This window comes from Dictyobacter sp. Z7_2 (genome assembly GCF_057551105.1).
The window spans coordinates 1,557,131-1,614,801 of the sequence record NZ_BAAJPE010000002.1; the positions used below are offsets into that span (position 1 = coordinate 1,557,131).

46 protein-coding genes and 1 tRNA gene (2 of these 47 running past the window's edge) are annotated in these 57,671 nt (G+C 48.3%); 24 read left to right on the forward strand and 23 right to left on the reverse strand.

The genetic code is table 11. The features are described 5' to 3' along the window. From murC to mraZ, 8 genes are all read right to left on the reverse strand, one after another. On the reverse strand, positions 1-1,434 hold the 5' portion of the coding sequence (gene murC / locus AC27N8_RS19960) for a UDP-N-acetylmuramate--L-alanine ligase (protein ID WP_487069157.1). Its footprint begins 45 nt before the window's first position; the window shows 1,434 of its 1,479 coding nt (coding positions 1-1,434); the start codon lies at positions 1,432-1,434; its stop codon lies beyond the left edge, outside the window. Then, complete coding sequence (gene murG, locus AC27N8_RS19965) at positions 1,431-2,594, reverse strand: undecaprenyldiphospho-muramoylpentapeptide beta-N-acetylglucosaminyltransferase (RefSeq protein ID WP_487069158.1); 1,164 nt, start codon at positions 2,592-2,594, stop codon at positions 1,431-1,433. Before murG ends, murC begins: the two co-directional genes overlap by 4 nt. A 43-nt stretch (positions 2,595-2,637) precedes the next feature. Beyond that, positions 2,638-4,278, reverse strand: coding sequence for a putative lipid II flippase FtsW (gene ftsW / locus AC27N8_RS19970; RefSeq protein ID WP_487069159.1), 1,641 nt, complete (start codon positions 4,276-4,278; stop codon positions 2,638-2,640). Positions 4,279-4,454: 176 nt separating this feature from the next. Then, positions 4,455-4,772 (reverse strand): hypothetical protein, encoded by a 318-nt coding sequence (locus tag AC27N8_RS19975; protein WP_487069160.1) that lies wholly within the window; start codon positions 4,770-4,772, stop codon positions 4,455-4,457. Positions 4,773-4,887: 115 nt separating this feature from the next. Further along, the gene (locus AC27N8_RS19980; RefSeq protein ID WP_487069161.1) at positions 4,888-6,639 is read right to left on the reverse strand and encodes a peptidoglycan D,D-transpeptidase FtsI family protein; all 1,752 of its coding nucleotides are present in this window, start codon (positions 6,637-6,639) and stop codon (positions 4,888-4,890) included. A gap of 48 nt (positions 6,640-6,687) precedes the next feature. Further along, on the reverse strand, positions 6,688-7,089 hold the full coding sequence (locus AC27N8_RS19985; protein ID WP_487069162.1) for a septum formation initiator family protein: 402 nt from the start codon (positions 7,087-7,089) through the stop codon (positions 6,688-6,690). Between the two features lie 96 nt (positions 7,090-7,185). Further along, complete coding sequence (gene rsmH, locus AC27N8_RS19990) at positions 7,186-8,187, reverse strand: 16S rRNA (cytosine(1402)-N(4))-methyltransferase RsmH (RefSeq protein WP_487069163.1); 1,002 nt, start codon at positions 8,185-8,187, stop codon at positions 7,186-7,188. Positions 8,188-8,263: 76 nt separating this feature from the next. After that, positions 8,264-8,671, reverse strand: coding sequence for a division/cell wall cluster transcriptional repressor MraZ (mraZ, locus tag AC27N8_RS19995; RefSeq protein WP_487069164.1), 408 nt, complete (start codon positions 8,669-8,671; stop codon positions 8,264-8,266). Positions 8,672-9,838: 1,167 nt separating this feature from the next. Between mraZ and AC27N8_RS20000 the strand changes: the two genes are divergently transcribed. Together AC27N8_RS20000 and AC27N8_RS20005 are read left to right on the forward strand one after the other, a co-directional pair. Further along, entirely contained in the window at positions 9,839-10,156 is a 318-nt protein-coding gene (locus AC27N8_RS20000) for an HU family DNA-binding protein (RefSeq protein ID WP_487069165.1), read from the forward strand. Between the two features lie 263 nt (positions 10,157-10,419). Then, the gene (locus AC27N8_RS20005; RefSeq protein ID WP_487069166.1) at positions 10,420-10,965 is read left to right on the forward strand and encodes an O-acetyl-ADP-ribose deacetylase; all 546 of its coding nucleotides are present in this window, start codon (positions 10,420-10,422) and stop codon (positions 10,963-10,965) included. A gap of 33 nt (positions 10,966-10,998) precedes the next feature. Here the strand turns inward: AC27N8_RS20005 and AC27N8_RS20010 are convergent, their stop codons facing one another. Next, a complete protein-coding gene (locus tag AC27N8_RS20010; protein WP_487069167.1) occupies positions 10,999-12,180 on the reverse strand; it encodes a glycosyltransferase family 4 protein in 1,182 nt (393 codons plus the stop codon). Between the two features lie 478 nt (positions 12,181-12,658). Here AC27N8_RS20010 and AC27N8_RS20015 point away from each other — a divergent pair, with 478 nt between their 5' ends. The 3 genes from AC27N8_RS20015 to AC27N8_RS20025 all read left to right on the forward strand — a co-directional run bounded on the left by AC27N8_RS20015 (position 12,659) and on the right by AC27N8_RS20025 (position 17,332). After that, positions 12,659-14,677, forward strand: coding sequence for an LCP family protein (locus AC27N8_RS20015; RefSeq protein WP_487069168.1), 2,019 nt, complete (start codon positions 12,659-12,661; stop codon positions 14,675-14,677). Positions 14,678-14,760: 83 nt separating this feature from the next. Then, entirely contained in the window at positions 14,761-16,008 is a 1,248-nt protein-coding gene (locus tag AC27N8_RS20020) for a TolB family protein (protein ID WP_487069169.1), read from the forward strand. Between the two features lie 64 nt (positions 16,009-16,072). Next, positions 16,073-17,332 (forward strand): TolB family protein, encoded by a 1,260-nt coding sequence (locus tag AC27N8_RS20025; protein ID WP_487069170.1) that lies wholly within the window; start codon positions 16,073-16,075, stop codon positions 17,330-17,332. A gap of 138 nt (positions 17,333-17,470) precedes the next feature. Here AC27N8_RS20025 and AC27N8_RS20030 read toward each other — a convergent pair whose 3' ends face one another. Next, positions 17,471-18,001, reverse strand: a complete 531-nt coding sequence (locus AC27N8_RS20030; protein ID WP_487069171.1) for a DUF2690 domain-containing protein — start codon at positions 17,999-18,001, stop codon at positions 17,471-17,473. Positions 18,002-18,488: 487 nt separating this feature from the next. On the opposite strand from AC27N8_RS20030, the gene AC27N8_RS20035 reads away from it, so the two are divergent. From AC27N8_RS20035 to AC27N8_RS20070, 8 genes are all read left to right on the forward strand, one after another. Continuing rightward, complete coding sequence (locus AC27N8_RS20035; RefSeq protein WP_487069172.1) at positions 18,489-21,272, forward strand: DUF4012 domain-containing protein; 2,784 nt, start codon at positions 18,489-18,491, stop codon at positions 21,270-21,272. Positions 21,273-21,547: 275 nt separating this feature from the next. Beyond that, on the forward strand, positions 21,548-22,780 hold the full coding sequence (locus AC27N8_RS20040) for a glycoside hydrolase family 3 N-terminal domain-containing protein (protein WP_487069173.1): 1,233 nt from the start codon (positions 21,548-21,550) through the stop codon (positions 22,778-22,780). Between the two features lie 223 nt (positions 22,781-23,003). Beyond that, the gene (locus AC27N8_RS20045) at positions 23,004-24,251 is read left to right on the forward strand and encodes a glycoside hydrolase family 3 N-terminal domain-containing protein (RefSeq protein WP_487069174.1); all 1,248 of its coding nucleotides are present in this window, start codon (positions 23,004-23,006) and stop codon (positions 24,249-24,251) included. Beyond that, positions 24,235-26,502 carry a DUF4012 domain-containing protein gene (locus AC27N8_RS20050; protein WP_487069175.1) on the forward strand — a complete coding sequence of 756 codons (2,268 nt, stop codon included), beginning with the start codon at positions 24,235-24,237 and terminating at the stop codon, positions 26,500-26,502. Before AC27N8_RS20045 ends, AC27N8_RS20050 begins: the two co-directional genes overlap by 17 nt. Before the next feature lie 121 nt (positions 26,503-26,623). Continuing rightward, a complete protein-coding gene (locus tag AC27N8_RS20055; RefSeq protein WP_487069176.1) occupies positions 26,624-27,583 on the forward strand; it encodes a protein kinase domain-containing protein in 960 nt (319 codons plus the stop codon). Between the two features lie 158 nt (positions 27,584-27,741). Further along, entirely contained in the window at positions 27,742-28,128 is a 387-nt protein-coding gene (locus tag AC27N8_RS20060) for a RidA family protein (protein ID WP_487069177.1), read from the forward strand. A 17-nt stretch (positions 28,129-28,145) separates the two neighbouring features. Continuing rightward, positions 28,146-29,696, forward strand: a complete 1,551-nt coding sequence (dnaA, locus tag AC27N8_RS20065; protein WP_487069178.1) for a chromosomal replication initiator protein DnaA — start codon at positions 28,146-28,148, stop codon at positions 29,694-29,696. A 29-nt stretch (positions 29,697-29,725) separates the two neighbouring features. Next, positions 29,726-30,535: an HAD-IIA family hydrolase gene (locus AC27N8_RS20070; protein WP_487069179.1), complete on the forward strand. Its 810-nt coding sequence runs from the start codon at positions 29,726-29,728 to the stop codon at positions 30,533-30,535. A gap of 12 nt (positions 30,536-30,547) precedes the next feature. Here the strand turns inward: AC27N8_RS20070 and AC27N8_RS20075 are convergent, their stop codons facing one another. Further along, complete coding sequence (locus tag AC27N8_RS20075) at positions 30,548-31,009, reverse strand: hotdog fold thioesterase (RefSeq protein ID WP_487069180.1); 462 nt, start codon at positions 31,007-31,009, stop codon at positions 30,548-30,550. Positions 31,010-31,069: 60 nt separating this feature from the next. Then, positions 31,070-31,693, reverse strand: a complete 624-nt coding sequence (locus AC27N8_RS20080; protein WP_487069181.1) for a hypothetical protein — start codon at positions 31,691-31,693, stop codon at positions 31,070-31,072. 72 nt (positions 31,694-31,765) lie between these two features. Here AC27N8_RS20080 and AC27N8_RS20085 point away from each other — a divergent pair, with 72 nt between their 5' ends. After that, positions 31,766-31,975: a hypothetical protein gene (locus tag AC27N8_RS20085; protein ID WP_487069182.1), complete on the forward strand. Its 210-nt coding sequence runs from the start codon at positions 31,766-31,768 to the stop codon at positions 31,973-31,975. A gap of 86 nt (positions 31,976-32,061) precedes the next feature. Here AC27N8_RS20085 and AC27N8_RS20090 read toward each other — a convergent pair whose 3' ends face one another. Beyond that, positions 32,062-33,240, reverse strand: coding sequence for a M20 family metallopeptidase (locus tag AC27N8_RS20090; protein ID WP_487069183.1), 1,179 nt, complete (start codon positions 33,238-33,240; stop codon positions 32,062-32,064). A 279-nt stretch (positions 33,241-33,519) separates the two neighbouring features. Continuing rightward, positions 33,520-34,200, reverse strand: a complete 681-nt coding sequence (locus AC27N8_RS20095) for a hypothetical protein (RefSeq protein ID WP_487069184.1) — start codon at positions 34,198-34,200, stop codon at positions 33,520-33,522. Between the two features lie 573 nt (positions 34,201-34,773). On the opposite strand from AC27N8_RS20095, the gene AC27N8_RS20100 reads away from it, so the two are divergent. Further along, positions 34,774-36,936 carry a MerR family transcriptional regulator gene (locus tag AC27N8_RS20100; RefSeq protein ID WP_487069185.1) on the forward strand — a complete coding sequence of 721 codons (2,163 nt, stop codon included), beginning with the start codon at positions 34,774-34,776 and terminating at the stop codon, positions 36,934-36,936. Positions 36,937-36,978: 42 nt separating this feature from the next. Then, complete coding sequence (locus tag AC27N8_RS20105; RefSeq protein ID WP_487069186.1) at positions 36,979-37,650, forward strand: P-loop nucleotide/nucleoside kinase family protein; 672 nt, start codon at positions 36,979-36,981, stop codon at positions 37,648-37,650. Positions 37,651-37,802: 152 nt separating this feature from the next. Here AC27N8_RS20105 and AC27N8_RS20110 read toward each other — a convergent pair whose 3' ends face one another. Beyond that, the gene (locus AC27N8_RS20110; protein ID WP_487069187.1) at positions 37,803-38,471 is read right to left on the reverse strand and encodes an RNA polymerase sigma factor; all 669 of its coding nucleotides are present in this window, start codon (positions 38,469-38,471) and stop codon (positions 37,803-37,805) included. Between the two features lie 494 nt (positions 38,472-38,965). On the opposite strand from AC27N8_RS20110, the gene AC27N8_RS20115 reads away from it, so the two are divergent. The 5 genes from AC27N8_RS20115 (at position 38,966) to AC27N8_RS20135 (ending at position 45,317) form a co-directional block, all read left to right on the forward strand. After that, positions 38,966-41,074, forward strand: a complete 2,109-nt coding sequence (locus AC27N8_RS20115; RefSeq protein ID WP_487069188.1) for a MerR family transcriptional regulator — start codon at positions 38,966-38,968, stop codon at positions 41,072-41,074. A gap of 271 nt (positions 41,075-41,345) precedes the next feature. Continuing rightward, a complete protein-coding gene (locus AC27N8_RS20120; protein WP_487069189.1) occupies positions 41,346-42,098 on the forward strand; it encodes a DEAD/DEAH box helicase family protein in 753 nt (250 codons plus the stop codon). A 66-nt stretch (positions 42,099-42,164) separates the two neighbouring features. Beyond that, the gene (gene rho, locus AC27N8_RS20125) at positions 42,165-43,082 is read left to right on the forward strand and encodes a transcription termination factor Rho (RefSeq protein ID WP_487069190.1); all 918 of its coding nucleotides are present in this window, start codon (positions 42,165-42,167) and stop codon (positions 43,080-43,082) included. Positions 43,083-43,258: 176 nt separating this feature from the next. Next, positions 43,259-43,981, forward strand: a complete 723-nt coding sequence (locus tag AC27N8_RS20130; RefSeq protein ID WP_487069191.1) for a hypothetical protein — start codon at positions 43,259-43,261, stop codon at positions 43,979-43,981. 28 nt (positions 43,982-44,009) lie between these two features. Continuing rightward, a complete protein-coding gene (locus AC27N8_RS20135) occupies positions 44,010-45,317 on the forward strand; it encodes a thymidine phosphorylase (protein ID WP_487069192.1) in 1,308 nt (435 codons plus the stop codon). Between the two features lie 188 nt (positions 45,318-45,505). On the opposite strand, the gene AC27N8_RS20140 is transcribed toward AC27N8_RS20135, so the two are convergent. Beyond that, positions 45,506-45,579 (reverse strand) — tRNA-Glu (locus tag AC27N8_RS20140). A gap of 151 nt (positions 45,580-45,730) precedes the next feature. After that, a complete protein-coding gene (locus tag AC27N8_RS20145; RefSeq protein WP_487069193.1) occupies positions 45,731-48,412 on the reverse strand; it encodes a M1 family aminopeptidase in 2,682 nt (893 codons plus the stop codon). 459 nt (positions 48,413-48,871) lie between these two features. On the opposite strand from AC27N8_RS20145, the gene AC27N8_RS20150 reads away from it, so the two are divergent. After that, positions 48,872-50,566 (forward strand): ABC1 kinase family protein, encoded by a 1,695-nt coding sequence (locus AC27N8_RS20150; RefSeq protein ID WP_487069194.1) that lies wholly within the window; start codon positions 48,872-48,874, stop codon positions 50,564-50,566. Here AC27N8_RS20150 and AC27N8_RS20155 read toward each other — a convergent pair. After that, entirely contained in the window at positions 50,549-51,355 is an 807-nt protein-coding gene (locus tag AC27N8_RS20155; RefSeq protein WP_487069195.1) for an MBL fold metallo-hydrolase, read from the reverse strand. The two genes, AC27N8_RS20150 and AC27N8_RS20155, sit on opposite strands and share 18 nt — an antisense overlap. 226 nt (positions 51,356-51,581) lie before the next feature. On the opposite strand from AC27N8_RS20155, the gene aroE reads away from it, so the two are divergent. After that, the gene (aroE, locus tag AC27N8_RS20160; RefSeq protein ID WP_487069196.1) at positions 51,582-52,463 is read left to right on the forward strand and encodes a shikimate dehydrogenase; all 882 of its coding nucleotides are present in this window, start codon (positions 51,582-51,584) and stop codon (positions 52,461-52,463) included. A gap of 117 nt (positions 52,464-52,580) precedes the next feature. Then, on the forward strand, positions 52,581-53,501 hold the full coding sequence (locus AC27N8_RS20165; RefSeq protein WP_487069197.1) for a fumarylacetoacetate hydrolase family protein: 921 nt from the start codon (positions 52,581-52,583) through the stop codon (positions 53,499-53,501). 416 nt (positions 53,502-53,917) lie between these two features. Here the strand turns inward: AC27N8_RS20165 and AC27N8_RS20170 are convergent, their stop codons facing one another. The 5 genes from AC27N8_RS20170 to minC all read right to left on the reverse strand — a co-directional run. After that, a complete protein-coding gene (locus AC27N8_RS20170) occupies positions 53,918-54,868 on the reverse strand; it encodes a VOC family protein (protein ID WP_487069198.1) in 951 nt (316 codons plus the stop codon). Between the two features lie 162 nt (positions 54,869-55,030). Beyond that, positions 55,031-55,732 (reverse strand): hypothetical protein, encoded by a 702-nt coding sequence (locus tag AC27N8_RS20175; protein ID WP_487069199.1) that lies wholly within the window; start codon positions 55,730-55,732, stop codon positions 55,031-55,033. A gap of 474 nt (positions 55,733-56,206) precedes the next feature. Further along, entirely contained in the window at positions 56,207-56,557 is a 351-nt protein-coding gene (minE, locus tag AC27N8_RS20180) for a cell division topological specificity factor MinE (protein WP_487069200.1), read from the reverse strand. Between the two features lie 11 nt (positions 56,558-56,568). Further along, positions 56,569-57,405, reverse strand: a complete 837-nt coding sequence (gene minD / locus AC27N8_RS20185; protein WP_487069201.1) for a septum site-determining protein MinD — start codon at positions 57,403-57,405, stop codon at positions 56,569-56,571. Positions 57,406-57,554: 149 nt separating this feature from the next. Next, positions 57,555-57,671, reverse strand: the 3' portion of a protein-coding gene (gene minC / locus AC27N8_RS20190) for a septum site-determining protein MinC (RefSeq protein ID WP_487069202.1). 753 nt of this gene lie beyond the right edge of the window; 117 of the gene's 870 nt are visible here — the last part of the coding sequence; its start codon lies off the right edge, out of view; the stop codon is at positions 57,555-57,557.

The following is a 57,671-nucleotide window of genomic DNA, read 5'->3' on the forward strand; positions in this document are numbered from 1 at the left end:
ATTGTCCCCGGCACCCATAATAATAGCAAGATCACCCGAACGCAGGAGACCAGTCAAGACTTCAGTTGTCGCGGCGATACTGCCACCGTACAATACCTGGGCTCTGCCCTGGGCAAACGTTGGCTGTTGAGCCAGCCCATCCACGACGTCGCGTGCATGAACCAGTCCTGTATCGCGTTCACGAGCAGGGAAGATATCTACTATAATGACGATATCTGCTGCATCAAACGCATGTAAGAACTGTGACAAAAAGGTCTGCGTGCGACTATACATATGCGGTTGATAAACAGCAACGATACGCTGGCCAGGATACCGACGACGCGAAGCTTCCAAAGTCGCCGCAATCGCCGTCGGATGATGTGCATAATCATCTACCAGTGTCACATCCAGCACACGCTCGCCCACCTGCAAGGGACCTACATGACGAATTTCAAAACGTCTCTTAGTGCCATGAAAGTCGCTTAGCGTCTGCGCAATTGTCGATGCATCTATCCCCAGCAGATGAGCCGCAGACAGAGCCGCCAGCGCATTTTCAATGTTATAGACTCCTGGTAGAGGCATTTGAAAAAGCTGATCGGCGGAAATGGCGCTACCAGTCTGGGTACGGACGCGAAAACTTGTCGCACCATCCAGAGTAACATCGTACGCTTCAAATGTAGCCGACCCATGTTCAAGAGTAGATGCCCCTGAAGCGGAATACGTCACAAAGCGTCCGGGCCAATCCTCCAGGCGTGCACGGAGATCCCAGCAGCCAGGACTATCGGCATTCATAATCACCGTAGGCTCCAGCGGCCAGCTACCTTGCAGATCCATGCCGCGAATAAAGTGCTCGAAAGCATGTAAGAAAGCTTCATAATCGGCAAAGAACTCGGGATGCTCATATTCAATCGAGGTGACAATCACCAGGCGTGGATGATAATGCCAGAAATTATGATTAAATTCATCCGCCTCGTTGACAAAATAGGAACTCGCTCCGAGACGATAGTTGGCTCCGAAACGTGGCACAACCGCACCAATTTCGCAGGTTGGATCGAGTCCGGCATCTACCAGCATCAGCGAGAGCATCGCCGTCGTTGTGCCTTTGCCATGAACCCCGCTCACGGAGAGGACACATTTCTGTTGCATCAACTCGCCTAAAATTTCTTGCCAGTTGACCACGCGTAGACCACGCTCACGAGCAGCCAGCAGCTCGGGATTATGAGGATCCAGTGCTGGAACAGCAGGGCTAATCACGAGCGTATCGACATCATGCAGATGCTCAACGCTATGGCCAAGCTGTATGCCAATCCCCGCCTCACGCAGAGCGCGTACAGTAGCCGACTCCCGCTGATCGCAACCCGTGACGATCGCCTCTCCCGTCACATGCGCCATCTGTGCGACAGAGGAGATGCCCTGGCCTCCAATCCCCATAAAATGCAAGCGTGACTTCTTCAAGCGTTTATCCCCTTATGTTCAGGTTCAGCTATATCTACTGGCTTCGTGCGAGCCAACTTCGCCACCACCTCGACAATATCTCGCGTCGCAGTCGGCCTGGCAAATTCCTTGAGAGCCTGAGTCATCTCAAGCAATCTAGCTGAGTTTAGCATACGCTGCACGCGAATAATCAAAACTTCCGGAGTCAATGCATCGTTACGAATCACCTCAGCCGCCTTGCCATCATGAAACGTATCAGCATTGATCTCCTGCGGCGAAATACCTAGCGATGGAGGCAATGGCACCAGTAGACTGGGCTTGCCCAGGACAGCCAGCTCGCTCAACGTAGCGGCACCCGCACGACAGACCACCAGAGAAGCGGCCTGCAAAGCCATCGGCATCTCATCAGAGAGATAAGGTACCAGATGATAGCGTTGCTTGAGCATCGTATCCAGTTCAGCCGTCGTGTTGTCCGCCAGTGAGCGTGTCTCGTCGAACAGGTTTTGACCACTGATCTGCAGAACCTGGCAGGTCTTCAAGAGCTCCGGCAAGGCGCGGACGACAACTTGATTTAAGTAACGTGCTCCCTGACTCCCTCCTGTTACCAGGATCAATGGCAGTTCAGGATCTAAATTGAGATTGCTACGCGCCTGCTGGATACTCACTTTGCGCACGTTCAGGATCTCCTGCCGAATGGGATTTCCTAGTAATAAGGTTTTCTCAGCAGAGAAATATTTCTGAGAAGCCTCAAAAGCGACTGAAATACGTGTCGCTAGCGGGGCAATCAATTTATTAGATAGATTGGGCGGGACATCCTGCTGGTGCAGCAAGAGAGGGACACCATTTATTTTCGAGGCCAGGCCGGCTGGAACGGCAACATAGCCCCCACTAGTAAACGAGACGTCTGGATGGAATTCGCGCACAATACCTATAGCTTGTGCCATTCCCATCGGAACACGAGCAATACCCTTCACCGTTTTCAAAGAGATATAGCGCCGAAGCTTACCCGCTTTAATCGTTGCCAGGCGGAAACCAGCCGCAGGAACCAATTGCGTCTCCAGGCCATCATCGCTACCCAGGTAGAGAATATCGGCATCATATGTTGTACGTAATTGTGCGGCGACGGCCAGAGCCGGATAAATATGTCCACCAGTGCCACCGCCAGAGATAAGAACTCGCATAATTTTATTCCATCGAAGTAAAGAAAACATGTAAGATCATACTTTACTCCGCTACTTTCCTTTTTAACCTTTTTGTAATAGTCTGCCGTGAGAGTGTTGGATTCTCAGGCTTTTGAATATAGCGCGAGATATTCAATAACACGCCAATGCCCGCCAGCGTGATGACTAACGAAGTTCCTCCATAACTGATAAAAGGTAGCGGGACTCCTGTATATGGGATTGTGCCTGTCGTCGCGCCAATGTTTATCATTGCCTGCACGATAATCCAGGTTGTGATACCTGTTGCCAGCAGAGCACCATAAACATCCTGCGTCCGACGAGCCAGGCGAAAACCACGAAAAGCAAGCACCATAAATAAGATCATGATCATCATACAGCCAATATAGCCCCACTCTTCGCCAATGATTGCGAAGATTGAGTCAATATAGGGTAACGGTAGATAACCAGTCTTCTGACGACTCGCTCCAAGTCCCACCCCCAACCATCCTCCAGATCCCAAAGCCAGCAACGATTGATAGAGCTGTAAATTAATATCGGTTGTGTATTTGAACGGATCAAGAAAGCCAATCAAGCGATAATAGCGATATCCGCTAAAAGCCTGGGACAAAAAGATTAAAAAACCGCATCCCAACGCAGGCAGAAATTGCAGAATATTGGCTCCAGCGGTGAAAAACATCGCCGTCGTCAAAATCGCGATCACGCTCGCGGTTCCCATATCTTTTTGCAGTAATACCAGACCAATAACCAGTCCTACCAGCAAGATAAAAGGAGCCAGGCCATACCAGAAAGTGGCGACTTGATTGCCTTTACGCGCCAGCCAATCAGCAATATATAATGCCAGGACTAATTTGATCAACTCACTAGGCTGAAATGATATAAAAGATCCTACAACCAGCCAGCGCGAAGCTCCATATGCACTCGTGCCGACTATCAGCACGAGCGCCAGCAATGGTAGCCCAATCGCTAAACCCAGTAAAGAGAAGCGACGCCAGAGTCGATAGTCAATCCTCATCATGACCAGCATCAACACAACGCCGAGCGTAGCTCCGAGTAACTGCTTTTGAAAGAAGTACGATGCATCACCATAGTAACGTGCCGCCGTAAATGAGCTTGCGCTATAGACCATCACAAGTCCGATGCACAAAAGGATCAGCACAACAATCAGCAATAATGGATCAGGCTTGCCGGCCACACGCGGTAGCACCATTTCTAAGGACTCGAGCTTCTTTTGTTCTTCCTCGCTAATCACCTGAAGAGGGACGCTGGGACGTTTGGGTCCATTGCGCAGGTCGGCTGTACGTCTTGGCAAAACAAGGCGCTCTGACGGTCTCCTTAAGATAATCTCTGGACTGCTCGGTGCCTCGGGCTGTGCTGGAAGAACTTCGGGATGTACATCCAGAAACGCAGGATTCTTCATGCGCGGGAAATTCTTCTGCATCACAGAGGGCTCTGCGAACGTCTCTTCAGCGGCATAACTCACCTTTTCGCGCCGTATGGGCTGCTTGACCTCTCTTCGCGCAGGTGAACGCCTGGCCGGTCTCTTAGGCTGTAGTTGGCTCCGCTGTGGCATCGAATCAAGCATAGGAGAATGAAAGGTGGGTGGCGTCAAATCTTTGTTACGACGCGCATCTCTCACCCATTTCTCTTCAGCTTTTCTATTGCGATCGAGCTTATCTTGTGGCATGAACCTTCTATTCTCTATTTCTAATCCATAACCTGTCGGCCGTTCAGATTACCAGCAGGAAAAGTTTCCATTCAGGCTGCCTGATGTCAACGACATTAGAGACCCTTGACATAGAACATTTTTTCTAGTACACTGTATCTACAGGTAAGGTCACTAAACGAATATAGTTGAGACAATCAGTCCTCTTCATCACGTTGAGCAGATTGCTCCTGCATGATCTGGAGCATCTGTTCCATTTCTTGAGGACTGATTTGTAGGCGTGCTTCAGGCAGGTTCTCAACGCCTTTCGCATGTAATAACGTACTCCACGGATCACTTTCGAGCGTGGGGATACTATCTTCTGTTAGTTCTGCCTGATTATTCGCATCAGAACTCTCTTGTGCAGCTAAAGAAGGACGATGTCCTAATAATTCCTGCCAGATTGTGCTCAATTCATCATATTGAGTGGATGGTACTTTTGGGTTCTTCTGGGTTCTTTTTTCTTTTTCTTTCATATCACACCTTCTCATCACACCACGTCATCAACCATAGCCACCATGATAATTATCTTGCTTACCTAAGATGTCACTCACTACAATTTTGACAATAATCTGTTCTCCGGCGTTCCAGCTAATTCGCTTTATCCGGTGGAACATTGTAGTGCCACATTAATTGTTGGGCGATTGTTTCCCACAGGGGGCCTGCTGCAGTCCCGCCAAAGATGGAAACAAGCGGATGATCTAGCTTTACTAACACCACAAATTGTGGGTCAGAAGCCGGTATATATCCCACCACAGAAGCATCGGTATTGGTATCCGGCTGACCCTGAATCGTTGCCGTTCCGGTCTTAATCGCGATACTATAGTTGGGCACCGAAATTTTTTCCGCTCCTGCCACACTTTCCAACATCCCTGTCAGAGTTTTCGCGGTGCTGGCTCGAATAATCTGACGCTTGACCTGCGGTTTTGTCGTTGTCACGTGTCCATTATTATTGATTGACGAAACCAGATATGGCTGCATCATCGTGCCTCCATTGGCGATAGCTTGATATGCCTGTGCTATCTGTAAAGGAGTCACCAGAATACTCTGACCAAAGGACTGGCGAGCCAGATCGCTCGGAGACCAACCAGTGGAAGTGGGGCTGCGATATGAACCAGCACTCTCGGGTTTGAGCACATTGGTAAGTTTTCCAAATCCGAAACTCTGCACATAAGGATAAAAACCCTTCGTTCCCAATTTCTGCATGGCGACCCAGGCAGCTCCCACATTGGCTGAATGCTCCAGCACTTGTGTCATCGTCTCCGTACCGTAACCCAGTTTCTCCCAGTTATAAACGGGAGGAGTACCATCCTTAAAGTTCAACACGCCCGTATCATCGATAGTATCAGTTGGCTTAATCAGGTTCTGGTCCAGAGCGGCAGCCATGGTTACAACTTTCATCGTCGAACCAGGCTCATAAGCACAATAGACAGCGGGGTTGAAGTAGACTTCCAATTGACCTCGGCAGCCAGTGTCTGATGCATAGTCTCCATAATTATTAGAATTAAATGATGGATACCCGGCCATGGCTACCACGGCTCCGGTCCGAGCATTCAGCACTATGGCTGTTCCACTTTCTGCCCCCATTTGGTTGACACGTTGTGCCAGCGCGTTTTGGACATCATATTGCATCGTGCTATCAATGGTGAGAGTGATATCAGCACCTTTCACCACATCCTGCTGGGAGCTAGCACCCACCGTTAATGGATTACCGTTAAGATCCGTCTCAGCGGTCACATTGCCAGCCTTCCCGGCCAGCAGCGTATTATACATACCCTCAATACCATACTCGCCTTGCGGTGGAGTACCACTCTCGTTTTCCTGGACATATCCCAGAATTTGAGCGGCCAGATCATTGCTTGGATAGGTACGCCAGGTACGCTGTTGCAGAAAAGTGTAGGGCACAGATAGTTTTTGTAACTGCTGACTTTGCTCCGGAGTAATCGAGACGGCAACGCGCACCGTTGGCAGAGCAGAATTTAAAGCGTTCTGCAATGTAGTAATCGAGACATTGCTCAGGACTTTGTGCAACTTTTGTACCACCAGGCCACGCTCAGCTTGATAGCCGTCAGGATAATCTGTGACGATCTGAGATGGCTCGACATAGACATCGTCGCGCACAATATCGGTAGCCAGTAGCGCACCAGTCGTATCATAGATACGGCCTCTGGGCGCACTCAAGGTCTCATTTTCTGTATGTTCAGCGTTTGCGGCCTTTGCCAGAACGGAGCCATCCATGATTTGCCAGTAGTAGAGCCGACTAGATAAAACGACCATGCCTGTACAAACCAACAAAAAGATGATCATTTGTCGATTTCGTGCACGGCGTAGCTCTGTACCCATCTACAGTCTCCTCATTCAGGTATCGTTCTAACTGCTCAGATCTTCAGCTTATTTCCCGTGTCCAGTGACAGGTTGTAAGCCAGGAATTTGCAGAATCTTCACATCGCCTGGATTTTCAGGTACCAGGCCGGCCTTCTTTGCCTGAGCAGCAATATAATCCGGGGATTGCTCTATGGCTATTGTCTGAGATAAATCTTGATTCTCACGTTGCAAGGTCGTTTGCTCAGTACGAATTTCTTGAAGTTGCTGATTGGCAACTGCCGCCTGACCTACCTGACCAAGATACAGGATCGCCATCAAGCCTATGAGCAGGACACTTGTAATTGATAGAGCAACTGGCCCCATGTGAAAGAAAAAAGGTCGTTGCCGAATACGTCTGGCAGCAGCAGCCTTTTGTACTTCCGCTTTGTTACGCTGAACGTCATTATCACGCTTTGTCAGGCCATACATCGATTGCATTCCTTCGAGAGGGTTCTTCAGATCTCGCCTTCAGACTTCTCAGCCTCAAGGAAAGCACCTCAGCGCTCCTCCTCTACGTGTGACGCACTACGAATTGATTATCAGTTCAGCAGCTCGCAGCTTGGCACTACGAGCGCGAGGATTGCGTACTATTTCTGCTTCACTCGACGGGATAGGCTTCCCTGTCAGGTTGCGTAGCCGCGCCTTGTGTCCACAAACACAGATTGGAAGACGGGGAGGACAGATACAATCTTTTGCCTCACGCCGTATAAACTCTTTCACAATGCGATCTTCCAACGAATGGAAAGAGATGATCACCATTCTGCCTGTTCTCGCTTCCTGCCCCTCAATGCTCTCCGCTGTACTTCCATCAGTAGGAGCAAGCAGGTCTAAAATTTGTGGCAGGACCGTTTCTAAATGCTCTAATTCATGATTAACGGCGATACGTAGCGCTTGAAACGAGCGTGTTGCAGGATGAATGGCTCCTTGTTTCCGTGGTACTCCGGCAGCGATTAATGTGGCCAGTTGCGATGTACGGGTAATGGCATGCTGTTCTCGAGTCCGTACAATACGACGCGCAATCTGCCTGGAACGCGACTCTTCGCCGTATAGCCAGAAGATATCAGCCAATTCATGCTCACTCGCTTCATTGACCAGATCTTCAGCGGTTGTTGGCAGAGCTTGATCAAGACGCATATCAAGAGGACCATCGGCGCTAAAAGAGAAACCGCGCGTAGGATTGTCCATCTGATCCGATGAAAATCCTAGATCTAACAGCACTCCCTCGACGCCTCGTGCGGCCCCAAAACCTGTCTGTGCTACAATTTGAGACAGGTTAGCAAAGTTGCCATGAGCCAGAGTAAGACGACCATTGGCGACAAACTCAGCCAATTGTGTACCCACACGTGCCAGGGCCTGGTGATCGGTATCGATCCCCAGCACCTTCCCATCAGGAGCCGAGCGCTCCAAAATGGCTGCTGTATGGCCTCCACCACCTAACGTCCCATCGATGTAGAGCCCACCAGAGACTGGTTGAAGATACTCTAACACCTCATCAAGCATTACCGACACATGTTGTGATTGTTCCATTGTCACCAGATATAAATTCTAGATAGTCAACGATATATTTTTTTACAGCTAAATTTGTTACGGCTAAGAGTTACAGCTAAAAAGGAATGTTGCTTCCCGCGGTATCGAGCTGCTCCTGATAGGCCTGCCACGCTGCGCGATCCCAGATTTCAATATGATCACGCACGCCTGCCACAGTGACTTCATTTTTTAAATTTGCATATGCTCGTAATTTAGCAGGAATAACCATACGACCCTGCGCATCTAATTCAATTTCGCTCGCACTCGGATAAATACGGCGCTCAAAATCGCGCAAATCATCACTCGACATACCAGCAACCAATTCATTTGATCGCTGTTCCCAGTGCTCTACCGTATAGATCGAAAGGCAGGTTCCCATGCCTTTACTGACAACCGCTCCACGATCCATCTGAGTGCGGAACTTTGCCGGAACAGCCATACGGCCCTTTGCATCGATTGTGTGCTCATATTCGCCAAGAAACATAGATTAGCATCCATACTTTCTCACTACGAGTTACGCGAACGTCTCCAGTGAAATCATTAAAACCTTTGCTTCATTCAGACATACATCCCGATCATCACCCTATACAATTATCTCCCCAAAATTCCCCACTTTCCCCCACTTCATTGTAACACTTCTTAGGCCTAAGGGAAAAGAGTCTTTCCGACCAATTTTTGTGAGAACAGTGGATAACTTGTGGATAACTTTTTTTTGTGCACTTAGAGAGCTAAAAAAAGATGCATGACTTACGTATACATGCAATTTTCGCGCTTTTGATTTCGTCAACGGACAAATTATCATCAGTTTAGCAAGGAAGAGCAATAGGACCATAGACTCCTGGCATCACACTTGTCTCAATTATCTCCCAATACGATAAGGGCTTTTAAAAGTTCAAGAGCATCAAAAACCATCTCACAAAACTTTCAAATTCTCTGTATTCGCTGGATAATCGTTCTGATATCTTAGCAAATTTCCTCTTTTATTTGATAAAAATTTTCTCTTGCCTTCCATATATTATCTTACTTATGTAACAAGAAGCATTCAAGCAGCATTCCATAAAAATTACAGAGATCGTTGAGCAGTAACCATGACCTCTGCCATAAATTATCTATGCACTGGTAATGGAACAACTCAATCGCAATTGAGCAACGCGTGAACCATGTCAAACAAGGGCACAAGCGGAAGATCATCACTATATAGCAATGTGTGAAAAGGGGGATCATTTAGCATATTTGCGGCTCGTAAGACAACTTCTTCAACAAAAACACAAGCAGGCATTCTATATTACATCGTTCCAACTACGTGGGCCTGAAAAGAGGTTTTATCCTCCTCAATTTTTGTCCTACTAGAATAGCTGTATACCTGAAGGTGCTAACTAAAATCGCACCATATTCTAGCATAGAACAACCTTATGTAGAGATGGCTTCAGAGGCTATTTTTTAATTTGGAATCAAGACGTAGAGTGGCCTGGGAAGCGGGTTCACTATAAATCCTTTTTTTTGATTGGGAGTGCGAAGCTTGTATTTCTTAAAATCGCGTGCTATACTCCTAATCGGCAGTGAGGTTGTAACGCCGCTCTACAAGCCCGGCAAAGTGCTATTGGGCAAACAGGCGACGTGTGTTGATAGTTGCAAGGAGGAAATAATTCCTATGGCCGAAGATAAGTCTGAACAGGCAGCCACACAAACCGTTGGTCGACAAGAGCTTTCCAAGCGTATTGCTAAACAGGCAAAGCTTTCTCAAAAACAGGCGTCTGAGGTGTTAGAAGCCACTCTCACAGCAATCCGCGAAGCGTTGCAAGAGGGCGACGAGGTTCGTCTCGTAGGCTTTGGCTCTTTCAAAGTACGCCAGAGCGCAGCACGCAAGGGGGTAAATCCACGCGACCGCCAACCAATCGAAGTACCAGCCAAAGAGCGTGTCCGCTTCTTCCCAGGCAAAGAACTCTCCGAAGCTGTGATCAAAAAATAGTAAGTTGTACTAATAATTCTCACTGCCATTATTGCATAGCCCATTAAGCGTCTGACACCGAGCATGATTGAACATCAGAGATTGGCGTTCAAGGATTCTTTCCAGGCTGCTCAGGCAACATGGAACAACCCGTTGCCGTCAAGGCTCAAAGGGCTATGGCACCCCTCACGCTGGCCTGCTTTTCTCCGGAAGAGTTGTGCGTAAGCAGATCTCTGTGTCGATATATTTTATTCTTCTGGTTTTCTATAAAAGATGGAAAAAGTATGTCCTCATATACAAACAATAATGTGACGCTCGCATTCTATCACGGCAATATCGTCGATGTAGAAGTCGGCGCTATTGTAAATGCAGCTAATGCGGGTTTAGCCGGTGGTGGAGGCGTCGATGGAGCGATTCATCGAGCCGCTGGACCTACCATCATGGAAGAGTGCCGCAAGATTGGTGGCTGTCCGACTGGCAGCGCCGTCGCTACAACAGCTGGCAAGCTATCGGCCCGTTATATCTTCCACGCCGTCGGTCCCGTTTATCGCCAGCGCAGCGATGATGCACGGTTACTTGTCAGCACCTATCAGAAATGCCTTGAGTTAGCCGATCAGCATCGCCTACAAAGTATTGCCTTCCCCTCCATCAGTACAGGAGCCTATGGCTATCCTGTCCATCTAGCCGCGCCGTTAGCTCTGGAGACGATGCTCACATACATGCGCAAGCCAGGTAGTTTGCAAAGAATACTCTTTGTACTCTTTGACAAGCGCACCAACGAGGCCTATCAAAAAGCGTTACAAAAACTCATCCAGATCGAGAACAAATAAGGGTCCAATCAGCGACACTTCAGGAATACATACTTAGTTGTTTGCCTGGACAGTAAGTGGGAGAGCCAGAACATCGCGGTATCCTTGCACCAGACGCTCCATCGCTTCGTACCATGTATGCGGCAAAGCTTCTGAAAACGCCAATGCGCTCATGATGAGACGCTCTTCCGGATTGAAAACTAACTGCTCAAGGTAGCTACGATAACCTGAAACCTGCTCATCGTCTGAGAGATGTTCCGCTGCAAGCAACAATCCTGTGCGCTCATGCTGCACCAGATCACAGACACCTTCCGATTGGACTCCCACCACAGGTAAACCAGAGGCCATAGCTTCCAGTACGACCTGTCCAAATGTTTCAGTATACGACGGAAAGGCGAAGATATCTGCCGAGGCATAAGCCGTCGCCAGATCCTCTCCGCTCAGGTAGCCGGTAAAGGTGACTGGTACCTGATTCAATTCTTGCTCAACTTCAGCATAGGCCGGTCCCTGTCCCACAATCACCAGATGGCAACGAGTATGATCCATGTGACGATACGCTTGCATTAATAAGCGCAGATTTTTTTCCCATGAGATGCGTCCTACATACAAAAGGATGACTTTATCCTCAGCACTATCCTGTCCACGTAGCCAGGAGGCTCGTAAGGCGGCGCTTCGACGCTCTGGCTGGAATAATGTGTTATCCACTCCACGAGACCAGATACGTACGTGCTCAAAGCCTTGCATCTCTAGCATAGATGCCGTTGAGGCCGAAGGACAGAAGGTCAGGGCACATTGATTATGTACAAAGCGGTTATAGAGCCACATCGGCTGTGTCAGCAAAGAAAATCCAAAGTGTCCACAATAGGCGGCGAGGTTTGTATGGTAAGATGAAACTATCGGAATATTCAAAAAACGAGCAGCGGCTAATCCTGTTGCGCCCAGAATCACAGGATCGACAACGTGGACGATATCAGGACGAAACTCAATCAAGCGGCGCAAAAAGAGCGGTCGGAAAAAGTTAAATTTCAACTCTGGATAAAAAGGAAATGGGAGTCCCGCTGTGCCAATGACTTCAGCCCCAGCATATTCTTCCATACCACTTTCAGGCCCTAAGAGCAGCGCTTGATGTCCTTGCAGATGTAAATGTTCAAGCAAACGTGATACGGTTCGTGTGACGCCGTCCAGCTTCGGCAAAAAGTTCTCTGTAATGATGGCAACACGCATTGGATTCTCCATCCTGGATCACCTTGTATACCAATAATCACTTCGTATACCAATAATCATTTCAAATACGTTGACCAATTAGGGGAGCATTTCCTCATCCACAGGGATTTTCTCAGCCAAACGGGTGATCATTGTGCCCCGCTTTAAACATATCACGTTCTATTTAGAGGACAATTAAGGCATGTTTACGGTTCTGTAAAACCAGGGATAAAGAGTTGTTAAATAGGAATACGTAAATACACAAACCAATAGTCCTAAGGGATAGGAGAGATAATTAATCTTACAGTGAAGATTTACTCAACTATTCGTTACAATGATGTAGTATTGCGTCTTTTCATGTGAAGATATCACATTATAAGTAAAAATAAAAAAGGCTCCTGATGTCGTAAATGTGGTGGGGATATAAAAAAGGAGAAGATATAGGCTCCAGTAGCAAAGATTATATATTCAGTGAAGAAGGGAACGGGTGCAGCAGGTGAAAAATCAATTTATGCATAAGCCTTCTCAAGATGGATCAAGTGGTCCAGAAGGGAACGCCACAGGACAACTCTATAATGAAAAAAATCCTCTGCCGGGCATTGGAGAGGAAGCAAATATTTTGCCAGCTCCCGCCAAGAGTGGACTTCTAGCCAAGTGGAAAACGGGACAGCTAGCGCCGCCGGAGCCTGCCCGAAAACGGAGCAATCTCGTCAAAAATCCCGCGGAGGAGACCGAGATTGACCCGCTCAGCCATCGCCGCATGCCACGTCTTGCATCAGTGCAACCATCCATGCCACAAGCACCTGCAGCCAATTCTTTCTCCACACCAGCCAATCATGCACCGCAGCTACACCAACCGGCTCCCTCAAACCAATCACCATATCAGCAGATGAGGCCACAAAATAGGGGAGAAGCTTACCCATCAGGAACGTACAACAATCCCAACCTGGCACCGCCTCCAACGAGTAACTACGGCTATCAGGGAGCAAATCCCGTCAGCAACTACGGCCATCCTGGCCCTGGACCAGCCCGGACACCATATAAGCCTGGTACTCGCATTACACGAGACCTGAGCCAATTGGGAGTATATCCGGGAGCTGTACCTCCTGGGAATCAGAAGCCACCTGATGGATATCGTTATGGCACTGGTCAGCTCGGTTACACTAATCCTCCAGGCAATGCCAGCCTTCATCAAGCTCCGCCACCGGGACTAAAACCGTGGCGACGCATACCACGCATCAATATCAAGAGGATTCCCATCTGGGCACGCATAGTAATTGCGGCAGTTGCCTTTCTGGTCGTCACGGGAGGAAGCGCCTTTGCCTATTACGAATTTACGATTGGAAAATCGGTCGCAGATATTACTGGCAATAGCGCCACGCACAAGGTCGATGGTAAATCTCAGGTCATTCAGAATACTTCCGTTGACCCTCTGACCGCACGCACCAATATTATGCTGCTTGGTAGCGATACCGATGGCAAATACCCCAATCAGGGAGGTAACGATCCTACAACAGGACAGCCACTCGCTCAGACCGTGATGATTATTACAATAGATCCTGCGACTAAATATGTAGGCATGCTCTCCATTCCACGTGATATGCAGGTGACGGATTCAACCACCGGCTATGCGAATGAAAAACTCGATGAGGCTTTTGAGCATGCATGGGTGGGACAAACAAATAAAGATAAAGCAGCGGCGGCGGCCGGGCATATGGAAGATGTTATCCAGCAAAACTATGGTATCCACATCGATCATTACGCCTGGGTAGGTCTACAAGGCTTCACAAAGGTCGTTGATGACATTGGTGGAGTAGACATTGATGTGGCTCATCCCATGTTTGACGATGATTATCCCGATGATGCTAAAGGTGGGGGAACGTATGGGTATACACGTATAGATATTGCACCAGGTCCACAACACTTAACGGGAGCTGAAGCGTTGACCTACGTGCGCACGCGTCACGCAGATCTGGGTGGTGACTTTGGGCGCACTGATCGGCAGCAACAAGTTCTGGCTCAAATTAAGGTCAAGCTCACCCAAAGCGACGATATCATTTCCAAGATGACTTCCATTATCAATGACCTCGATGGGTACATGTTTACTGATCTGACCCTGAGCGAATTATCGCAATTTGCAACAGTGGCTAAAACGGTTGATATCAACAAAGTCGATCATGTCTCATTCACCAATAACTACTCGACGCCCGCAACCGGCAATAACACAAATGTGCTTCCAATCTGTGAAGCTATCAACGCTGAAATCCTGAAAATGTTTGGTACAACCGGAACCTGCCAGCCTCAATATTCATCCGTTGCGCCACAGACGGGCACCGCTGTAGCAAAAGCTCAGACGGCTCCAGCGGAGGCATCGACTGCTTCTGAGCAGGCAAATAGGGCAACTTCCTCGACAGCAGCCAGTGTGGTATCAGAAACACAAAGCATGGTCGGAAGTAGTGCTAATTTCGATAATGTATTGAACCTGATGCTCCTTACAGCGTCTGGATCATTCGACGCGATGCAAGGATAGCTTCGCGCATTGTATAGTTTAAAACGATTTCCCCAGGGATGGCAATCATCGTATCTCACTATTCGCAAGATCTGTAAAATAACATGAAGAGACAAAAACAATGGAAGCTCTGGCTTTTACTGGCACTTCTTTCGCTCACATTGCAAAGTTGTCTGGGTAGTACAGCCACGCCCTATAAAAGTGTCACTAAAGGCAAGCATGGCGATGTAAAGGTCAATACGACCACGTCCCTCTTTAAGGGTAAGATCTATTTTACCCTCGATCGTAACCTCTACGTCATTGATGGCAAAGACACAACGAATCCGAAGCAACTTACCTCCGGACTAGATGTACGCGATCCAGCAGTCTCGCCCAATGGTAAGTGGATTGTTTTTGCTATCTACCATAGTAATTATTCAGATCTTGCCTATATACCCGCCAGTGGAGGTAAGCCAACCATCATTGCGGACGGCAACGGATCATTTAGTCTCACCGCTACTGGAGCCACCAGCACCTATCACTGGTTTGAAGAACCAACCTGGAATGCCGATAGCGAACATATTCTCTTTTTAGGCGACAATCAAAAAGCTTTTTGGGCTCCGCTGCTGGTTGGAGGCTATAATTCCTTCATTCTAGATTTACAGCTCTTCAAAATGTCGATCAATGATCGTTTAAATACGCAGGAAAAAATCGCAGATGCGGTGCCGGTAGCTTATACAGCCATTGGTGCCGGTGGCTTACGCGATCCCAGCTATCGGCCTGGACATAAAAACGAGGTGATCTATACCAGCTACGCATATACCGCCTCCAGTAACTTTACCGACGTGAACGCGCAACTCAATCTGATCGATGATACAGTGATTGAAAACGCTCTTCAGGCTGGCAACCTCTATGAATATCATCCTGAAGTCTATGGAGCAGCTGCCAATCCAAGCGTCGCCATTACGCCAGGCACATCAAACCTATCCAATCTAGATGCCAGTTTCTCTCCCGATGGCAACATGATTATCTATACGCGCCGCGTGAATGCCACCAGCATGAGTTTATATACCATGCCCGTCGTCGATGGCGTCACCAGCGATCCAACCAACAACGCCAGCAAAGGACTATCCAACTATAGCCAATCCAGCAAACTGCTCACCGGTCAATATCTGAGCCAGCCAGTCTGGTCGCCCGATGGCACACAGATCGCCTACTATAGCTATACGGGCACAACCTTCGACCTCTGGCTCGCCACGCTCGTTAAAGATCCCAAGACCGGAGCCTATAGCATCAAAAAAGACAGCGCTACCCAACTCACCCAAGCCAATGGTAGCCTGGATGCCGACTCTCATCCCTTTTGGGTCCCATAAGAGATACAATGAGGGATAGGAGCGTCTCGATGCTTCGAATTTTATATAAGGTCAATAAAAACGGATGAATAAACATAAAGAATGGACTCTGTTACTCATACTTGCAGTGCTCTCTTTTACACTGCAAAGTTGTTTAGGCAGTAGCGATACAAATTATAAAAGTGTAATTAAGGGCAAAAATGGTGATGTAGAAATCAATACAACATCACTCTTTAAAGGAAAGATTTATTTTACCCTCAACCGCAATCTTTATGTCCTTAACGGCAGCGACCCGGAACATCCTAAGCAGTTAACAACTGGACTGGATGTACGCGATCCTGCGGTCTCGCCCAATGGCAAGTTGATCGCCTTTGATATTCATCATACTGATTATTCTGATCTTGCCTACATGCCTGCCACTGGAGGAACACCAACCATCATTGCATCAGGGCAAGGAGCCTTTGTAACCAACAACGCCGGTGCCACATCAACCTATCACTGGTTTGAGCAGCCCGCATGGGCACCTGATAATGAGCATCTTATCTTTTTAGGTGATAATCAAAAAGACTACTGGTTGAATGATCCGCAAGCATACAATGCGGTGGGGCAGTACGCGGCTCCCATCCTGGATATGCAGCTCTATCTGACATCCATCCAGGATAGGCTTACAACGCAGCACAAAATAGCTGCGGCGCAGCCTGTTGCATTCTCATCGATAGGTGCTGGTGGCTTACGTGATCCTGGCTACCGCCCTGGACATAGCGATGAGGTCATTTATACTAACTATGCGTACACAGTCAGCAGTAATAATACTGACTTAAATACGCAACTTCAAATGATCAATGTAAACACGATTAACAACGCCATACAGGCAGGCAATATACTCGAATATCATCCAGGAGAAGATACGACCGAAAGTAATCCAGGAGTTGCGCTTACCCCAGGCACAGAGAAGCTATCCAACCTGGAACCCAGCTTCTCTCCTGATGGCAATACCGTCATCTACGCACGTCGGGAGAACGCCACCAGCATGAGCTTATATACCATGCCCGTTGCCAATGACGTCACCAACGATACAACGACGAGCGCCAGTGCAGGACTATCCAATTATAGTAAATCCAGCAAGCTGCTCAGCGGCCAGTATCTGAGCCAGCCAGTCTGGTCACCGGATGGTACTCAGATTGCTTACTACAGCTATACCAGCACAAACTTTGACCTCTGGCTCACCACGATGGTCAAAGACTCAAAGGCAGGAACTTATAGTATTAAGAAAGATAGCAGCGTCCAACTCACACAGGCCAAAGGCAATCTTGACACTGACTCACGTCCTGTCTGGACCGATTAATACAAAATTAATGCTTAACACTTTTCTTCTGCTATTAGAATGTGCCGTAAAGACACAGACAAGCCGATAGAAAAAGAAAGGGTGGAAACAACCAGGCAGAAAGGACCAAATACAATGAAGATCTAAGACTTGATTCTTTTATTGGGTAACTTTGATTACTGGATTGACAGAACCATTAGCATACCCTTCAGCACTAGTGATCTCGTTAGGAGCATAGACCATAAATGACCAGGCCCTTGTTGAGGTAGATACTGAATTTTCTTCTATTACTACTCCACCATCAGGTCCGCTATTTCTTATTATATGTGTCCATAAGTTAGATAGCTTGGCCCCATTAATACTTTGAAGATCAGCCCAATTGGTTCCACAATTGGGTGAGTACCAAATGGCAAGTAAAAGTTCGGAAGCATATGTAGTTGAAACTACCACATAGGCAGAAGAATCCCAGCAGCCAGAACTAGCAGGATCCAGGCCATTCAGTTGGTTACCAGTTAAATTGGGCTGGAGTACATGCAACGTTTCACTAGCAGGAGAGGATTTAAAACTTGTTATTGTTGGATTAGTAATTCCATCTGCATGAACAAATGCATTACTGATGGAAAAGAATAAGGCGCAACAACATATTAAAGCTAATAGCAAGATGCGCATTGGATGAAAAATACTTTTCATTATACTCCTTAACTTGTATTGATACACTTACCTATATTAATATACAACAAAATTTTACGCTTAGCAATGTTTAATGGAGTAGAAAGGCTAAGTGATTCATATCAATTTTGATAATATCTAAAGTGTATCCTCTCAATATCGATGTATTAAGAAAAGACAAAGAAGCATAAAGAGAGAAAAGTCAACGTGAGAAGAAGATACATGCGAATTAGTCTTGTCTCTGGGTGGACGGATGCGCTCTTTTCTGGTTCAGTTGGTGAGATGCCAAAAGCCGCCAAATCTTTGCGCGATTGTTCTTGTTGTCATGTGATCCTAAATGGGGGTAGTATAAATAGCCAGATCAAGACATAAATACTAAAGACGATACTATTACAAGCGCCAATGCGACACATAATAATGTATGGCCAAAAACTATTTTCAACGAATATAATCAACAAACACTTTTGTGTTTTACATTTTTGAATTCAAAATCTATCTGGAGGCTTTAATGTCTGAACCACCGGGCAAAAACATTTTCCGTCCACCCTATCCACCTGGTCAGCCATCACAGCATCCTGGCCCATCTTTTCAAGGACAGCAACCCATCGGAGTCAACCCTCCTGATGCAGGGGCAGGAACAACTAACTATCGACCCACTGGCACACTTTATCCGGGTGCGCCAGCGGTTAGCCCGTCATATACAGCGGCACCATCATCCTATCCACCACCGAATGGACAGCAAAATCCATCGTGGAATCCCAACCAGATGCAACAGCCATCTTCGTGGGACAATGGGCAGGCTCCAGGAGCGACATTCCCTCCACAGCAACCCCCGGCTGGACCTCATCAGAACTGGGGGCCGGCAACAATAGGAGCAACATTCCCTCCACAGCAGCCAGCCGCTGGATCTCATCAGAGTTGGGGAGCAACTGGCATGGGAGCAAACTACCCTCCGCAGTCTCCAGCCGCCGGGCCTGGACAGAATTGGGGGGCAGCTACTATTGGGAACAATTTCCCTCCACAATCACTCAACCCAAAAATCACCAAGAACCTGGCCCAGTCTCCATTTGCGCCACCTCAGGTTGGTCCATCTCCCCAGGCCAAAAAGAGGAGATTGATTTCTCGTCTACGCAACCGTTATGAGCGACTCTCAAAGCGAGGAAAAATTCTTTCGATTGTTCTGGTGATTGCTATCTTAATTCCATCCTTCCTTGGTATCTTTGAAGTAATCAATGGCATTATCCTGTACAATCAAGTGAAAAGCGGCATGGCTCATATTCAAGCCGCCCAAACCATTTTCAAAGGCGGCGATAGCGGAGATTTCTCAAAATACTTTGATGCCACCAAACTACAGCAGGCTCAGGTCGAAATCACTGCCGCGCATGGCGACTTCGCTTCGCTGAGCGACGAACTTGACAATGACAGCTCAATTGGCATAGCCAGCTCATTAGCACCATCCCAGATTAATGCAGCTCGCTCGCTGGGACACATCGCGGTAGATGCAACCGTCATGGGCGAAAAACTGATCGCCACCGCCATTGAACAATCGCCTTCGATGGTAAAAACTCTGAAGGCCAGTGCCGCCGATAAAGATACTGCACATCCCAAGCCTTACCTCACAGAGGAAGCATTCGCAGCCTTCAATCAGGATTTAACTGACCTTCTGCCAACCATCCAGGACATGAGTGACCATACGCAAGGTTTATCACTCGATGGTCTGCCAATCAGCGCCAGCCAGCGGACAATGATCGCATCAATATTGCCGCTGATCCCCACCATCTACACACTCCTGGCGCAAGGCCCTGAGCTGCGCAACTCCCTGGGCTGGCTGATTGGGGTCGATCAACCGCGCACCTTCCTGCTTGAGCCGATGGATAGCGCCGAGTTGCGCTCCACCGGTGGTTTCACCGGACAATTTGGTGAGTTGACCTTCACAGGTGGTCATATGGCCAAGCTCCAGATGAAGAATATTGGCGCGTACGAAGAAAATCATTTAGGGCTTCCAGGAGGTTCTGGGCCGCTTATTCAATCATTGTATGATAAAGTCACAACCCAAAGTGCTCCCCCTCCTTTTACTAGCTGGTGGCCGGTTGCCAATTTTGGCGTACGTGATGCCACCGTCTCCGCAGATTTTCCGACAACAGCTAAAATCATTATGGATTATTATCAGGGTGAATTTGGCACAAAGCTCAGTGGTGTCATTCTTTTTACGCCAGCGCTGATCAAACAAATTTTACACGTCATCGGCCCAATCAAAATCGCTGAATATAACGAGACGATTACCGAGCAAAATCTTGAAGCCAAATTACATTACTACCAATTGGATAATAAAGGAATTTACAAAGAACAAATCACCGAGCATATAAAAGATGCTGAGCTGGCCCGTAAAGCCTTTACCTCAAGGGTCACTCAAATTCTGATGAGCGACGTTATGCACCTCCCCATTACGAAGTTAGTACCCATGGGAGCTCAAATGCTCCAGGCCATGAAGACAAAGGATCTTCAAGTCTATGCAGATAACCCACAGCTTGAGAATTTAGTTGCCAAATATGGCTCAAAGGTGTCCATCGATACTTCAACATCTTATGATGGTGTATATGTGGTACAGGAGAACCTGAGCGCCAGTAAAGCATCACAATACGTCACAACTTCTATTAAAGATACTGTGACGCTAGATCAACAAGGAAATGCGACCCATGCATTGACCATGGTTCTGAACTACCAAAAAAAAGGCGATGTCTATGGCATTAATACCTACCATGATTATGTACGTATCTATGTGCCACAGAACAGCACACTCATAAGTGGTCATGGTTTCTCTCAACTCGGTCAAGCATATTGTGGATTGGCAGTTGAAGGTTACCCTATCTGCCAGCAGGACGTCTATGGAGATGGTTCATTAGTTTGTTCTTCCGCCACAGTTGGAATTGATTACCCAACATCTTATATACCAGGCCTGGGAGATACAAATGCTTATCTGGATCAAATTGGCTCTCCCCCAAACCAAACCAGTGATGAGCCTGGGCGTGCTATGTACGGAGGCTGGGTGACTATTCCACCAGATTGTAAGATGATAGTAACGCTCTCCTGGACCGTACCAGCGATGAGTCAAAGCGGATATAGCTTGATGTTTCAGCCTCAGGCCAGCGTGAATCCACAGGTAGATCTGACGGTGAAATCGGCAGCCTGCACTTCTGGTAACGCATCGTACTCTGGCATAATGGACGGTCAGGACACCATGTTCAGCCTGAAACAGCAGGGAGGAAGTTGCTCTTTGCAAAGAACACAATAGCTTATCTTTTATGCCACGAATTTGTATGCAGGAAAGAGCTCTTTCCTGCATACAAATTCAATATATTTAAGCACAAAATCAGTTATCACAACGCAATTTTAACCGGACGCCATCCGTTTTTACTTTATAGCTTACGAGCCTGCAAGGATTGCATTCGTCATGTTCGCTCATTCTTTCCATGCCTGTGAAAGAGAAAGAATAGTGCTCTATAATAAGCGGCGTCAACTAGATACATCATTTATCGTTACATACATAGATTGTTATGGAGCTGTACAATGCAAAAAAACCATGCAGTACATAAAAAGAAGCCACTCCACTACTCGCTATTTCTACTTGGCTGCATTATTCTCTTAAGTAGCTGTACCTCATTCCCAGCCAGCACATTTTCTGGTGCCAAATCATCCGACGTTAAAGCGACCGCCGCCGCCAAACCGACGCCAACGCCTGATCCAGTCAAAGCCAGGGCACAACTTCTGCTCAAAGGTATGAGCCAGAATGACAAGTTGGCGCAGATGATTATGGTTGAGTTTATCGGCAGCGACTATACTGAGAGTGGCCTACAGGAGATGATCAACCAGCAACATGTCGGCAGCTTTTTGTATCAGGATAGCGATAACAACTTCCAATGGCCTAATAACACGGTTACCGGAGCTCACGCATTTTCGGCTCAGGCCTCTGCCGACGAGCCAATTGCGCCGATGATCGCTATCGATCAAGAGGGCGGGACGGTCAGTAAAACATCCGCCTTTTTCGGAGCCACACCTTCAGCCGAGGAGTTAACGCAATCAGGCGATCCAATGAAAGCATACAATCAGGCCAAGACAGATGCATCACAGCTTCAGCAACTGGGTATCAATGTAGATCTGGCTCCCGTGGTCGACGTCGGCCCGGATACTACTCAGTATGGAACGCGGTTCTTTAGCAACAGTCCCGATACGGTAGCGACATACGCCGGTGCCTTTATCAAAGGACTCCAGGAAAATGGCATCCCAGGAACGCTCAAGCACTTCCCGGGACTGGGATCTTCTGACGATGTCGATCCTCATGTTGGCCTGCCATCGGTTACCAAAACGCTGGCAGAGCTGCAACAAGTAGATTTTCTCCCCTATCAAAAAATTATCCAGCAGGATACTCCCGGATTGATTATGACTACCGATGTCGCATCTCAGGCGCTAGATCCTAATGTGCCCGCTGAACTTTCGCCAAAGGTGCTCAGCTATCTGCGCCATACACTCAATTTCAATGGCGTGATCATTACTGACGGCTTGTATATGGAGGGTCTCTATAATGGTGTAGCTCCCACCAGTGATCAATTAGCGCAAGTCAGCGTAAAGGCTATTGAAGCGGGCAATGACATGATCGAAGGACCATCGACACCAGAAGAGATCACCAGCATCCTGGCAGCTCTGACAACGGCCATCCAGCAAGGAGAACTATCGCAGGCACAAGTTGATGCATCCGTAACCCGTATTTTGACGCTGAAAATCAAGTACGGGATTATCAAATAAAATCCACGTACATATCAATACCTGTAGCTTCAATACCTGTAGCTGGCCAGACAGATAACCTCCTGATTTTCACTGTTGAGAATCTAAAGCTCAACGGAAAATCAGGAGGTTATGTACATTTGTCCATATAAATGTACACAAAACGACTCCTGCTTTATAATAACTAATGCCAACTAAAGATGACTGTTGGTGTTGCATATACGTATATTTATGGAGCTGTACAGTGCGAAATTACGATACAGTCTACAAAAAAAGAAAATCAGCCATCTACTCTTTATTTTCACTTGGCTGTCTTTTCCTGTTGAGTGGATGCTCTTTATCCTCTTTTAGTTTATTCTCCAGTAACGCATCCACTGGTAAAATCATCAATGCCACAGTGGCAATAGATCCCACCGAAGCCAAAGCACTTTCTATCATGAATAAGATGAGCGTGGATGAAAAAATAGCGCAGATGATCATGGTGGATTATACCGGTGTTGATTATACAGAGACCGGGCTTCAGCAAATGATAGCGCAACAAGTCGGAGCTGTGCTGTATCAACCCGGAATTCCCGGTAATGGTAATTTCGAATACCCCAATAACACCGTTGATGCAATCTCCGCATATTCGGCACAAATCGAGGCTGATGGAAAGGTAGCACCAATCATAGCTATCGACCAAGAAGGTGGATTAGTTGACAAAATAAGCTCATTATTTCCACCGGCTCCTTCTGAAGAACAGCTTGTACAGTCGGGGAATCCAAATACAGCCTATGATCAGGCAAAGCTGTATGCCTCAGAGCTTAAACAATTGGGCATTAATGTCGACTTAGCTCCTGTTGTCGATGTCGGCCCTGACACCACTCAATATGAATCACGTTTCATGAGCGATGATCCAAATGTGGTCGCAACATATGCAGGAGCTTTTGTCAAAGGTTTACAGGAAAATGGGATTGTTGGAACGCTGAAACACTTCCCGGGTCTTGGCTCTTCTGACGATATTAATCCGCACGTTGCATTGCCCACAGTCACAAAAAGTTTGACCGATCTGCAACAAGTTGACTTTATCCCTTATCAGAAAATTATCCAGCAAGACAATCCAGCAATGGTCATGACTACCGATGTAAATAACCTCGCATTAGCACCAAATACGCCAGCAGAGCTTTCTCCAAAGGTGATTAGCTATCTACGCACGACCCTCAATTTCAAAGGAGTAATTATTACCGACGCATTGAATATGGGTGGTCTGTATCCTAATGTCATAGCAGGGATAGAAGCGCGGGCAACCGATGATGAGATGGCAGCTGCCTGTGTCCAGGCAGTTGAAGCTGGTAACGATATGCTTGAAGGAGCTTCCACACCGGCCCAGGTCAGTGCTGATATCGCCGCAATTGAGGCAGCAATTAATCAAGGCAAAATCAAGCAGTCACAGATCGATCAATCCGTGATACGTATCCTGACAATGAAATTTAAATATGGGATCATCAAATAAATTGGATAAAAAGCCAGATCAGAACATAGAAAGTATCCCTGAGGCCGCTTCAGGTCAGAAAAAGTCAGGATTGATCTATCGCCTACGCAACCGCTACGAGCGGCTCTCAACGCGGGGAAAGATTCTTTCGCTGGTTCTGGTATTTGCTATTCTGCTCCCATCGTTGCTGGTTATGATTGAAGTGATCAATGGCATCATTCTGTACAACCAGGTCAAAAGTGGCATAGCGCATATTCAAACGATCCAAACCATTTTCAAAGACGACAATAGCGGAGATTCATCAAGATACTTTGATGCCACCAAATTACAGCAGGCCCAGGCCGAGATGACCGCCGCGCACAGCGACTTTACTAGGCTGAGCGACGAACTTGATCACGATAGCTCGATTGGGATGCTCGGTTCATTAGCGCCATCCCAGATCAAGGCAGCCCGCTCGCTAGGACACATCGCGGTAGATGCAACCGTCATGGGTGAAAAACTGATCGCAACAGCCATCCAGCAATCGCCCTCGATGGTAAAAACCTTGAAGGCCAGCACCGCCGACAAAGATACGGCTCATCCCAAGCCCTACATCACAGAGGCGGCTTTCGTGGCCTTCAATCAAGACCTGACCGACCTCCTACCAACCATTCACGATATGAGTAATTATACACAAGGTTTATCGCTCGATAGCCTGCCGATCAGTGCGAGCCAGCGTCAAACGCTCACATCGATACTGCCACTCATCCCCACGGCCTATACGCTCCTGGCGCAAGGACCAGATCTACGCAACGCCTTGGGCTGGCTCATTGGAGCTGATCAACAGCGTACCTTTCTGCTTGAGCCAATGGATAGTGCCGAGTTGCGCTCCACAGGTGGTTTCACCGGACAATTTGGCGAGTTGACCTTCAACGGTGGTCATATGGCCAAACTTCAGATGAAGAATATTGGCGCGTACGAGGAAAATCACTCAGGACCCCCATTAAATGGTTCACCACCAGTCAATAAAACGTTGTACGATAAAGTCACAACCCAAAGCGCTCCCCCTCCTTTTAACGCCTGGTGGCCTATTCCCTATTTTGGTGTGCGTGATGCTACCGTCTCTGCTGATCTTCCAACCACAGCAAAAACTATTATGGATTATTATCAGGGTGAATTTGGCACCCAACTTAGTGGAGTAATTCTCTTTACACCGGCCTTGATTAAACAAGTCTTGCAAGTCACAGGGCCAATTACGATCGCAGAGTATGGCGAAACGATCACCGCACAAAATCTTGAAGCGAAGCTACACTATTATCAATTGGATAACAAGGGGATCGCTCGCGAGATAGCCATTGAGCATATGACAGATTCTGAGCTTGTCCGTAAAGCCTTCACCCAAAGAGTCACTAAAGCCATGATGGATGAGGTTATGCACCTCCCCATTACAAAGTTAGTGCCAATGGGCACCCAAATGCTCCAGGCCATGAAGACAAAGGATCTTCAAGTCTACATCGATAACTCACAACTTGAGGATTTAATCGCCAAATATGGCTCAACGGTGTCAATGGATCGCTCCCAGACACATGATGGTTTATATGTGGTACAGGCAAATCTCAGCGCCAGTAAAGCATCGCAGTACGTTTCCACAGCTATCAAAGATACTGTGACATTAGATCAGCAAGGCAATGCCACGCACTCGCTGGTGATAAATCTCGACTATCAGAAAAAAGGCGACGTTTATGGTGCTGATACGTATCGCGATTACGTACGCGTGTATGTGCCCCAGGGAAGCACCTTTATAGAGGGAGATGGCTTTGCTCAAACCGATCAAAAATATTGTGCTGATCCGGGCTGGGGACTTCCCACCTGTCAACCCAATGTCTATAACAATGGCGTGCTAACCTGTAGCACATCTTTGACCATAGGTAAAGCCCTAAACAATTATCTGGACATCGTTGACCCAAGCTTCATGCTTTATCAGGTTGGCCCTCCGCCTAACCAGGTCAGCGATGAGCCTGGACGTGCTATGTACGGCGGCTGGGTAGTTGTCCCTCCCAATTGCAAGATGACAGTCACTCTTTCGTGGACAGTGCCAGCGATGAGTCAGAGCGGCTATAGCCTGATGTTCCAGCCACAAGCAAGCGTTAATCCGCAGGTAGATCTGACGGTGAAGTCCGCAGCCTGCATTTCTGGTAACGAATCTTACGCGGGCACCATGGACGGGCAGGATACTATGTTCAGTTTAAAGCAGCAAGGAGGAAATTGTGCGTTGCAGCAAAAATCGAATTAGTATCCTGAGGGATATTACCCGGTCATATAGCACTCGACGACATACACCATTAATGGTATACTACCCACTGAAACGGGAATTTATTACTACAGTATTCGCCCAGGCCGCTTGAGGTGAGACGTTGAACCAATTTGAAGGCACACTGATCGCTGGACGGTACGAGATTCGAGAGCATATCGCCACAGGCGGTATGGCAAGCGTCTTCAAAACCTGGGATCATCGGGTGGAGCGCATTGTCGCGATCAAAGTGTTACGATCCCTGGATAAAAATGATCTTCGCGCAGTCGAACGCTTCCGCCGTGAAGCTCGTGCTGCCGCCGCGCTCGCGCATCCGAATGCCGTCACTATTTATGATTTCGTAGAAGAAGCCGGCCAGTATTTTCTTGTCATGGAGTATATCCATGGTCCTACTCTGAAGCAGCTCGTGACACAACGCCGACAGTTACAGCCCCGCGAGGCCATTGAGATTGCTTCACAGGTCTGCTCGGTGCTTCAAGTTGCACACGCGCGTGGATTTATTCATCGAGATATTAAGCCGCAGAATATTATGCTGGCCTGGAGTGGCAGTGCCGGTAGCTTGAGTGATGGTGGGGCCTGGGTCAAACTTACCGATTTCGGTATCGTTCGTGTGGCTGAAGATGCTGGTTTGACAAATAGTGGGATTGTACTCGGTACTGCCGACTATTTGTCGCCTGAACAGGCTCGCGGCGAGACTTTGACGGGTTCCTCCGATCTCTATTCGCTGGGCGTCGTGATGTATGAGATGCTCGCCGGTCGACCTCCTTTCGTTGGTCCGACTGCTGTCTCGATCGCGATGCAGCACGCTTCCGCAACTCCGCCACCGTTGCGCCAGTATAGCCCACAGGTCCCTCCGGTTCTGGAGAAACTTGTCGACCGCATGCTAGAAAAAGATACTGAGGATCGCTTCAGTTCGGCCGCCGAGCTGCAAGCTATGTTGAAAGCTTGTGCGAAAGAACTGGCACGAGGAAAACAATCGTCATTAGCAGCCGGTCAAGCCTATCCTGGGCGCTATGCCGAGGGGCAAGGCCAATATCCACCTTCCGGGCAGAGTCAATTCTGATTATTGTCCACTGGTGAGAGCAACACAGCCAGCTACGGGACACGCATCAAGTATGTAGCGTGTCCTTCCCTGTCTCACGATTACATTCAAAATTCTTATTCAGTATATTTAGTGCAAGATAGCATTCGCGTCTACTTGCCCGACGATGGGAATAGTACATGAACAAGACAAAAATTAGTACATCAGCTGCACCATCCGCCATTGGCCCTTATAGTCAGGCAATCCGTAGTGGTCAATTTCTTTATACCTCCGGTCAGATTCCTCTTGATCCGAGCACAGGCGAGATCGTTGGTGAAGATATCCAGGCGCAGACCCATCGCGTGCTCCAAAATGTGCAAGCGTTGTTAGAATCTGCTGGCGCTTCGCTTGATAGCGTCATCAAGACCACTGTTTTTCTGACAACTATGAGCAATTTTTCAGCCATGAATGAGGTCTATGCTACCTACTTTGGAGACACTGCCCCTGCACGTTCAACGGTTGCCGTGGTTGAGCTTCCACGTCAGGCACTGGTTGAAATCGAGTGTGTTGCACTTGTACACGAGTAGATCATGGGGGAAGATTGGTGAATAGCGCGACTATCTGGCGAACGACCCTTGCACAACTAGATATGACTCCCATCGATGCTTTAACCAAAACATGGTTACAAGATGCTCATCTCACGGAGCTTGCTCAGGATACTTCCGACGAGTTATCTCCTGCTGATCCCGGGCAAGGGCTCGCTTTTCTACTCCAGGTCCCCAACGATCTGGCCTATGACGTGATTACCACGCGTTGGCAACAACTCCTCGAAGACGTCCTGCAACGCGTCATCGGTCAGCCAGTGGCGTTAGCCGTACAGTCTACTGATCACTCCGATGAAGCGATATCTGAGCAGATTAAGCATCTTTCCGAGCGCGAGCGCGAGATACAATCATCACGTACAAACACGCAGCTCCGGCCGCAACAGACGCATCCACAACAGCAGCAACAGGCTCAAAATTCAAACGTATATTACGAGGATGCCCCTGTTGTGCCGTCCCAGTCGGAATTTTCCTATGCATCGCCCAATACTCTGGAGGATTGGGAAAATGAGCAGCGTGCCAATATGCTGGCCCATAACCGTTTAAACCACCGCTATACCTTCGATGCATTTATCGTCGGCAATAGCAATCGGCTCGCCCACGCCGCCTCGCTGGCGGTCGCAGAAGCGCCAGGAGAGTCCTACAATCCCCTCTTCCTCTATGGAGGCGTCGGATTGGGTAAAACGCATCTACTCCATGCTATCGGGCATCAGGGCGTCGATACCGGCCTGGCTGTACTCTACGTCTCATCCGAACAGTTTACCAACGAGATCGTGAACGCCATCCGCTACCGCACACAGGATGAGTTTCGCGCCAAATATCGGTCCGTCGACATTCTGCTCGTGGACGATATTCAGTTTATTGCCGGTAAGGAATCAACGGAAGAAGAATTTTTCAACACCTTCAATAGTCTCTACGAGATGAGCAAGCAGATCGTGATCTGTAGTGATCGTCCGCCAAAGGCCATCCTCAGTCTTGAGGAGCGTCTACGTTCTCGCTTCGAATGGGGCTTGATCGCTGATATCCAGCCTCCTGACCTCGAAACCAGGATGGCGATTCTGCGCGTCAAAGCTGATCTATTGCACTACCATGTGCCCGACGACATTATTGCTTACATCGCTGGACGCGTCCAGACAAACATCCGCGAACTTGAAGGCTGCTTGAATCGCCTGATGGCTTTCCAGAAATTACATCGAGCCGAGCTGACGATGGATATCGCTCGCGCAGCCATCTCTGTACTGGGCACGGATACGCATGAGCCAACGTTAAATAGCCAACAGATCGCCAAAGTGGTTGCCGACTACTATCACATCTCACTTGAAGCGATGTGCGGAAAGCAACGTGATAAATACATCGTCACGCCACGCCAGATTGCCATGTATCTTATTCGCCATGAAACGTCGACATCGCTGCTGGAGATTGGTCAGATGTTCGGTGGACGCGATCACAGTACGGTTTTGCATTCATGCGAAAAGATTGACCGTGCAATTACTGTCAATCAGACGCTACGGCGCGAAATCACAGCCATTCGCGAGCAATTGTCCCGCGAATAACAGTCACACAAGGGAGACCAGGTTACGTTATGCCAACCACGCCACCATCTATCCAGGATCTCACGACCTTCCTCATTGATCTCGATGGAGTTGTCTATCGAGGTGAAACGATTATTGCTGGAGCTAGAGAATTTGTCCAATGGCTCAATGATCAGCACAAAAAATATCTCTTCCTCACCAACAATTCTTTTGCCAGCGAGACACAGGTGGTAGAAAAATTGGGACGCGTCGGCATCGTCACAGATATTACACATGTGATGGCTGCTGCTCAGGCAGCGGTCCAAAACATCAAACACCGCTTTCCGGACGGTTCCGTCTATGTGGTTGGTGAACAACCATTGTTTGACATGGTGACAACCAACGGGCTCAAGGTCTCGAATAGCGACTGGCAGAGTACCGATGCGGTCCTCGTCGGACTTGATCGCGCCTTCAACTACAAAAAGTTAACCGAAGCGATATTGGCGATCCGCAAAGGTGCAGCCTTTGTAGCCATCAATCGTGATCCACTCCTCCCCATCGCGGGTGGAGCGTTGATTGCCGGTTGCGGTGCTATGGTTGGAGCAATCGAGGGCGGAAGCGAGACGACCCCAGAAGTAATCGGAAAACCGGAGCCAGCGCTCCTGTACGAAGCCATGCGCAAGCTCAATAGTCAAGCCCCCGACACAGTCATGATTGGAGACAATCTAGGGGTAGATATTGAAGCGGGCATTGCAGCTAACACACGCACCATGCTCGTCTTCTCAGGCAAAGATACACCTGAAAGCCTGTCTAAATCTACCCTGAAACCAGATTATATTTACGCAGATCTGGCAGCGGTGATGCAAGACCTCAAAGCCTGAACCGCGCCAGGCTCACCTATCGGGCAACGCGGGAGGCTCGCTTTCTGACGAAGTTGGACGGTCGACAATTGCCACGGTGCAGCGCGAGATACAAACCAGCTTATCCCGTTCATCGGTGATACGTATGTCCCAGACATGCGTCGTGCGTCCAATATGAACGGGAGTCGCGGTAGCAGACAACTGACCATCGCGCTTCGGTCGCAGATGGTTCGCATTGATCTCCAGGCCAAAAGCCATCTGACGTTGCGTATCGATATGCATCGTACTCCCCAGCGAAGCCACAGTCTCTGCCAGCAGGACAGAGACTCCCCCATGGAGATAGCCAACGATTTGATGATGCTTGGAACCGATCTTCATCGTTGCCACAGCCCGCTCTTTAGAGAGCTCCACCAACGTGATATCCAAAACATCCAGCACAGTTTCCTGGCCCGTCGTATTCAGATGAGCAAATACATCCTTTGATTCTGCATCCATTGCGTTTTTCATCCTTTTTGATCACAAACAACGGTCTCTTGCTTCGTCGCATTAGAGCACTTATTTGGAACTGGTCGAAGCATGCTTGGAGGATGGTACATTCAATGGCTCTTCAGCTTGAGGCACAAAAGCGATCCGCTTCGCCGTGGGCCAGAAAAGCAAAAATCCCAGGTAAAAGGCGACCAACCACAGAACCACAGTCATCACAATCGCCAGCGGCACATTCGTCCATATCTGATAAGAAGTATTTCCCAGTCCACCTAGCACATCTTTCAAGATGCCAAAAAGCGGGACAGCGATTAACAAGACCCAGGACAACCAGCGCATTTTCCCGAACCAGAAACGCCAGACCAGAAGATATGCCAGACTTCCATAAATCAGGATTGGTGTCAGATAAAATGGCAGAGGAACATGCAAGGTATTCAGGATACCTAAAAATCCACTTGCCAGCGATGCCTGAAATGCATTCGGCTTATCCAGACCTGTCTGTACCAGCGAGTAATGCCACCAGTGATAATTATAGGCAACAATATCTACCAGCATATTCACAGCCCCTGCCACCAATCCACCCAGCAGAGAAAAAAGCCAGACTTTCTTCGGTGGTCGAATGAGAAAGAACAGGAAGGCAAAATAAAACGCTAGCAGAAAAGGAATCACATACAGTGAAAAGATCAACGCCTCCATATGAGAGAAACTCCTTGCGCATATATAAAAAATAACATCTATACTCCTCATTCAGCCGAATAAAGAGATACCATGAATATCATACCGCCAGGAAACGCACTTGCCCAGACCAATCTCACGATCCCATCCAATACTGTCAAAGAAAGAAGCATCTCCCCTAAAGAGATCAAGCCAGCCGACGTAGCGGCGCGGCTCCGCCGTGCTGTCTGTGAATCGTATGATTCAGCCTGGGTGCGTCTCGCAATGGAAACCCATAAGGAACGTTATCGTACGAGCTCCTGACAGCACGGCGGAGCCGCGCCGCTACGTCGGTGAGCGTTCACACAATGAGCGAATGGGGATTTCTCTTTCTCTTCATAGTATTACATTCAGGCAGGCTCGTTCCTACAGATACATTGCATCAGGCCAGCTATCAGTGCACCGCGCAGGGGGACTGAGCCCGTCAACATATGCTCTCGCTCCAGATTGTGCATACCGCCACCAACCGAGCCCAGAGTATCTAATGTCGGCACGCCCGCCTCAATTAAAATATTGGCATCCGAGACGCCACCTTTCGACTCCGCTTTCAAGTGCAATCCCAGGGCAAGGCCCTCTGCTTCAGCCAGCTGCACCAGACGCTGCACAGCCTGAGTAGGCTCATAGGGAGGACGCCCCGTATTGCGCGTCAGGATCGCACGGGTATCAGGAGTGCTACTCGTTGCAGTGATGTTCTCCAGAGCTTCGGCAGCAGCATCCAGACCTCTGGCACTAAATGAGCGGACGGAAATAGAGCAGCTTGCGCGATCAGGCACAACGTTCAGCGGTTCCGAGCTACTTAATTTCGTCACATTAAACGTGACTCCCGGGAAGATCGCATGAAGATTCTGAATGGCCAGAATCTTATAGGCCAGTTCAACCACAGCTGAGCGTCCTTTATAGGGCTCAACACCTGAATGAGCAGAGACGCCATGTACCTCTAGCGTATATTTATCTGTACCTTTACGCGAATTTGTCAGGGAGCTCAGTTTACCAGCTGGTTCTAGCACCAAAGCGTAATCGACCTGCTTTGCGATCGTGCGGATTAGAGGGATGCTGCCAGGTGAGCCAACTTCTTCATCATTATTAAACAGCACGACCAATTCTTTATAGTCATCAAAGCCGGATTCAAGTAAGGCACGCAAAGCATAGATCGCCAGCAGAACGCCAGACTTCATATCCAATACGCCCGGGCCGGAGGCGACACCGTCATGAATGCTAAAGGGTTTGGCTTGAGCGGCTCCCACAGGATAGACAGTATCAACATGTCCGACTAATAAGACACTAACACGGCCAGTTCCACGCCGTCGAGCGACCAGATTATTGCCGAATCCCTGGGAGGGATGCAAACTGCTCGTAAAGCCAATCTCACTCAACCACTCCATCAGATAATCCATAATCTGATTGATCCCCGCAACCTGTCCGGTCCCGGAATCAATATTTACGAGGGTCTGCAAGCGGTGAAAATATTCATCCTGATGACTATGAAGTACGGGGAGATATCCCTGCGCGTAGGTCGAAATCTGTGACATATAACTACTATCCTTCGTATTGAGTGATCTCCGATGAAGAGTGGGGATGCATTCGACCATTGTATCACAGTGGATACAGCCTTTTACATGTAGAAAAAAATAAATCTCAGCTGTGAGAAGTATCCATTCATAGATCTGCTTTATATAAAAAAGAAGCGCTTATCGACATAAAAGATGCCAAAGCGCTTCTTGTAATAATTCACAACAGGCATAGGCGCCCTTGATAAAAAATCAGGTTAAGCAGTCATCACGCTCTACATTTGATGAATATCGACAAAACTAGTAGGCAAAATCAGGAGCGTCAACTTGAAAGGTCTGCCTCAGCCGTTTATAAGCCATGCTCAGGGAGGCCGCATGTCGGCTTCTCTCAAGGGGATCGGGGGACAAGACGCGCTGATAATCGCTTAAGTTAATATTGACGGCACTAAAGGCTGTCTGTAACGGACTTGTCTCATCGGTCAGATCGGTATGATTCGCCAGGTCGATCAGCAGAGCCGTCCGTTGTTTCATAGGGAAATCTACAATGATACGCGCTAATGTCATAAGTATCGATATGCGCATGAGACTATCCAAAGCGACCTCTGACGGATCGATATCGTCACCAGTAGAAAGCAGGTAGGAAACTTCACCATCCTGGACATTCGGACGAATCAGGCGTAGCTCACGCCGCCGCAGATCACGAAAATGATTATGTGCAACGGTACGTCCAAAGCAGGTCATCGAATGAATGGGAAGTCCCAATCCATTTTCAGCCAGTCGTGTATATTTTAAGGTTCGAATAACCGCTTCTTGCAATATATCGTCAGCAATATCATGTTCCTGACCGTGCCAGGAAGTTACGCCAGAAGAATATACCCATCCCAGAATATATGGTCGTAACGTACTATACAGTTCTCTCCAAACACGATCGGTTATCGTCTGGCGCTCACTCGTATGTAACACTGGTCGATAGACAGCCATCAGTTGTAACCTCCAGCAAAGACAGGGCTCCGATTCAGTAACAATGCTCAACCTACAGCCAAGCACGAAAGGTATTCGTTAGCAACAAAGCTGACCTTAGTTTCACCTACAAACACAACTCGCTTGCCCAACTTCTTATAAAGCTCTTTACACAGCTCATAATTCTTAACTTCTTCTATTAGATTTTATAACATACTAGAGTTAGTAATTCAATGTTTTCTGAGGGCTGAATCTCAATTTTCATGCGAATTACCAAAAAGTCTCAGCAAATATCACTCTTTTGCCAGGAAGCAAGCATATTAGCACAGTAATTCTTACCCATTGGTCAGAAAATATGTGCAAGAAAAATGCGCAGCCAGGTGATCCCCAAAAAATCTGATGACGCTGCGTTTTATTCATGAGGAATCATCAAAGGCACCATCGATTTTTTGGGGCCGGAGAAAAATGTTTTTTAATAGCCGAATTGCCAAAACGTCATATACAGATATACAAGCCAATAGAGCATGTGTTATCATAAGCGAGTATTTTTAAAATACGAGGAGAGAATCCACGTATTTTTAGAAGGGCATAGTGATGGATGAACGCAACCTGCAACGGATTGCCAAACATCTTAAAGATGAGGCCGCCCAACGGCGTGTTCATCACAATATCCAGCGCGGACGTAACGAAGTAACTGTGAGCATAGGAGGAGCATCGCGCCTGTTTGGCTTTAGCGAAAGCCAGCTACGCGATTGGGAAAAGATGGGGTTGATTAAGCCGATACGCCCGAGAGAAGGCACCGAGAGCAAACAAATTACCGGACAGCGTCGCTATTCTTTTGTCGAGTTGGATAAGCTGGCGATTATTCGTGAGCTACTCGATGAAGCGCATTTAACGCCAGGAGCGATTCCTCCCAATATCGACGAAATCTGGTCATCTCTCGCCTCACCACTCCATGCCACATCTCAGATCTTCGAAGATGATGCTGACGACCAGACTACTCCTCTTAGACCTCTACCACAGGCAGATGATCATATCAACAAGCGCATTACCATTGCCTATCGCGATCTACTCAACTGGCGCTTCTATGCCTCGCGTGTGTTATGGTTGGCGCTACAACTGGTCTATGAAGATGTCCCTGGTTTCTATGCCGGTCTGGTATTACCCGCACATGATTATAACCCCGATGAAGCTTCACGCGACCCAGCGAACTTACAAGCTGTCGGTGAATCTCTCATCGGTTGGCTCGGCCAAACACGCTCGTTTTTTACCTTTCTGACCTCTTCGCCTGTGTTTGAATACCCAAGCGATTATATCGTGCAGCCCTTATGCCCTCCTGAGTTACGCTTACAGATGCCTTTCTCTCCTGCACAACGCACATTGATTGTAGTGCAACGTGACGAGGCTCAGCACATCCGTCGCTCAGAAAAGGCTATACGCGCCGTCCTACGCCTGCTAGAGCCTCTCTACGAAGACCAGCAGCACTGGCAGCACTATATGGGCGAGGGGATGCAGGATCAGATAGCTCCTGGCATGGATTTTACCCCGAAAGTCACCGATGCTCTCCTCACAGGATTAGCCAATATGACGATTCGTCTGGGCGGCAAGACCTTCGATGGCCAGAGCCATTGGCAAGATTGTTGTATCTTCTTGCCCAATAATATGCTTTTACCTCTCCAGCAGCGCAGCTTGATCGTGCGTGCCAAAAGTAAGAATGCACATCACATTGTGGGAGTCACCTCAGCGGCTCCGGAGCGTCATGTGACCAGCCTGAGTCTGCGCGCCTATCAAAGTAGCCATATTATTTATCGGCCAGAGCTGGCACGAGAAGATATCCTGGCTCTTCATCGCGAAATTGAAGGGCCAATCCAATCGAACATTGCTGTTCCTATCGGCGGTGAGGCAGGACAACCCCTGGGAGTCTTGTATGTGACCTCGTACGATCGCGACGCCTTTAACGAGGAAGACCAACGTATCTTGCGCATTATCGCCAAGATTATTGAAGAGCTCCTACACATTTACAATGTCCGACAAAAAATCTCAGAGACTGTCGCCGATCTCTTAGAAGAGCCCGGAATTATTGATCCTCTCTTCAAAGACTTCGCCTCGGAGAACGATTTTCTCCGCGACCTGACAGAAACTCTGACCACCATTAAAGAAAAGGTTGAAAGACGGCAGGAGCTCACAAGCCCTACAGAATTAGATGGGCCTGTGAATGAAATCTCTTTTATTGCTATAGATATTGATAGCAATGTGCAGGAGTTAATTGCCAACAGCTATGGAGATCGCACGCTCTATCACCTCAATAAGGCGATTGGATTACGCATTCATGATCTCTTACCGGCGCTCTTTTCCAATCATCTCAATTGCACGCTTTATCATATCTATGGTGGAATATATTGCCTGCTTTTACGTGGCTTTACACTTGAGCGTTCTAAAAGTAACGCTGAGCGTCTACGCAAGGCCTTAGAAGGGAGTATCGCGGTTAAGCAATCAGACTTACCGGGTGGCACACTGACATTACCTGATATATCCGTTCACCTGGGAGTCACATGGTATCCATATCACAAACTGGCCGAATTTTTAGACCCTCGTCACATGCGGTCGATCACCGATGTGCGTTCAACGCTCTATCATTCTTTAGATTTTGCGCTTAAATTAGGCACGGACACCGGAGGAAATATCATTTACGCCTGGGACCCAGTGACCCAGACCTATACACCGCATCAACCGGGGGAGGAACTACAAAAGAAATAGATATATCCTAAAATACAGATGGAAGATGGAGGAGTGTGTTTGATGTTAGTGAAGGTATTCGTTTTAGGTCGTCCTGGAAGTGGCAAGACCACTGCAATGTATCATCTTCTCACATTAGCTCGCCAACGCAATTATTCCGCTCTCAGCATCGATGACTATAATATTCTACACCACATGTCTCAGCAGGATACTCAACACATCCAGTTTCGCGCTACTACCTATGATGGCTTTGACGTTTTAGATCCTGCTGTGTTCGATACCGCCCTTGAGATTCTTGAGCAACAGGTCCAAAGGATGGCCGTTCTGGAGTCCGATGGCATTATTACCATTGAGTTCGCTCGCAACGATTATGCTCAAGCTTTAAGCAAATTTAGCCTGGAATTTCTGCAAGATTCGTATGTCTTCTTCGTTGATGCAGATCTGGAGACTTGTATCAAGCGCATCTATCAACGCGTGAACTCGTCGTTTACACCGCATAGCCACTTTGTTTCTGACTATATTATGCATACCTACTACAGTCATGAGAATTGGTCCTATGTCAGCGCTGATCTCAAGACGGCTCATCACATTTTTAAAGATGTACGCAGCTTTCGCAACACGGGTAATGTATGCTCTCTCCTTCAGGCCGTAGAGGATTTTGCAGCACACCTTTTTCAGGCAGAGTTTCATGCAGCACCACTTTCCGAGCAGCAGAAACTGCTGGCACCAGTCTGATGCTCCGACAGAAGGTAGCTAAGCCCTGATGTGATCTGTAGTATCGTGGAGCACGCTTGCTATCGCAGCGTGGTTGACAACGAAACGCCCTGGTAGCGGACGACAGCGCTGTCGCTCGTTCACAGGGCGTTGAAAAATTCTTTTACGGACGCTTAGATATGTACCTCATGTTTCAATCGTTTGTAAGCAATACTTCGCAGAGCAGCATCTCTACCACGAATAGTGGGATCATCTGAACGCGGTCGCTTATAATCGCTGAGTTGCAATCCAACATCTAATAAAGCTTGCTCTAACAGAGACGGCTCACCATCCAGATCAGACATATTAGCCAGGTCGGTCAATAGAGCCACTTTCTGTCCCCGTGGAAACTTTGCCACGACCTGAGCCACTGTGACGATAATCGAGTCGAGCATCAGGTGATCAAGGGCGATCTGAGAAGCATCCACGATCTCAGAGCCCAGCATAGTTCCATCAAAGAGATGTTCTTCATTTGCATCTTGCATAGCATGCACAAGGCACCAATCCTTCTTGCGCCAGTCACGAAAATAGTTCAGAGCAATCACGCGACTCAACGCTTTTAGAGATCCAATCGGCGCCAGTTCTCCCCGATCGGCACGTTGCTGATAACGAAATGTACGCATCACCGTTTCATGTGCAATATCTTCTGCAATTTCTTTCTGTTGACCATACCAGGATGATACACGAGAATCACGCACCCACATCTCGGTCAATGGTAATAACCAGTTATATAAGTCGTACCATGATTGCCCGTCAACGCTACCGCTTTCATCCAAATGATCAGATGCCGCATTTTTGAACACGAGAGAAACCTCCTGGAATATTGTTTCCATCAATTCTGTGTGACAGCACTAATACGACATATGACTGAATACGCACTATATACCAGTGTTAGCGACTCTCGGTTTGACACTATTGCAACAATGCTAAATATTTTCCTGGCAGAAAGAAGACATGTACTGAAGAATGTTTACAAGCTAAGAAGAATTCCACTATATTTAATGTAAATGTTACCTGAAAGGAAGTTTTTTGTCAATGCTTCACAAGAAAGCTTCACATTTCAATAACTATAAGGTTATCTTCTATAAGTTTTCTCACCTTCAATTTAATTTTCCTGTTAATTCCACAAATCCCATCAAATAACCTCATACTCATCCATATTTATTGTACCCTTCAATAGCAAACCTCATCTTCCAGAGGCAAAACGGGTATACAAACACATACAACTGTGGTAATATTACATATGTGTCGCATGAGAGTTGTATTTCTCCACTTTTTCAGCGAGGCGAAGATGGATGTGCGCAGTAAACAATCGATACAGGAACATTTGCAAAATGAAGAAGTACAAGAACGTATTCTCCATAATATCCATAAGGGACGCGACGAAGCAACAGTAACGATCAGTCGCGCTGCTGAGTTATTTGGTATTACAGAGAATAAGCTGCGTGACTGGGAAGAATACGGAATTCTTAATCCTCTCAGACCAGGTGGTCCCAAAGGAAGACGCCTGTATACTCCCACTGAATTGGATAAACTGGCCATCATCCGTGAATTAATTAACTCGGGTTATGCAGTCAGTGAAATCCCTCCCAACATCAATACCCTCTGGAATACCACGCGTTCACTCGTTGCCCCCCTCCATCATAACGATGCATCTTCCGCACATGCAAACGTCAATGAGCTATCCATCAATCAACGCCTCACCCAATCCCGCGTAGATATCTTTTGGAGCTATTTTGTCACCCATACCTTACGTCTGGCCCTCAAGTTGATCTGCGAGGATATTCCCAATACAACTGCCGGATTGCTGCTTCCGCTCTCCCCCGATGCTCAAGTGAACGCGATCCGACGCATCGAAGATCTGCATACACTGGGAGAATCATTAGTAGGCTGGCTCAATCAGAGCGGCGTATCTCAGACCCTATTGACCAAACGGCCATGGTTTCAATACAGTTCCGACTTCCGTTTAGAGCATCTGCAGCTGCCATCATCGTCCGAGAGTGCTCAACCCGGCCCCATTGAAGATAAGACCCTGTTGATCGTCCAGCGCGAGACGGGTCCGGTAACATTAAGCAGCGAGATCATTGAGGCCGTCCATCGCCTTCTCAGGCCCTTATACGAGGATCCGGAGCGTTCACGTATCTGCCTGGGATCGGGGATGCGTGATATCATCGAGTCGGCGACCGACTTCTATACGAATATGAATCACGATGATATGATTCTCAATGGACTGGTGGACATGATTATCCATATGGGTGGCACCACCAGTACTGGCGAACCCCGCTGGCGCTTTTGCTGGGTTTTATTGCCACGTGATGCGTCTCAGCCAGCAAATATGAGCAATCTGATCCTGCGAGCACAGAGTCAGGATCATTTCCATACAAAAAAAATGACGCTCACTACCTTGGACAAGCATACAACCTATCCTTACATCCGAGCGCTCCAGAGTGGACACATCATTTATCAACCCAACATCCCGCCGACCGATGCTCAGACAGGGCAGAGAGATCAACATATACCTATTCGCTCGTCGTTAGCGATGCCTATTGCGGGAGAAGATGGACTGCCTCTGGGTGTCCTCTACATCACCTCGCAGATCTGCGAGGCATTCTCACTGGATGATCAACGCATGCTACGCCTGATGTGTCGCATGATAGAAGAGCTGCTGAAGACCTATCGCGTACGTCAGCAATCGACCCGCGATTTAACCGATATCATCAAAAAGCCAGAAGTCATTGATAGTCTCTTTGAGAGCTTCACGGCAGAGAACTCATTTAATGCTACCGTCGAAGAGTTATTAACACAGATCGAGACAACAGATATAGAGAACAGCGGCAGCGCAGGAAAAGGAACAGAGCAGGTTCATTCATTTATCGCACTGGAAATTGATAAATACAGCAGTCTGGCGAACAAGTATGGAGACCGTCTGGTACGTAATCTTGCACGGGAAGTAGGATTACGCATCCAGGAGCAGATCAGAACGCTCTTCAAAGAATATCCCGATTGCCAGCTGTACCATATCTATGCCGATCGTTTTTTCATTCTCCTGAAAAACATCTCGCTCGAACAGGCCCGCGAACACGCTGAACGCCTACGCCTGGGAGCGGTTGGCTCCTACAAACTAGATGTACTGCGTGCCTTTGCCGACCAGCAAATGCGGCACGAGAGCATGGTTGAACTGACCGATATTACCATCAGGCTTGGTATCACCTCATACTCCTATCCCAAGTTGAAAGAGATCCTGCGCAACCACACCCCCGCATATGCGATTCCTGAAGTACGCTCCATTATCACCTCTGCACTGGATGTGGCGCTCGTGAAGGGCCAGATCGAAGGTGGCAACGTGGTGATCAGTTGGGACGACGACCAGCGCAACTTCTTCCGCTGGTCACCGGCAAAAAAATAAATGGCGCATAGATGGCCTGTCGTCGTAATCGCTTCTTTCGCTCACATTCGCTTTAGCACAACAATTCAATTATATCCCTCATCTTCCAAAAACTCTCATCATTTCTGTTTTTCGTTACCTCTCATACTATAAACCCGTTACCTGTATATTAACAATATCAGCGCCTCCTTCCTTCTTTGCTCACGGCAGCATGGTTGCACGCACTCATTGAATTTATTTATATGTTTGGTTAGAGCAAGAGCTGGTGGCGCTGTCAGGAGAAACTTCAAATATGGCGATCACTGTATTCTTATTAGGAAGACCAGGTTCCGGCAAATCAACGGCAGCTCGTTTTATCAATCGGTTGAGCAGCCAACACTCCTGGTCAACCGTTCATCTCAACGACTACCCTTTTCTTTTGACACAATTTGCATCCGACCGCGAACATGTCAAATTCCGACCAACCGATTGCGGTGGATTCGATGTCATCGATTTCACCGTCCTGGACACAGTTTTACAGTCTATCGAGGACAAGGCACTTGCATATATGGCAATTCCTGATACACTACTATTGATTGAGTTCGCACGCAATGATTATATTCAAGCGCTGCAACAGTTTCAGAGATCATTTTTACGCTCAGCCTACTTTTTCTTTCTCAAAGCTGACCTGGACACCTGTGTGAATAGGGTCTATGAAAGATCTTATCATCCAACTAACAGAGACGATCATTTTATTTCAGAAGAGATGATTCGTAGCTACTACAAAAAAGATCAGAATACGTCCCTCATTCGTGATCTACTATCCAGTTATGGTGTCAGCGAGAAACAAATACATATGATTGAGAATAAAGGCACACGCCTGAGCTTTTATGAGCAGATTAAGGCGTGTACACAGGACATATTAGGTTATACTGAACATGTCACTCATCCAAAAGTAAATTATTACTCAGGTAGAGGATATTCGACAATAACTTATCACAAACACCCGACATCCAGCCATGTATATGAGAGGCCAATACCTGTAAATGATCCGGAAGCCTCGTAAATTTGACGCATGTGGTACATTATGAGTGATGTATCCCCCTAGTAGTTGATAGGAGATCCATGACGAGTGGCATCTACACGAACTCCATTTGAGAAGCTGACTCCGATCCATCCTAATCGTCGTATTACCTTAGAGACCGGGAAGCAACCGATAGCACCACGTATCATTGACCTCCTGGTTCCCATCGGCTTCGGACAGCGTGCACTGATTGTCGCACCGCCCCAGGCTGGCAAAACGACGATTCTGCGTCAGATCGCGGAAGCCACGCTCCAAAATTTTCCTGAGGCACGCCTCTACCTTTGCCTGGTCGACGAACGCCCCGAAGAGGTTACCGACTGGCGCATGGAAATGCGTAGCCAACAGGTACGGATTTATGCTTCAAGCTTTGATCAACAATCTTCCAAACATGGATTTATGGTTGAGCAGGCTCTGCATGACGCCAGACGCGAGGTTGAACAAGGGCGTGACGTCGTTATTTTACTCGATTCGCTCACACGCCTGGCACGTGCCCACAACTTGAATAGTGATATGTGGTCACGCAATCAGCGTGGAGGCTATGGCGGCAATCGCACGCTTTCTGGAGGCATCGATGCACATGCTCTTGAGATTGGTCGTCGTGTCTTTGGTTCGGCCCGCGCGCTCGAAGAGAGTGGTAGCCTGACTATTGTTGCCAGTTGTCTGGTCGAAACGGGCAGCCGTCTCGACGAAGTTGTCTACGAAGAATTCAAAAGCACCGGGAATCTGGAGGTCCGCCTCTCACGCGAGATGGCCGATCGACGTATTTTCCCCGCTATCGATGTTACTGTATCCAGCACACGTCAGGAAGAACGCTTGCTCACACCTGATGAGCTGCGTGCCATGGCTATTGTCCGCCGCCGGATGGCCGATATGCCGCGCCGAGACGCCTCTGAACAAGTTATACAACTTTTTGAAAAGACTCCATCAAACGCCCAGCTGGTGGAAGCCATCGTAAAACAGGGCTAACCTCTTATCAAAAGGCATCTCAGAAGACGAGCAGGTGCCTTTTGGTGACAACTCCATGTAGATCAGTAGCGTATATATAATGTATAGAAGCTTGCTATCTTCTTTCGCGAGAATACGGCAAGACGCTTTCATGGTGTTCAGAACATTGACCGGATAATAAGAATGGAGAGCAACTTATGCGCTGTCCTCATTGCGGTGGATTAAATCCCGACAATCTGCATTATTGTATCCGCTGCGGTCGCAACTTTGCGCCTCAACAACAGGTACGTTATCAATCGTCACCGCCTAACCAACCACCATCTGGCTATCCGCCGGCACAAAATCCGCAGCGGACCGTCTATCCACCTACCCAAAATACACCGTACCAACCTCAGCCACAGCCGCAACAGCGACCCGTAGCTCCTCCTGCTCAGGCCCGTCCTACCGTCGCAGCCAGAGCACCACAAAGACCAGCACGCCCGGCACCACGCGTACAGGAATCAAACTGGCATGTCGAGCCTGTAGTGCCAACAGCTGATGAGCCTCCCGCAACATTTCCACCCAAGACCGTTGCGCAGCTCAAACAGCTGGAGGCGGGAGCTCTCGATTATACACTGCTCAATGATGAAGGTGGCTACGGAAAAAAGAAGGTCGTGCAGATTGCCTTTCGTCGTTGTGTTCCCTGGCAACAGGTCGCAACGTTGCTGCACGTCTTCAAAGAGTACGATGATCCCAAATTCGATACGGTGATCATACAGGCGATTCATAGCCAGGAGGCACGCGAAATCTACGAATATACTAACGGACAACTCATCTTTGATCGCAATGTACGCCTTGGGAGCCAAACGCTCAATCGCTTCCGCATCGAGACCGATAATGGATACTCAACGGAGGCATTACGCATCGTCCTGGCCGAATAGCCAATCCCAGCACTGAGAGTAGGCATACATGCACACAGTCGCACTTATCTGCAAAAAAAGAGATGGACAGCCCATCAGTACAGAAGAAATAAACTGGCTGATTGAGCACTATACACAGGGAAAGATTCCCGACTATCAAATGGCATCTCTATTGATGGCTATCTATCTTCGCGGCATGGATGAACGTGAAATCAGTGATCTAACCCTGGCGATGGCCCATTCAGGAGAACAATTACATGTCAACACCCACGTGCCCATCGTTATCGATAAACACAGCACGGGAGGCGTTGGGGATAAAGTCACCCTGGCCGTTGCCCCTCTCGTGGCTGCCTGTGGAGTCGCAGTCGGCAAAATGACCGGTAGAGGGCTAGGACATACCGGCGGCACAGTTGATAAGCTCGAATCGGTCGATGGATTTAATGCAGAACTGTCACGTGAAGATTTTATACGCATCCTGGACGAGCATCAAATTGTCCTCGCGGGCCAGTCCAGCGACCTTGCTCCTGCTGATGGTAAGCTCTATGCTCTACGCGATGTCACGGGAACGATCGAGAGCATTCCACTTATTGCCTCCAGCATCATGAGCAAAAAAATCGCGATCGGCGCCTCGCATCTACTGCTCGATGTCAAATTCGGCTCTGGCGCTTTTATGAAAACCATCGAGCAGGCACGCGAGCTAGCACAGACAATGGTCGCGATCGGACGAGCAGCAAACTTATACACGGTCGCAGCCATCACGTCGATGGAACAGCCCTTAGGAAGAGCCATCGGCAACGCCCTTGAGCTAAAAGAAGCGATCGCCATCCTCCACGGCACAGGTCCCGCAGACGTCTCTGAACTCTGCTACCACGAAGCGAGTGAACTCCTTATCATGACCAGAAGAGCCGCAAACCATGTAGAAGCTCAACAGATCATCGAGCAAGCTATTCAATCGGGTGCGGCCGCAAAAAAACTCGCCGAAGTGATCGCGGCGCAAGGAGGCAATCCTCAACAGATTGAGCAGCCAGAGCTTCTACCTGCTGCTCCCGTACGCCTAATGCAGGTTGCTACGCACGATGGTTATATTGCGGGCATTAATGCCGAAAGCATCGGCATGGTCAGCATGAAGCTGGGAGCGGGAAGATTTCAAAAAGGAGAGCCAGTAGATCATCGTACCGGTCTGATACTGCAAGCGAAAGTTGGCGATTTTGTCAAAGCCGGCGATCCACTCATCGAAATTCATGCACGTAATAAAGAGGAAGCACATGAGATACAATCTTCCTTGCTCGCCTGCTATCAATGGAGTCAGACAGAGCCACCTACCCAGCCCTTAATATGCGATATCATCTATCCTTAAGGACTCCCACGCAGCAAGCACAAACCAGGCCAGAAACCAGTTTGTCTCGGGTGGCTACTTACTTCTGATACGTTTTTTCTTAGATCGCTCAACATCCCTTGCTCATCGGTAAAAAGAGCGGGAGAGTATATCGCCAGAGATATAAAAAAAGGGAGCCAATATTATAATATTGACTCCCTTTTTACGGGTAGCGCATACGGGATTTGAACCCGTGATCTCCGCCTTGAGAGGGCGATGTCCTGGACCGCTAGACGAATGCGCCTTATAGTGCTGCATAGAATCAGATGTATAGCATATATTCCCTACAGCCCAACCAGTATCCCATAATGATGAGAATTTGTCAAGCGATTGGTTTAAAGCAATACGGCATGGATTTGCCTATCTATCACAAATCCATGCCGTATGCGCTACGGCTATTTCAGTCTGGCTTCGATAGCCCCTAACTGTTCGCGTAGCTTGCGATTCTCCTCACGAACCTCATCCAGATCGCTGCGTAACTGCTTGAGCAGCCCATCATCCTTATCGCTGCTACTGAGCGTCCGAGCGACAACCAGATACGTACGCTGAACACCAGAATCCAGCTCATTTTCGGCCAGCTTCGTCAATACAGAGATAGCACTCTTGTCGCCAAATTCGGCCAGAGCTCTGGCAGCAGTGCCACGAGCAGGCGACCAGGTATCATGCTCAACTGTATCGATCAGCGTAGCCACAGCACGTTGGCGCGTCTGTTCGCTATAGAGGTGCTGTTGCTGTCCAACCGTCAGCAGGCCGACCAGAGCCGCCCGCCTGAGTACTGGATGGTTATGCTCATCACGAGCATACGTAACCATGGTATCTACCACACTATCCACGCCAGTGAAGCCCAGGCCACGAAAGATGCCCGTCTGAACCCAATATGTCCAGCTTGGTCGATCAAGCAGATCGGTGAGAAATTTGGCAGTCCCCTCGGTGAGTGTCTTCCCCAAAGCTTCAGCCGCGCTGGCTTCTACCAGATAGCTAATATCTCCAGCAGTCAACAATGTACGCAGAGCATCGGCTGACCGTTGCGCCAGTTCCGCATTGAGTGGTTGTTTATAGACGCCCAGTCCTCGCACAACGGAGTTACGCACCTTTGAAGAGCGTGTAGAATCTAATTCTTGCAAAGCCTTGATCAAGGCCGCCTGTACATTCTCACCACCAATGGTAGATAATGCTTTGGTGGCGGCTGACCTGACCCCCCAGAAGGGATCATTATTCAAAGCTGTCACAAGCGCCTCCCGACTCCCATCATCGTGCGTCTGAGCCAGCTCCTGAGCCGCCTCAATGCGTCCCAGAATATCCGCATCATGAGCCAATTGATAGCGCAACATTTTGTTCGAGCGCTCAAATTTCAGCGTCTTCAACAGCCAGCCATCGGGATCGATACGCACCATCACCGGCTCACGTTCAAGAGGCAGATAGAAACTCTGCTCGGACTGTCCATCCTCGCCCAGTTGAACCTGCCACTCAATCGTACGTGTCTGCCTGGGATGCTCGTTTTTGGACACTTCATCCGAAGTTGGAATAGTAAAGGAGATATCCAACGGCGTATAGAAGCAAGAGGTCAGCTCATCTACCTTCTGCGTCTGCTTGACCTTCACCCTGGCCAACTTACGCTCGCTATCCCAGCTATAATTGACATCCAGTTCGGGATGCCCGCCACCAAACACCCACTGCTGGAAGAAGCGTTCCAGACTATGTCCAGTCACCTCTTCCAGCGTGCGCACCAGATCAGCCGTCACGACCTGCTTCGTGCGATAGGTCTCCAGATAGGCTTTGATGCCACGACGGAAGTTTTGCTCGCCGAGTTGATGACGGAGCATATGTAACACCCAGCCACCTTTGTTGTAGAGGTGACGATCAAACAATTCGAAGCCCTGATTATGATAGACATAATAGACAATCGGACGGCGATACACAGCATCTTCAGCCAGATAACCAAGCTTCACATCCAGCAGCAACTGTTTAAACTCATCTTTGCCGCGATCATGCTCGCTCCACATCAGCTCAAAATAGGTAGCAAAACCTTCATTGAGCCATCCATTCGACCAGTCACGACATGTGACCAGATCGCCAAACCACTGATGAGCCAATTCGTGAGCTACCACAGGAACCAGATCGATATCTAGCGCAGCCCGTTGATCGGGTAGCAACGCAAAGCTATGGGTGGTACAGGTAGTATGCTCCATCGCTCCCATATAGATCTCTACGACGGTCTGAGCATACTTATCATAGGGATAATCAACGCCGGTAAATTCCTCGAAGAACTGGATCATCTGAGGCGTTTTGCCCATGAGAAGTGGAGCATCTTCACGGCGATCCTTGCGGACATAATAGTTGACAGGCTTGCCCTTATAAGAATCTTCGATGACCGCAAAATCTCCCACTACCAATGAGACCAGATAGGCTGCATGTGGAACGTCGTGCAACCAATGATGTGTTTTTGTTGCACCATTATCCTTAACGTCGAGCAGATTGCCATTGGAAACGGTAATAAATTGTGAGGGAACAGTCACGACGATCTCCGTTGTGGCACGATCATTGGGACTATCATGGCAAGGGAACCAGTAGCTGTGATAGCGTGGCTGCCCAAACGTCCAGGCGTGGACCGGGCGCGTCGGATCTTCCGCCTCCGGCTTCATAAAATGCAATCCGGTCCGTGGCTTGGCATGATAGGTGACTACGACTGTAAATTGTTCACCATGTTTGTATGGACGGTCCAGGATGATGATCAACTTGCTGCTCGTGGTCGAATAATCGAGTTTGGTTCCATTCTCTAGTGCCACTTGCTCGATTTGTAGCTCCACAGCATCTAAAGAAATAGTTCTGACTTCTTCATATAACGCCACAAATGTAGTAAACGCAGTACCACTGATCGTCTCTTGATCAAAATCAAGAGCAATATCCAGCTTTACATGCTGCACGTCGGCGGGTCGATCTGGAGCGAATTGAAGTTGATCGCCCGCTAATTCAAATGAACGGGCCTTTGGAGAGGGCAGCGCATTTATTTCCTGAAACATGAGTAAGCCATAGCCATTACCCAATTCCAATGCTTGAGCCCGTGTACAACTAGTCAAGAGACTACTCCCTTCTACAAAACAACATGCCTACAAAAGAAACTCTTCAGGTGCTCAGGAGAGAGCGCTTCCTGCCTCCTCGATCCTGAAAGCTTAGCACCTACAACATCACGGGATGTTGCAGCCATCCGAATCGCCAGGAGTCCTGAGTGAGTACCGAGGAAATGCATAAATCTTTACCCCATCAAGATGGGTTGATAGATGCTGTAGACATTCTCGTATGTTTCATTTTAACATGAAAAAGAGGTTTCCTGCTTTACTCAGACAAGATCGCCCCCCCCTATGTCAAAGAGGTTTCACAGCAGCTAAAAATACGCCATGACAGAAAATTTCTATCCTATCGCTATACTCAAGCGTATTAGGTATGGTGGCAAAAAGAGGAAGCCGATCATAGTCAGGTGGTCTTCTTTCCATCCGACGGCTATAGTATAAAACAAATAGGATGAGAGAGGCGTATTGATGTCTATCCGCAAGACCCGTATCAATAGATTTTCACAGATGGTGCGCTCGTTCCGAGTGATCAGGCTGCTCTTATGGACCCTCTGGGTCATCTATCGTGAACGACGTCGCGTCATCAAAGCACGTGAGCGCGGCAACTACGAGGTCCAACCCAATGTTGAGGTCCTCATTGAAGTCTTAGTGGCATTCCGCCAGACGGCGATCAAGCTCGGAGTTTTAATGATCAAACTTGGTCAATTCCTGAGCACACGCGCCGACCTGCTGCCAGAACGTGCGCTATCGGTACTCACCTCGCTTCAGGATGAGGTACCAGCAGAACCATTTGAGCATGTCGTCAATGCGATCGAAAAAGAATATAAGAAACCCATGGCCGAGCTCTTTAGCTCGATCAACCCTGTCTGTACAGCGGCCGCCTCATTGGGACAGGTCCATCAAGCCGTACTGGCAAAAACGGGAGAGACCGTGGCGGTGAAAATCCAGCGTCCCAATATCGATCAGCTGGTAAATATGGACTTAAATAGTCTGCGCTTTGTGATCTGGGTGATCACGAAATTTGTCAATACGAACCTGATCGATATGGGAGGGTTCTATCGCGAATTTCGCCGGACCGTACTTGAAGAGTGCGATTTTGTCACTGAGGCCACAAATGCCAAACGCTTCAAGGAGATGTTCAAAGATAATCCAGCCATTTACATTCCCAATGTCTATGATGAATATATTACCCGTCGCGTTCTGGTTCTGGAGTGGATCGATGGTATTAAATTAAATGATTATGCAGCTCTCGATGCCGCAAAATTTAATCGCCTGGAAATTGCAAATCGGACCGTCAGTGCTTATTTTTATCAGTTCTTTGAGGAGGGATTTTTCCACGCCGATCCGCATCCGGGAAACATCTTCGTCAAAAAAGGATCTCTCCCCGATGAGCCGATCATTGCCTTTCTGGATTTCGGGATGGTTGGATCAATCACAAAAAACATGAAGCGCTCCCTGAAGGATATTTTCCTGGGTTTTATCACACGCGATGCTCATATGATGGTGACGGCGCTGACCAGACTTGGCTTTATCGGCGAGGGAGCCAATCCAGTTTCAATCGAAAAAGCCATATCATTGGTCCTCGACCAATATCACGGCATCACGTTGGGACAGATGCGCAACATTGAAATGGATGATGTGGCCCATGATATGGTGAACCTGCTTTACGGACAACCCTTCCAGGTGCCCGCTCAGTTTGCCTTTACAGGTCGTGCGATTGGTACTTTGTTGGGAGTCTCAACCGGTCTGGCCCCTGAATTCAACTTCATCGAAATCGCAACTCCATACGCCCGTACATTTTTAGGGCTGGATAGCGATTCGATCGGCGAGACGTTACAAAGTCTGGCGACAAAATTGCTGGAAAATGGAAAAGTGCTCTTAAGCTTACCGCGATCGGTTGAAAGCCTCATCTCCCGCATTGACTCCGGGCAGATGGAGGTCAAACTGGCCAACTTGCCTCAAATGAATGGGCGTAGAGGACGTCGTAACGTTGGAGTGCCGATATCTATCAACGGAGGCGGTCGCGTCTCATTGGTACTCATGTTTCTAGCCTCCATGGGGGGAGGAATCTATCTGACCAACCTCCACATCATAGGGCCAGGCTGGTTTTGCCTGAGCCTGGCCGGCCTTACAGCTTTAGGAGCCCTATTCAAACGTTCGTAACATCCATCTATCGTCGTCAAGGCGCACAGCTTTGTTCTCGCGCTCTAGTTTCAAAAGATGAGCTTTTATCGATAGAGCCGCCATTCGATGCAGTCGAGGATCAGTATCTGCATAGATGTTTTTAACAATGTTCAGCAGATGCTCCCCTTGCTCTCGTTCCTGGAGGAGCGCCAGCAATTGCTCTTCGCGTCGTCGACGATGTTCAATATAAGAGCTCAATCTTTCCTGAGGATTCGTGATAATCGGTCCATGAGCAGGCACAATCTCGTGCAGATCCAGCCGCTGAATAAGCTGCAAGGAGTTCAGATATGCCTGCATATCGCCCTCTGGTGGTGCAATCACCACAGTGCCTGCCCCGGCCAGCAGATCTCCCGCAAAGAGGATACGCTGCTTTTCCAGCAAAAAGCAGAGATGATCAAAACGATGTCCTGGCGTATGGATCGCACGGAGGTGATCATCGCCAGCAGGCAGCTCCATGCCATCAGGGATCACCTCATCGGCGCAGGAGACGCCCTCGCGGCTAAAGGCATAGATGTAGACGCCAAGCATCTTACGTAACGCTTCCGCGCCTCCCAGATGATCAGGATGACCATGCGTGATGAGGATACGCCGAATACCACCACGTGATGCTCCCGCGCTGATAATCGCTTCAAGATGTGCTTGCTGCTCGTCTCCTGGATCAATCACCGTCGCCCCTTCGAGATGTGATCCTAAAACGATGGTATTGGTTCCAGTACCAGTCATTAGCGACGCATTAGGCGCCTGGATGATGGTATACGTGTCAGTCATACACTCTTTCCTCCGGTGAATCGCTAAAAAGGAAAGCCAATTAGTGGCAGTTTTTGACTACTATCTGTACATTAGTACAATATTTTGTACTCAGGGATTAAAAACGGACTCTGTTTATGTATAGTATCATAGAAGGCAGGAGAAGGTGATTTCTGGTATACTTCAAACAAGTATCTCTTTGGCGAAACTCAATTCGCCAGCAACAGCTATAGAAAATGGTGCATACATGTCTAGTGATCATCAGACGGTAATGCAAACAACACAACAATTGCATGTAGGACTCATTGGCGATCCAGTCGCGCATTCTTTTTCGCCGCGTTTTCAGCAGCCCGCCTTTGATGCATTGGGACTTCCTATACGCTATGAGCTCTGGCATACCCCGGCCCATAAATTGATTGAGCGCATTCGCTCGCTCTGTGAAACGGATTGTCTGGGAGCCAATGTCACGATTCCGCACAAAGAGGCAGTCTTACCACTACTCGATAAAGTTGACCCTCTCGCCGCACGGATTGGCGCAGTCAATACGATTGTCCACCGCGATGACTATTTATATGGATATAATACCGACGCTCTGGGACTCCTCTATGCTTTACATGAGCATGGGTTAGGAAAGATACAAGATGGTAAAGTCGTCCTCAAGGGCTATACGGCGATTCTCCTGGGAGCTGGCGGTGCCGCTCGTGCTTGTGCCTTTGCTCTGGCTGATGCAGGCATAGAACAATTAATCATTCTTAATCGCCATCTAGAACGCGCCCAGACCCTGGCAGCTGAGCTCCAACAATACTACGAGAAACCAATCTTTAGCTTAAATGATCCATCATTTTTAATTCCTCGCTCCTCGTCGATTATTATCAATGCGACCTCCGTCGGCATGCATGATGATGTCAGCCCCCTACCTCCCGAGATCTTGAGCCATTTCGATGCGGACACCTTTATCTATGACATGATCTATAATCCCACCCAGACCTATCTACTTTGTCAGGCACGTTTGATGAATTTCAGAACAGCCAATGGGCTTTCAATGCTACTTCATCAGGGAGCCCTGGCCTTTACGCTCTGGACAAATCAGCCCGCCCCCATCGAGATTATGCGCCGGTCACTGGCATAGAGCGTCTTGCGAGAGGACACAATCAGTAAAGGACGCTCCTTCATTCCTGGCAGCCAGTATTCATGGTACAATACGGTTAGAACCATACAAATAGACAAATGAAGGAGCTTGTATCTCGTGAGACTAGTCAGCTTTTCTACTCAGGCGGACGCCACAGTACGTCCTGGCCTACTCCAACAAAACAACGTGCTTGATATCATCAAAGCCAACATCATATTGAGGCTTTCCATCCCCTCTTCTGTGCAAGAAATCATTGAGCAATACAAAACCGTTCAGGAAAGCCTGCACGCTCTCTCTACTGCCTCTCAGGAGGGACAGTTGAAGGAGGCAAGTTATCTTCTCGCTGAAGTGACACTCGCCGCACCCATTCCTCATCCGAAGAAAAACATCATGTGCCTGGCGACAAACTACACCGAGCATGTCACAGAAACCGCAGCCTTCCGCGAACATAAAGGAAAGCCTCCCACCCAACCAGTTATTTTCACCAAAGCCCCGACCAGTATCAACAGCCCGTATGGAGAATTTATCATTGATCCAGCCGTCTCCACCGAGATCGATTGGGAAGTAGAGCTAGCGGTGATTATTGGAAAGGTGGGCAAAAACATCCAGGAAGATAACGCCATGGACTACGTCTTTGGCTACTCCGTACTCAACGACATCACAGCCCGCGATCTGCAAACGCGACACAAACAATTCTTCAAGGGAAAAAGCCTCGACGGCTCCTGTCCGATGGGTCCCTGGCTGGTCACAGCTGATGAGGTTGATGATCCCCATCATCTCGCATTACAGCTGCGCGTCAATGATGAGATCAAACAGAATGGCAATACCCAACAAATGATATTTTCGATCCCCAATATGATCGCTACGCTTTCGCTGGGTATGACGCTTGAGCCTGGAGATATTATCGCTACCGGCACACCCAGTGGAGTAGGCTTTTCTCGCCAGCCACCGGAGTTTCTCAAACCCGGCGATATTATGGAGTCTGAAGTTACAGGTATCGGCATCATACGCACAACGATCGTCGGCACAGCAGAATAATTTTGCTCTGTCAAAGATCATGACAATGTAGGACAGCAGGAGAAAAAGCCGCATTGCTCGTCGCATCCTGCCCTTCTCGGAGAGCCATGCACTATCCCCGAAGAGGACAAGCCAGCCGCTACGGTATCGGTGATATGTATCCAAAACATCTCCGAAAGGCGATGGAGTGAGACGCTCACCGGCGTAGCGGCGCGGCTCCGCCGTGCTGTCAGCGGCTCGTACGAACATGCTCCTCATGGGGGTCCATTGAGAGACGCACCCAAGCCGAATCATACGAGTCACAGACAGCACAGCGGAGCCGCGCCGCTACGTCGGTGAGCGTTGACGCCGTGGGCGAGAGGGTTTTATTCCCACTCTTCACAGTATTTGTACTCTCAGCGCACCCCGCGACCAAGGTGAACAATCTATAGTGATGGTTAGGACTGTGCTTCTTCACGTATCCAGGGAGGCAGCATCCCCCAGAGATTGAGCGCCATGGCACGCGTATGCCAGAGCCGAGGGGGGGCCGTGACATCTCGATCGTAGTATTGTTGGATACCTGCGGAAAACTCTATGTGCCGGCCATCTGGATCAGCAAAGCGAATAAAGAGGTCAGCGCTGGTACCATGGCGTCCAGGACCCCAGAGGAGCGGTATCTGCTGCTGACTTAGCAGATCAGCGCAATGTAGCAGTTCATTGCCATCTACGATACCGAAACCAATATGATCGATACCAGGATTACCGTGAATGAACATCAGCGTATGATGATTTTGATTACAACGTAGCCAGGCTCGCTCTCGCAGTAGCCAGTCAGAAATATCAAAGCCCAGACACTCGGTATAAAACTCCACCATCGCTTCCAAATGCAACGTATATAACGCAATGTGCTGGAGCGTCTGAGGATGCCATGTTGAGCGCCTGCCATTATTAGCAGTCAGCAGAGTATCTGGCTGTACCGAGATCTCGACACGATTCCCATCCGGATCGCTAAACCAGAGCGTATCCCCCAGATCGGGATCACCATCGCGAGCGTCAAGTACCAGATCAACACCGGCAATTTTGAGGCGAGCCGCCAGTGCCGCCAGCTCGGCATCGGTATCAACTTCGAAAGATAGATGATGCAGCGGCGAGCGTTGGACAGGTCTCCGCGCATTCACGGCTGGACGATTGTCATCAAATAAACCCAGGCAATGAGACTCTCCATCTAGAGTCAAAAACATATTTGTCTCTTCAAATTCAACATCGTCGCCGCTATTCTCAGATGTTGAGCGCACTTCCAGCCCAAGAACCTGATGGTAGAAGCGTGCTTGCGCTGACACATCACTTGTCCATATCCCGACATGCGCCAGACGCTTTACTTTGACCTTCTGTACCTGCTGGTTGCTCATAAATAAAGGAGCCTCCTCAAATTACCTATCTGCTGCTACTTGCACAAAACCTGCCTGATATCATACTTCTCTCGCACAGATCGGTCAATCGCATACCCCGAAGGTCATAGCATCTTACAGTGCCAGCAAGCCACTATTTGAACCACGCCAGCGCCTACCTGATTAGTTTATGTCGCCATCCTTTGTGATATTCATAGACGAAAGCGGCCGAATATCCAAAAAGTGCTTTACATTTGTGGACGAGAGATCAATGGTCTCCAACACACGTATCAACGGAGTAGCAGGCATCGGCATCGGCGTTTCAGGAAAGGGTAGCAGCGCCGGCCCCTGTGTATGCGAAAGGTTCGCTCTATTACCTGTCGTCAATTGCGACGAAGCAGGCTTCATCGGTACAACAGGTATGCCACCCAGCGATGAATGTGAGAGTTTCAGCATGAGTGTTTGAGGCTTTCTTGTGCGCTTATTCCCAATCCAGGCATACACGATAATCAGTGTAGCAAAAGTACATAGGATGATACACAATAAAAATGCAACCCAATGTTTCAGTATTACACCCCAGTCATAGAAAACAGCCAGGATGACAGCCATCCCCAATATGAGGCCAATACAGAAAAACTGTACCAGACGTTGCAAAGACATATATGTGGACACGAGATATTGCCAATAGATATGCCACAATTTCAAGGCATGCATACATTCAATACCAAACATAATCATAATACGGCGCTGCTGCGCAACTTTATTTGTATGGACACCCCGCCGCACATTGGAAGGCCAAAAGGCATTACTTACACCATTCATATGCTGTCTATACATCACTTTCTGCGTATGAAGCACCTTAGGCTCTTGTTTTTCCCTACTCACCACCTGATACCTCGATAAAATTATTGTTATACTAGCGTCATTTCACATGTTTTGCGTGCAAAAACATTCTCTTTTTTAGAAGAGATACTACGTGTACTTCTACTATACCTTATTTCTAAGACTTTGAGGCCTATTCTTTCGTTTGTATGGTAGTAACGTCCTATCGTACCGCTGGTGTGTCAACCCATAAACATACAAACACGTTTAGATAATGCTACAGAGGAATAAGGTATAACAGGATATCTACTCTTATTATAATACAACATATAGAGTACACATGCATTATAATCTTGTAAAGATCCTATTAAATTCAAAACGGGTGCACCTGGAAAAGCGCATTATCTGCTGATGCTTTTATGTAAATTACTGCCGAGCACAGTCATATATATAGATGCTTCATTGAGCAAAAAGAGGGGGAAGTGGAGCACCCCAGATGGGTTGCCTCCACCTAGAGGTCACATTGATGGTCGAAATTTATTCAAGCTCGTCGCTACTGGTCTCCACATGCACGGTACCATGAATCACGTTAGGGGACGATGGAGTGTAAGCAGGCGGGTCCCATTCAAACGTGATTTTTTCACGTCTGATTGGCATATTGGCGAGGAGTTTTTCTGCTCCACCCTCATGCGAGAGGTTAACTTGAACTTGATCCTCATCAATAGCCAGTCGCCGCGAGACGACTGAGAGTATTTCTTCACGAATGATTTCAAGTAACTCTGGATTTAATTTCAGACGGTCATGCGCGAGCACGACCTTCAAGCGCTCCTTCGCAACTTCCCCCGGAGTCGGTTTCTTCTTTCCTGCCATAAATTCAAAAACACCCATTATTCACCCCCTTAAGAAGATTGAGAGCGCAATGGCTTCTCTTCTAATGCAGAACCAAAACCCATCAAACGTCGTAGCCGTTCGAGCAGAGAAGTCGATTCTACAACATCTTCAAGCGGTACTTCTTCGCCGAGAACACGTTGAGCGGCATGAATGAAGGCACGCCCCGAGCGGGTACGCCGATCATAGACAGCGGGCTCACCCTTATTTGTTGCCACGATAATCGCCTCATCCTCAGGAATCACGCCCAACAAATCAATACTCAGAACTTCCAACACATCCGCCACCGCCATCATATCGCCTCGCTTCACCATCTCCGCCCGCAAACGATTGAGTATCAGGCGCGGTTCAGGCTTGCCCGCGGCTTCCACCAGACCGATAATCCTGTCGGCGTCACGCACGGAAGCCATTTCAGGATTGGCGACAATGATGATTTCATCCGCTCCCACAATCGCGTTACGAAAGCCCTGCTCGATGCCAGCCGGAGAGTCAATAATTACATACTCAAACTCTTGTCGTAACTGTTGACAAAGCTGTTCCATCTGCATACTATTCACAGCATTTTTATCACGTGTCTGCGCAGCCGGCAGTAAATATAATTCCGGTTGCCGCTTATCTTTGATTAAAGCCTGCCGCAAGCGGCACTGTCCCTCCACTACATCCACCAGATCATAGACGATACGATTCTCAAGACCGAGAACGGCATCCAGATTGCGTAACCCGATATCCCCATCCAACACCACAACTTTTTTCCCCTGCATCGCCAGAGCGGTCCCAAGATTTGCAGTTGTGGTCGTTTTTCCCACGCCACCCTTCCCAGATGTAATAGTTATTACCCGACTATCCATGCTATACTCCCTCTGAAGAACGTTTCAGGCTCCTGTAGGAGAACATATTCTTATTTTTGTTCCTGCCCTATACCGTCTTTTAGTATATCACGAACGATAGATTGAATTAGATATGTATCATCTAACTTCACGAATACAGGAAATGTTTCCTATTTACGGGGAGGGCGTCCACTTACCCAGGTCTCCACTATAATTTGCCCGTTACGGATAGTGGCAACTTCTGGTCGGGGCTGAGCCTCAAAGCCCTCGGGAGGACGAGAGAGAAG

What these genes read in the sequence shown, in the direction of transcription:
- AC27N8_RS20030 (WP_487069171.1), bottom strand. Translation starts at nt 18,001, where the DNA reads ATGAAAAGTATTTTTCATCCAATGCGCATCTTGCTATTAGCTTTAATA.
- AC27N8_RS20070 (WP_487069179.1), top strand. Translation starts at nt 29,726, where the DNA reads ATGCCAACCACGCCACCATCTATCCAGGATCTCACGACCTTCCTCATT.
- rsmH (WP_487069163.1), bottom strand. Translation starts at nt 8,187, where the DNA reads ATGGAACAATCACAACATGTGTCGGTAATGCTTGATGAGGTGTTAGAG.
- AC27N8_RS20100 (WP_487069185.1), top strand. Translation starts at nt 34,774, where the DNA reads ATGGATGAACGCAACCTGCAACGGATTGCCAAACATCTTAAAGATGAG.
- AC27N8_RS20035 (WP_487069172.1), top strand. Translation starts at nt 18,489, where the DNA reads ATGTCTGAACCACCGGGCAAAAACATTTTCCGTCCACCCTATCCACCT.
- AC27N8_RS20040 (WP_487069173.1), top strand. Translation starts at nt 21,548, where the DNA reads ATGCAAAAAAACCATGCAGTACATAAAAAGAAGCCACTCCACTACTCG.
- AC27N8_RS20010 (WP_487069167.1), bottom strand. Translation starts at nt 12,180, where the DNA reads ATGGAGAATCCAATGCGTGTTGCCATCATTACAGAGAACTTTTTGCCG.
- AC27N8_RS19980 (WP_487069161.1), bottom strand. Translation starts at nt 6,639, where the DNA reads ATGGGTACAGAGCTACGCCGTGCACGAAATCGACAAATGATCATCTTT.
- AC27N8_RS20105 (WP_487069186.1), top strand. Translation starts at nt 36,979, where the DNA reads ATGTTAGTGAAGGTATTCGTTTTAGGTCGTCCTGGAAGTGGCAAGACC.
- ftsW (WP_487069159.1), bottom strand. Translation starts at nt 4,278, where the DNA reads ATGCCACAAGATAAGCTCGATCGCAATAGAAAAGCTGAAGAGAAATGG.
- AC27N8_RS20135 (WP_487069192.1), top strand. Translation starts at nt 44,010, where the DNA reads ATGCACACAGTCGCACTTATCTGCAAAAAAAGAGATGGACAGCCCATC.
- AC27N8_RS20050 (WP_487069175.1), top strand. Translation starts at nt 24,235, where the DNA reads ATGGGATCATCAAATAAATTGGATAAAAAGCCAGATCAGAACATAGAA.
- AC27N8_RS20120 (WP_487069189.1), top strand. Translation starts at nt 41,346, where the DNA reads ATGGCGATCACTGTATTCTTATTAGGAAGACCAGGTTCCGGCAAATCA.
- AC27N8_RS20150 (WP_487069194.1), top strand. Translation starts at nt 48,872, where the DNA reads ATGTCTATCCGCAAGACCCGTATCAATAGATTTTCACAGATGGTGCGC.
- aroE (WP_487069196.1), top strand. Translation starts at nt 51,582, where the DNA reads ATGTCTAGTGATCATCAGACGGTAATGCAAACAACACAACAATTGCAT.
- murG (WP_487069158.1), bottom strand. Translation starts at nt 2,594, where the DNA reads ATGCGAGTTCTTATCTCTGGCGGTGGCACTGGTGGACATATTTATCCG.
- AC27N8_RS20000 (WP_487069165.1), top strand. Translation starts at nt 9,839, where the DNA reads ATGGCCGAAGATAAGTCTGAACAGGCAGCCACACAAACCGTTGGTCGA.
- AC27N8_RS20005 (WP_487069166.1), top strand. Translation starts at nt 10,420, where the DNA reads ATGTCCTCATATACAAACAATAATGTGACGCTCGCATTCTATCACGGC.
- mraZ (WP_487069164.1), bottom strand. Translation starts at nt 8,671, where the DNA reads ATGTTTCTTGGCGAATATGAGCACACAATCGATGCAAAGGGCCGTATG.
- AC27N8_RS20020 (WP_487069169.1), top strand. Translation starts at nt 14,761, where the DNA reads ATGAAGAGACAAAAACAATGGAAGCTCTGGCTTTTACTGGCACTTCTT.
- AC27N8_RS20155 (WP_487069195.1), bottom strand. Translation starts at nt 51,355, where the DNA reads ATGACTGACACGTATACCATCATCCAGGCGCCTAATGCGTCGCTAATG.
- AC27N8_RS20025 (WP_487069170.1), top strand. Translation starts at nt 16,073, where the DNA reads ATGAATAAACATAAAGAATGGACTCTGTTACTCATACTTGCAGTGCTC.
- AC27N8_RS19985 (WP_487069162.1), bottom strand. Translation starts at nt 7,089, where the DNA reads ATGTATGGCCTGACAAAGCGTGATAATGACGTTCAGCGTAACAAAGCG.
- AC27N8_RS20015 (WP_487069168.1), top strand. Translation starts at nt 12,659, where the DNA reads ATGCATAAGCCTTCTCAAGATGGATCAAGTGGTCCAGAAGGGAACGCC.
- AC27N8_RS20080 (WP_487069181.1), bottom strand. Translation starts at nt 31,693, where the DNA reads ATGGAGGCGTTGATCTTTTCACTGTATGTGATTCCTTTTCTGCTAGCG.
- AC27N8_RS20095 (WP_487069184.1), bottom strand. Translation starts at nt 34,200, where the DNA reads ATGGCTGTCTATCGACCAGTGTTACATACGAGTGAGCGCCAGACGATA.
- AC27N8_RS20170 (WP_487069198.1), bottom strand. Translation starts at nt 54,868, where the DNA reads ATGAGCAACCAGCAGGTACAGAAGGTCAAAGTAAAGCGTCTGGCGCAT.
- minE (WP_487069200.1), bottom strand. Translation starts at nt 56,557, where the DNA reads ATGGGTGTTTTTGAATTTATGGCAGGAAAGAAGAAACCGACTCCGGGG.
- AC27N8_RS20085 (WP_487069182.1), top strand. Translation starts at nt 31,766, where the DNA reads ATGAATATCATACCGCCAGGAAACGCACTTGCCCAGACCAATCTCACG.
- AC27N8_RS20090 (WP_487069183.1), bottom strand. Translation starts at nt 33,240, where the DNA reads ATGTCACAGATTTCGACCTACGCGCAGGGATATCTCCCCGTACTTCAT.
- minD (WP_487069201.1), bottom strand. Translation starts at nt 57,405, where the DNA reads ATGGATAGTCGGGTAATAACTATTACATCTGGGAAGGGTGGCGTGGGA.
- AC27N8_RS19975 (WP_487069160.1), bottom strand. Translation starts at nt 4,772, where the DNA reads ATGAAAGAAAAAGAAAAAAGAACCCAGAAGAACCCAAAAGTACCATCC.
- AC27N8_RS20130 (WP_487069191.1), top strand. Translation starts at nt 43,259, where the DNA reads ATGCGCTGTCCTCATTGCGGTGGATTAAATCCCGACAATCTGCATTAT.
- AC27N8_RS20060 (WP_487069177.1), top strand. Translation starts at nt 27,742, where the DNA reads ATGAACAAGACAAAAATTAGTACATCAGCTGCACCATCCGCCATTGGC.
- AC27N8_RS20075 (WP_487069180.1), bottom strand. Translation starts at nt 31,009, where the DNA reads ATGGATGCAGAATCAAAGGATGTATTTGCTCATCTGAATACGACGGGC.